This is a genomic window from Kitasatospora sp. NPDC005751, assembly GCF_040630835.1.
Lineage (GTDB): Bacteria > Actinomycetota > Actinomycetes > Streptomycetales > Streptomycetaceae > Kitasatospora.
In genome coordinates this window covers 1-57,671 of record NZ_JBEXYC010000030.1, presented here as the reverse complement: position 1 = coordinate 57,671, position 57,671 = coordinate 1, and the positions used below count along the sequence as shown (strand labels likewise).

General features: G+C 75.1%; 39 protein-coding genes and 1 tRNA gene. 21 read left to right on the top strand and 19 right to left on the bottom strand.

Features of this window, described 5'->3' with window-relative positions; translation table 11 throughout:
* The first annotated feature begins 256 nt into the window (after positions 1 to 256).
* From ABZ497_RS24315 to ABZ497_RS24280, 8 genes are all read left to right on the top strand, one after another.
* Entirely contained in the window at positions 257 to 2,683 is a 2,427-nt protein-coding gene (locus ABZ497_RS24315) for a tetratricopeptide repeat protein (RefSeq protein ID WP_359808216.1), read from the top strand.
* A gap of 261 nt (positions 2,684 to 2,944) precedes the next feature.
* Positions 2,945 to 4,060 carry an alanine dehydrogenase gene (gene ald, locus ABZ497_RS24310; protein WP_329490170.1) on the top strand — a complete coding sequence of 372 codons (1,116 nt, stop codon included), beginning with the start codon at positions 2,945 to 2,947 and terminating at the stop codon, positions 4,058 to 4,060.
* A gap of 527 nt (positions 4,061 to 4,587) precedes the next feature.
* Complete coding sequence (locus ABZ497_RS24305; protein WP_359808215.1) at positions 4,588 to 5,754, top strand: ParA family protein; 1,167 nt, start codon at positions 4,588 to 4,590, stop codon at positions 5,752 to 5,754.
* The gene (locus ABZ497_RS24300) at positions 5,751 to 6,434 is read left to right on the top strand and encodes a hypothetical protein (protein WP_352296123.1); all 684 of its coding nucleotides are present in this window, start codon (positions 5,751 to 5,753) and stop codon (positions 6,432 to 6,434) included. The genes ABZ497_RS24305 and ABZ497_RS24300 overlap by 4 nt, the downstream gene beginning before the upstream one ends.
* 186 nt (positions 6,435 to 6,620) lie before the next feature.
* Positions 6,621 to 7,646, top strand: coding sequence for a segregation/condensation protein A (locus tag ABZ497_RS24295; protein ID WP_359808213.1), 1,026 nt, complete (start codon positions 6,621 to 6,623; stop codon positions 7,644 to 7,646).
* Between the two features lie 389 nt (positions 7,647 to 8,035).
* A complete protein-coding gene (gene scpB, locus ABZ497_RS24290) occupies positions 8,036 to 8,680 on the top strand; it encodes an SMC-Scp complex subunit ScpB (protein WP_359808211.1) in 645 nt (214 codons plus the stop codon).
* Positions 8,681 to 8,749: 69 nt separating this feature from the next.
* The gene (locus ABZ497_RS24285) at positions 8,750 to 10,282 is read left to right on the top strand and encodes a pseudouridine synthase (RefSeq protein WP_359808209.1); all 1,533 of its coding nucleotides are present in this window, start codon (positions 8,750 to 8,752) and stop codon (positions 10,280 to 10,282) included.
* Positions 10,283 to 10,715: 433 nt separating this feature from the next.
* On the top strand, positions 10,716 to 11,699 hold the full coding sequence (locus ABZ497_RS24280) for a helix-turn-helix domain-containing protein (RefSeq protein ID WP_329490175.1): 984 nt from the start codon (positions 10,716 to 10,718) through the stop codon (positions 11,697 to 11,699).
* Between the two features lie 16 nt (positions 11,700 to 11,715).
* Here ABZ497_RS24280 and ABZ497_RS24275 read toward each other — a convergent pair whose 3' ends face one another.
* The 3 genes from ABZ497_RS24275 to ABZ497_RS24265 form a co-directional block, all read right to left on the bottom strand.
* Positions 11,716 to 12,078 (bottom strand): DUF952 domain-containing protein, encoded by a 363-nt coding sequence (locus ABZ497_RS24275; RefSeq protein ID WP_329490176.1) that lies wholly within the window; start codon positions 12,076 to 12,078, stop codon positions 11,716 to 11,718.
* Between the two features lie 169 nt (positions 12,079 to 12,247).
* A complete protein-coding gene (locus ABZ497_RS24270) occupies positions 12,248 to 13,828 on the bottom strand; it encodes a mucoidy inhibitor MuiA family protein (protein WP_359808207.1) in 1,581 nt (526 codons plus the stop codon).
* 3 nt (positions 13,829 to 13,831) lie between these two features.
* Positions 13,832 to 16,012, bottom strand: coding sequence for a DUF4139 domain-containing protein (locus ABZ497_RS24265; protein WP_359808205.1), 2,181 nt, complete (start codon positions 16,010 to 16,012; stop codon positions 13,832 to 13,834).
* 438 nt (positions 16,013 to 16,450) lie between these two features.
* On the opposite strand from ABZ497_RS24265, the gene ABZ497_RS24260 reads away from it, so the two are divergent.
* The 3 genes from ABZ497_RS24260 to der all read left to right on the top strand — a co-directional run bounded on the left by ABZ497_RS24260 (position 16,451) and on the right by der (position 20,265).
* Positions 16,451 to 17,536, top strand: a complete 1,086-nt coding sequence (locus ABZ497_RS24260) for a prephenate dehydrogenase (RefSeq protein ID WP_329490179.1) — start codon at positions 16,451 to 16,453, stop codon at positions 17,534 to 17,536.
* A 303-nt stretch (positions 17,537 to 17,839) separates the two neighbouring features.
* Entirely contained in the window at positions 17,840 to 18,553 is a 714-nt protein-coding gene (gene cmk, locus ABZ497_RS24255; RefSeq protein WP_359808204.1) for a (d)CMP kinase, read from the top strand.
* Positions 18,554 to 18,813: 260 nt separating this feature from the next.
* Positions 18,814 to 20,265 (top strand): ribosome biogenesis GTPase Der, encoded by a 1,452-nt coding sequence (gene der / locus ABZ497_RS24250; protein WP_329490181.1) that lies wholly within the window; start codon positions 18,814 to 18,816, stop codon positions 20,263 to 20,265.
* Between the two features lie 215 nt (positions 20,266 to 20,480).
* On the opposite strand, the gene ABZ497_RS24245 is transcribed toward der, so the two are convergent.
* Together ABZ497_RS24245 and ABZ497_RS24240 are read right to left on the bottom strand one after the other, a co-directional pair.
* The gene (locus ABZ497_RS24245) at positions 20,481 to 21,128 is read right to left on the bottom strand and encodes a hypothetical protein (protein WP_359808203.1); all 648 of its coding nucleotides are present in this window, start codon (positions 21,126 to 21,128) and stop codon (positions 20,481 to 20,483) included.
* 260 nt (positions 21,129 to 21,388) lie between these two features.
* Positions 21,389 to 22,231: a hypothetical protein gene (locus tag ABZ497_RS24240; protein ID WP_359808201.1), complete on the bottom strand. Its 843-nt coding sequence runs from the start codon at positions 22,229 to 22,231 to the stop codon at positions 21,389 to 21,391.
* A 773-nt stretch (positions 22,232 to 23,004) separates the two neighbouring features.
* Between ABZ497_RS24240 and ABZ497_RS24235 the strand changes: the two genes are divergently transcribed.
* The 7 genes from ABZ497_RS24235 to ABZ497_RS24205 all read left to right on the top strand — a co-directional run bounded on the left by ABZ497_RS24235 (position 23,005) and on the right by ABZ497_RS24205 (position 29,412).
* A complete protein-coding gene (locus ABZ497_RS24235) occupies positions 23,005 to 23,835 on the top strand; it encodes a transglycosylase family protein (RefSeq protein WP_359808199.1) in 831 nt (276 codons plus the stop codon).
* Between the two features lie 358 nt (positions 23,836 to 24,193).
* Complete coding sequence (locus ABZ497_RS24230; protein WP_359808197.1) at positions 24,194 to 24,595, top strand: transglycosylase family protein; 402 nt, start codon at positions 24,194 to 24,196, stop codon at positions 24,593 to 24,595.
* A gap of 205 nt (positions 24,596 to 24,800) precedes the next feature.
* Entirely contained in the window at positions 24,801 to 25,442 is a 642-nt protein-coding gene (locus tag ABZ497_RS24225; RefSeq protein WP_359808195.1) for an alpha-ketoglutarate-dependent dioxygenase AlkB, read from the top strand.
* Between the two features lie 322 nt (positions 25,443 to 25,764).
* The gene (locus ABZ497_RS24220) at positions 25,765 to 26,625 is read left to right on the top strand and encodes an acyl-CoA thioesterase II (RefSeq protein ID WP_352297673.1); all 861 of its coding nucleotides are present in this window, start codon (positions 25,765 to 25,767) and stop codon (positions 26,623 to 26,625) included.
* Positions 26,626 to 26,808: 183 nt separating this feature from the next.
* Positions 26,809 to 27,597: a DUF1684 domain-containing protein gene (locus tag ABZ497_RS24215; RefSeq protein WP_359808193.1), complete on the top strand. Its 789-nt coding sequence runs from the start codon at positions 26,809 to 26,811 to the stop codon at positions 27,595 to 27,597.
* Positions 27,598 to 27,907: 310 nt separating this feature from the next.
* On the top strand, positions 27,908 to 29,206 hold the full coding sequence (locus tag ABZ497_RS24210) for an MFS transporter (RefSeq protein ID WP_359808191.1): 1,299 nt from the start codon (positions 27,908 to 27,910) through the stop codon (positions 29,204 to 29,206).
* 132 nt (positions 29,207 to 29,338) lie between these two features.
* A tRNA-Pro gene (locus tag ABZ497_RS24205) sits at positions 29,339 to 29,412 on the top strand.
* 146 nt (positions 29,413 to 29,558) lie between these two features.
* Here ABZ497_RS24205 and ABZ497_RS24200 read toward each other — a convergent pair.
* Positions 29,559 to 30,446 carry an NAD(P)-binding domain-containing protein gene (locus ABZ497_RS24200; RefSeq protein WP_359808189.1) on the bottom strand — a complete coding sequence of 296 codons (888 nt, stop codon included), beginning with the start codon at positions 30,444 to 30,446 and terminating at the stop codon, positions 29,559 to 29,561.
* 53 nt (positions 30,447 to 30,499) lie between these two features.
* Between ABZ497_RS24200 and ABZ497_RS24195 the strand changes: the two genes are divergently transcribed.
* Positions 30,500 to 30,895: a helix-turn-helix domain-containing protein gene (locus tag ABZ497_RS24195; protein WP_359808187.1), complete on the top strand. Its 396-nt coding sequence runs from the start codon at positions 30,500 to 30,502 to the stop codon at positions 30,893 to 30,895.
* A 187-nt stretch (positions 30,896 to 31,082) separates the two neighbouring features.
* Here the strand turns inward: ABZ497_RS24195 and ABZ497_RS24190 are convergent, their stop codons facing one another.
* The 10 genes from ABZ497_RS24190 to ABZ497_RS24145 all read right to left on the bottom strand — a co-directional run bounded on the left by ABZ497_RS24190 (position 31,083) and on the right by ABZ497_RS24145 (position 50,623).
* On the bottom strand, positions 31,083 to 32,840 hold the full coding sequence (locus ABZ497_RS24190; protein WP_359808185.1) for a hypothetical protein: 1,758 nt from the start codon (positions 32,838 to 32,840) through the stop codon (positions 31,083 to 31,085).
* Positions 32,837 to 34,966 (bottom strand): hypothetical protein, encoded by a 2,130-nt coding sequence (locus tag ABZ497_RS24185; RefSeq protein WP_359808183.1) that lies wholly within the window; start codon positions 34,964 to 34,966, stop codon positions 32,837 to 32,839. Before ABZ497_RS24185 ends, ABZ497_RS24190 begins: the two co-directional genes overlap by 4 nt.
* The gene (locus ABZ497_RS24180) at positions 34,963 to 37,503 is read right to left on the bottom strand and encodes a hypothetical protein (protein ID WP_359808181.1); all 2,541 of its coding nucleotides are present in this window, start codon (positions 37,501 to 37,503) and stop codon (positions 34,963 to 34,965) included. The genes ABZ497_RS24185 and ABZ497_RS24180 overlap by 4 nt, the downstream gene beginning before the upstream one ends.
* Positions 37,500 to 41,195, bottom strand: coding sequence for a tubulin-like doman-containing protein (locus ABZ497_RS24175; protein WP_359808179.1), 3,696 nt, complete (start codon positions 41,193 to 41,195; stop codon positions 37,500 to 37,502). The genes ABZ497_RS24180 and ABZ497_RS24175 overlap by 4 nt, the downstream gene beginning before the upstream one ends.
* 117 nt (positions 41,196 to 41,312) lie before the next feature.
* Positions 41,313 to 43,664, bottom strand: a complete 2,352-nt coding sequence (locus ABZ497_RS24170) for a VWA domain-containing protein (RefSeq protein WP_359808177.1) — start codon at positions 43,662 to 43,664, stop codon at positions 41,313 to 41,315.
* Between the two features lie 87 nt (positions 43,665 to 43,751).
* Complete coding sequence (locus ABZ497_RS24165) at positions 43,752 to 44,360, bottom strand: Pycsar system effector family protein (protein ID WP_359808175.1); 609 nt, start codon at positions 44,358 to 44,360, stop codon at positions 43,752 to 43,754.
* A gap of 3 nt (positions 44,361 to 44,363) precedes the next feature.
* Positions 44,364 to 46,040 (bottom strand): hypothetical protein, encoded by a 1,677-nt coding sequence (locus tag ABZ497_RS24160; RefSeq protein ID WP_359808174.1) that lies wholly within the window; start codon positions 46,038 to 46,040, stop codon positions 44,364 to 44,366.
* Positions 46,037 to 48,925, bottom strand: coding sequence for a hypothetical protein (locus ABZ497_RS24155; protein ID WP_359808172.1), 2,889 nt, complete (start codon positions 48,923 to 48,925; stop codon positions 46,037 to 46,039). Before ABZ497_RS24155 ends, ABZ497_RS24160 begins: the two co-directional genes overlap by 4 nt.
* A complete protein-coding gene (locus ABZ497_RS24150) occupies positions 48,918 to 49,823 on the bottom strand; it encodes a hypothetical protein (RefSeq protein ID WP_359808170.1) in 906 nt (301 codons plus the stop codon). The genes ABZ497_RS24155 and ABZ497_RS24150 overlap by 8 nt, the downstream gene beginning before the upstream one ends.
* Positions 49,824 to 49,900: 77 nt before the next feature.
* Positions 49,901 to 50,623, bottom strand: coding sequence for a Crp/Fnr family transcriptional regulator (locus tag ABZ497_RS24145; protein WP_329490224.1), 723 nt, complete (start codon positions 50,621 to 50,623; stop codon positions 49,901 to 49,903).
* 771 nt (positions 50,624 to 51,394) lie between these two features.
* Between ABZ497_RS24145 and ABZ497_RS24140 the strand changes: the two genes are divergently transcribed.
* Positions 51,395 to 52,612: a hypothetical protein gene (locus ABZ497_RS24140; protein WP_359808169.1), complete on the top strand. Its 1,218-nt coding sequence runs from the start codon at positions 51,395 to 51,397 to the stop codon at positions 52,610 to 52,612.
* A 93-nt stretch (positions 52,613 to 52,705) separates the two neighbouring features.
* Positions 52,706 to 54,976: a tetratricopeptide repeat protein gene (locus tag ABZ497_RS24135; protein WP_359808167.1), complete on the top strand. Its 2,271-nt coding sequence runs from the start codon at positions 52,706 to 52,708 to the stop codon at positions 54,974 to 54,976.
* A 180-nt stretch (positions 54,977 to 55,156) separates the two neighbouring features.
* Here ABZ497_RS24135 and ABZ497_RS24130 read toward each other — a convergent pair whose 3' ends face one another.
* The 3 genes from ABZ497_RS24130 to ABZ497_RS24120 form a co-directional block, all read right to left on the bottom strand.
* Positions 55,157 to 56,386, bottom strand: a complete 1,230-nt coding sequence (locus ABZ497_RS24130) for an MAB_1171c family putative transporter (protein ID WP_359808165.1) — start codon at positions 56,384 to 56,386, stop codon at positions 55,157 to 55,159.
* A complete protein-coding gene (locus ABZ497_RS24125) occupies positions 56,379 to 56,786 on the bottom strand; it encodes a ParH-like protein (protein WP_359808163.1) in 408 nt (135 codons plus the stop codon). Before ABZ497_RS24125 ends, ABZ497_RS24130 begins: the two co-directional genes overlap by 8 nt.
* A gap of 234 nt (positions 56,787 to 57,020) precedes the next feature.
* A complete protein-coding gene (locus ABZ497_RS24120; protein ID WP_329490229.1) occupies positions 57,021 to 57,440 on the bottom strand; it encodes an XRE family transcriptional regulator in 420 nt (139 codons plus the stop codon).
* Between the last annotated feature and the right edge of the window lie 231 nt (positions 57,441 to 57,671).

The following is a 57,671-nucleotide window of genomic DNA, read 5'->3' as shown; positions in this document are numbered from 1 at the left end:
GCTGCTTCGCGCGGTGACGCTTCTGCGGTGCTGCTTCGTGGGGTGCTGCTTCGTGGGGCGACGCTTCGTGAGGTGACCTTCCCGGCGGGCCGGTGGACGGCGCGTCACCCCGCGGTTGACCCGTAGGGGTGACTTACCGGTTCGTACGACCGGATGTCACCTCGGCGGAGCCGGACGGTCGAACTACGCTTCGCAGACAGGGCGCCCGTCCCGGGCCGCCTCCGCTGAGCGCTGGGTGACGTCGGGAGTGGCACGGGTGGCGAGGAAGACGGCGACCATGGACGCGGGGCCCGGCGTATCCGTCGAGGACGTTCCCGGGCTCGACCGGCTGCCCGCCGGTCCCGCGCTGCTCGTCGGCCGGCGTGCCGAGCTCGCCGCCCTGCGGGCCGCCGCCGCACGCCCGGCCGAGGGCCGCAGCCGGGTCCTGGTGCTGGCCGGCCGACCCGGCTCCGGGCGGACCACCCTGGCCGTCCGGTTCGCCCGCACGGTCGCGGCCGACTACCCCGACGGTGTGCTGTTCGCCCGGCTCTCCACCCCGGACGGCGGCCGGGTGCCGCCCGCCAGGGCCGCCCGCCGACTGCTGGAGCAGCTCGGCGGGGACGTCGCGGGCGTCCCGCTGCCCGGCGCCGTTGAGGACAGCCGGGACGAACCGGCCTGCGTCGCGCTGCGCGAGGCGCTGGCCGGGCGGAAGGCCCTGCTGCTGCTGGACGACGTGCGGGACGCCGGACAGCTCTGGCCGCTGCTCGCGGACGAGCCCGGCTGCCTCGTCCTGGCCACCACCGCCGGGCCGCTCACCGGCATCGAGGACATCGACCCGGTGATCCTCGGCGGGCTCGACCGGCAGGCCTCGGGGGAGCTGCTCGGGGACCTGGTCGGCGGGACGAGGATCAGCTGCGACCCGGTCGGCGGGGCCGACCTGGCCGAGGCCTGCGCGGCCCGGCCGGCGGCACTGCGGCTGATGGCGGGGTGGCTGCGGGGCAATCCGAAGCTGGCGGTGACGGATGCCGCGAAGGAGCTGGCGCGGGCGGTGCGGGAGGCCGACGCCAAGCCGGCGGGGGGCGCGAAGGCGGCCGGTGGGGTGCATGCGGCCGGGGAGACGGCTTCCGGGGGGAAGGAGAGCGCCCGGGGCGGTCCCGGCGCGTCCGGTGGGCCGGGGCGTACGAAGGGCGGCGCCCTGCACGCGGGGGCCGGTGCGGGGGTCGGTGCGGGGGTCGGTGCGGGGCTCAAGGCCGGGACCGGGGCGGACGGGCGGGCTCCGGGCGGCGCCGGCGCCGGGGCCGGTCCGGGGGACGGGAAGGGTGTCAGGCGTCCCGCCGGGCCCGCGCGGGGCGGCGCGAAGCGCGGTGAACGGCGCGGCGGGACACAGCCCGCGGAGCACGTTTCCGGGCCGACTCCGGAGCAGGTTCCGGCCCCGCCCGGCCGGCCGGCCGGGGCCGGAAAGCCGGGGACCGCCGGTACCGCTGCGGGCGGTGCAGTCGGTACGGCCGGTACGGCCGGTAGGGTCGGCTCGACGGCCGAGCAGGTGGAGTCGGCCGCTGCCGCCGCTGCCGCCGTCCCGGTGACGGACCCCGCGGCCTGGGTGAAGCCCGGGCCCGAACCTGCCGAGCCCGTTCCGGTGCCGGACAACGATCCGCTGATCGGCGCGTTCACCCTGCTCTACGGCACGCTGTCGGCCGCCCAGGCGCGGATGCTGCGGGCCCTCACCCTCGCACCGGGACAGACGGCCGACCTGCGGACCGCCTCGGCCCTGGTCGGCTGCCCGGCGCCGGAGGCCGCCACCATGCTGGCCGCGCTCGCCGAGCGGGAGCTGCTCGGTGCGGAGCCCCCCGCCGCCGACGGGACCCCGCGCTACCGGGTGCCCGGCCGGCTCTACCCCCGGCTGGTCCGGCTGCGCGAGAGCGAGGACCGGCCAGCCGAGGTCGAACTGGCCCGGGCCCGGCTGCTGGAGCGGCTGGTCCGGCTCACCGAATCCGCCCGCGCGCTGCTCGACCCGGCCGGCGGCCCCGGCCCCGACCCGCTGCCCGGCCCGCTCCGGCTGCGCTCCGCCGCCGACGCCCGGCAGTGGCTGCTCGGCGAGCGCGACGTCCTGCTCGGCGCGGTCGCCGACGCGATCGGCCAGGGCGATCTGGACGGCTCGGCCGGCCGGCTGGTCACCGCCCTGCTCCGGGCGCTGCCGCTGACCGGCGCGGCCGCCCCCGCCGACCTCTACCAGCTGCACGAGCAGGTGCTGACCGTGGCCGAACGCCACGGCAAACCGCGCCGGGCCGCCGCCGCGCTGCTCAATCTGGGGGACCTCCAGGCCGCGGCCGGCCGCTGGGAGCAGGCCTGCGCACACTACCGGGCGGCCCTCGAGCACGCCCGCTCGGCCGACGACGAGGCGCTCTGCGCCCGGGCCCTGGAGGGCGCGGCGGGCTGCTACCGGGCGCTCGGCGAGGCGGTTCGCGCCGCCGACTGGTACGGGCGGGCGCTCGCCCTGCGGCAGGCGATGGGCGACCACGCCGCCGAGGCCCGGCTGCTCGCCCGGGTGGCCGAGGCGCACACCGCGCAGCGCCGGTTCGAGGAGGCCGAGCGGGAGTACCGGGCCTCCCTGTCGGTGCTGCGGAGGCTGGGCGACGAGCGCGGGCAGCAGGTGGTCGGCGACGCCCTCGCGGAGCTGCGGGAACGCCTCGACGGCGGGTGGTAGGGGCGGGTTCCGGAGTATTGTCGGAGATGCCTGGTTGGCATTGCTTTGGCGGGAAGATCGCTGGGGAAGCCTACGAACCTGCCAATGTGTCCGGCAGATTTGTTCGCTTTGGAAGGCTGACACGCCGCCTGGGCTTCATTACACTCGAACTCAGTCGCGCAGCGATCCATGCCCCGGTGTCGTCCGGAGGCTTCCCCACGTGCGCGTCGCCCGCCGGTCTTCTCCGGTAGGGACCCCCATGGCAAGAGGACGTGTTTAGCCGTGAAGGTCGGCATCCCCCGCGAGGTCAAGAACCACGAGTACCGCGTGGCCATCACGCCCGCCGGCGTGCATGAGCTCGTCCGCAACGGGCACGAGGTCTACATCGAGGACAACGCCGGTCTCGGCTCCTCGATCCCCAACGAGGAGTACGTGGCCGCCGGCGCCACCATCCTCCCCACCGCCGACGAGGTGTGGGCCACCGCCGACCTGCTGCTGAAGGTCAAGGAGCCCATCGCCCAGGAGTACCACCGTCTGCGCAAGGGCCAGACCGTCTTCACGTACCTGCACCTGGCGGCCGACCGCGCCGGCACCGACGCGCTGGTCGCGTCCGGCACCACCGCGATCGCGTACGAGACCGTGCAGCTCGCCAACGGCGCCCTGCCGCTGCTCGCGCCGATGTCCGAGGTCGCGGGCCGGCTGGCCCCGCAGGTCGGCTCGTACCACCTGATGCGCCCGGCCGGCGGCCGCGGCGTGCTGCCCGGTGGCGTGCCCGGCACCCACCCGGCCAAGGCCGTCGTCATCGGCGGTGGCGTCTCCGGCTGGCACGCGGCCACCATCGCCATCGGCATGGGTTACGAGGTGACCCTGCTCGACCGCGACATCAACAAGCTGCGCGAGGCCGACAAGGTCTTCGGCACCAAGATCAAGGCCATCGCCTCCAACGCCTTCGAGCTGGAGAAGGCCGTCCTGGAGGCCGACCTGGTGATCGGCGCCGTGCTGATCCCGGGCGCCAAGGCCCCGAAGCTCGTCACCAACGAGCTGGTCTCCCGTATGAAGCCGGGCTCCGTGCTCGTCGACATCGCCATCGACCAGGGCGGCTGCTTCGAGGACTCGCACGCCACCACGCACGCCGAGCCGACCTTCCAGGTCCACAACTCGGTCTTCTACTGCGTGGCCAACATGCCGGGCGCCGTCCCGAACACCTCCACCTACGCGCTGACCAACGCCACGCTGCCCTACATCGTGGAGCTGGCCAACCGCGGCTGGAAGGACGCGCTGCGCCGTGACCCGGCGCTGGCCAAGGGCCTGAACGTGCACGAGGGCCAGATCACCTTCGGCGCCGTCGCCGAGGCCTTCGGCCTGGAGTCCGTCTCCCTGGAGAGCGTGCTCGCCTGATCTCGGGTTCCCCCCGGTCCGGGACGGTCCGCGCCACGCCGGCGCGGACCGCTCCGACCTGGGCCGTTCCCGGTGGGACGGCCCGTAGGCCCCCGACCCTTCCTCCTCGTCCGCCAGCGGGCCGGAGGTCCTCGGATCGGGGGCTTCGCCATGCCCGCGAACGGCGCCGAGGCGGGCGGGTGGGCGGCGTCCACGGGGGCGGGTGAACGGTGCCGACGCGGACGCGTGAACGGGGGTGGTCGGGGTGGGTGAGTGGCGCCGATCCGGACGCGTGAACGGGGGCGATGTGGGCGGGTCGCTCTGTCGTCAATTTCTGTGGGTCGTGTCACCCGACCGCAGAAACGTTAGGGTCAAGGGCCCGCGCATCCCTTGACAGAGGGTTGCCCGATAGTCGACACATCCTGCCCACTACCGTGGATTGTGTTGCTGCGAACGCCTTGAACGGCCTAGAGTCGCAAACCGTCGGCATGCTGCCACGCTGACGAATCGACATAGAGTCCTGGATGCCCAAGGAGGTAAGACGACTTGTGAATGAGTCGACATTTGCTCCCGGGGGTGGTCAGCCAGGACTGGCGGAGCACACCGCCGTCCAGCCGAGTGAGGAGTCCGGGGCCCGGCAGGCCACCGTGGGCTCGGCCGAGGTCGGCTCGGTCGCACTCCGCACTTTCGAAGCACGACAGAACACAGCACAGGTGACCACGGTGACCGACTACGACGTCGACCTGCCGGCCCACGGCCTGGCCCACGGCGAGTTCGCCTACGGCGCCTACGACGACCCGGACGCCGAGTACGAGCCGGACCCGGAGTACGCCGCCACGCTGGCCCCCGACGCCGCGCGCCAGCGGCGCGAGCGGGTCGGCCCGACCGGCCGTCCGCTGCCGTACTTCCCGATCCCCGCACCGGTGGCCGAGCACGGCCCCGCGCAGATCATCGCGATGTGCAACCAGAAGGGCGGCGTCGGCAAGACCACGTCGACCATCAACCTGGGCGCGGCGCTGGCCGAGTACGGCCGCCGGGTGCTGCTCGTGGACTTCGACCCGCAGGGCGCGCTCTCGGTCGGTCTCGGCGTCAACCCGATGGAACTCGACGTCACCGTCTACAACCTGCTGATGGAGCGCGGCCTGACGGCCGATGAGGTGCTGCTGAAGACCGCGGTGCCCGGCATGGACCTGCTGCCCTCCAACATCGACCTCTCCGCCGCCGAGGTGCAGCTGGTCAGCGAGGTGGCCCGGGAGTCCGCGCTGGCGCGCGCCCTGAAGCCGCTGCTGCCCGACTACGACTTCGTCATCATCGACTGCCAGCCCTCGCTGGGCCTGCTGACGGTCAATGCCCTGACGGCCGCTCACAGCGTCATCGTTCCGCTGGAGTGCGAGTTCTTCGCGCTGCGCGGTGTCGCGCTGCTGACCGAGACGATCGAGAAGGTCTGCGAGCGGCTCAACCCCGAGCTGCGCCTGGACGGCATCCTGGCCACCATGTACGACTCGCGCACCGTGCACAGCCGTGAGGTGCTGGCCCGGGTCGTCGAGGCGTTCGGCGAGCACGTCTTCCACACCGTCATCGGGCGGACCGTGCGCTTCCCGGAGACCACCGTCGCCGGTGAGCCGATCACGACGTACGCGACCAACTCGGTCGGTGCCGCCGCCTACCGCCAGCTCGCCAGGGAGGTGCTCGACCGGTGCCGCCCCGCCGAGTGAGTCTCCCGGGTGCCGACGAGCTGTTCCGGACCACCGGCGGGATGGCGCTGTCGCCGTCCCTCGCGCCGCGTCCGGCCGCCGAGGCGCCCAGACCGGAGACCGCGCGGGCCGTCAACGGTGCCGGCCCGGACGGTGCCGAGGGCGCCGACGACGGCACCGGCGGTGCCGCGGGTCGTGCGACCGGAGGCGCCGCGAACGGCGGCGAGGCCGGTCGGCCGCGCGAGCACCACTCGGCGGGCGGCGCCTCGGTGCCGGCCCCCGCCCAGCCGGGCGGGGCCCAGGGCATCGGGCAGTCCGGCGCGGCGGGCAGTACGGCCGGGGGCGCGGCGGGTGCCGCGCAGGCCGGTAAGACGGCTCAGGGCGGCCGTGGCGCCGCTCCGGCGCCGCGCCAGCACGCGGGTGCCACCGAGGACCAGGCGGGCGCCACAGGGCGCCCCAGGCCGCGTGGACGGGCACCGCGCCGCCCCACCGGGCGGGAGCGGCACGACGAGAAGATCACCGTGTACGTGTCCGCCGAGGAACTGATGGACCTCGAACACACCCGGCTGGTGCTCCGCGGTGAGCACGGGCTGGCGGTGGACCGCGGCCGGATCGTCCGGGAGGCGATCGCGGTCGTGCTGGCCGATCTGGAGCAGCGCGGCGAGGCGAGCATCCTGGTGCGGCGGCTGCGCGGGCGCTGAGGCCTGCGGGGCGCCTTGCGGCGCTTGTGGTGCCGGTGGTGCTGGTGGGCTCGTGATGCCTCTGGGGGGGCGCTGGGCCGGTGGTCCGGCGTTGTACCGGTGACCGGCGGCGCCCGGCGGTGCGTGCGGCGTGTCGGCGGCCCCGGCGCGGGGCGGGCGGCGGCCGCCGGGTGAAGATGGACCGTTATGCCGAGCACCCCCGAATCGCCCGCCGCCGGGTCCGTCGCTGCCGATGGGACCGCCGGATCCGATGCGTTCCTCGGGGTTGGCGGGTCGGGTGGGGCCAAGGGGTCCGTCAGGCCCGGTGAGACCGTCGACGCGGGCGTTCGCGTCGCTGCGGGGACCGATCCGGGTACGGCAGAGGGGTCGGCTGCGGCAGACGGGCCGGGGACGGCCGCCGGTTCGCCCGGCGGTGGCTTCCGGGTGCGGCTGGAGAACTTCGAGGGCCCCTTCGACCTGCTGCTGAGCCTGATCGCCAAGCACAAGCTGGACGTCACGGAGGTGGCGCTGGCCACCGTCACCGACGACTTCATGGCACACATCCGGGCCATGGGCGCGAACTGGGACCTGGACGCCGCGACCGAGTTCCTGGTGGTCGCCGCGACGCTCCTCGATCTCAAGGCCGCCCGCCTGCTGCCAGCCGCCGAGGTCGAGGACGAGGAGGACCTCGCCCTGCTGGAGGCGCGCGACCTGCTCTTCGCCCGGCTGCTGCAGTACCGGGCCTACAAGCGCGCGGCGGCCCTGTTCGGCGACCGCTGGGCCGCCGAACTGCTCCGGCGCCCCCGGACCGTCGGACTGGAGCCCCACCACGCGCAGCTGCTCCCCGAGGTCGTGATCAGCATCGGCACGGAGCGGTTCGCGCAGCTGGCGGCGCGGACGATGGCGCCCAGGCCGGAGCCGGTCGTCTACGTCGACCACATCCACAGTCCGCCGGTCAGCGTGCGGGAACAGGCCGGGCTGGTGGTCGGGCTGCTCACCGAGCTGGGCGAGGCGTCCTTCCAGCAGCTGGTCGCCGACGCGCCGGACACCCTGGTGGTGGTCGCCCGCTTCCTGGCCCTGCTGGAGCTGTACCGGGAGCGGGTGCTCGCCTTCGAGCAGCCCGAGGCCTTGGGCGAGCTGCTGGTGCGCTGGGTGGCCGAGGAGGACCGGGGTGTGGTCGAGGTGACGGACGAGTTCGACCGGCCGGCCGGTGAGCAGAAGGAGGAGCGATGACGACTGGGGCGGACGGCGGGAAGCGGCGGGTGCGGCGTCCGCTCGGCGTGCCGGGGCAGCCGAGGGCCCAGGAGTGGCTGGAGCCGGCGCCGGGGGTGGTCGGGGAGGCGGCGGCCGGGGAGGGGGAGGTCGCTGCCGCGCCCGTGGTTCCCGTGACTCCTGGTGCTTTCGCTGCTCCTGGTGGATCGGCTCCTGGTGGGGCGCGGGGGGTCGAGCCCGGTCCGGTGGCGTCCGAGGCCCTGGTGGTGCACCAGAAGTCGGCCCCGTCGACTTGCGGTGCGGGGGGAGGCGGGCGGGTGTCCGCGCCGCCTGTGCCTGTGCCTGCGCCGCCTGCGCCTGCACCAGCTCCTGCGCCAGCGCCTGCGGCGCCCGCGTCCGGGCCCGTCGGGTTGGAGGCGGCGGACCGGCCCGGGCTGAGGGCGGAGCTGGAGGCGATTCTGATGGTCGTCGACGAGCCCGCCCGGGAGGCCCACCTGGCGTCCGTCCTCGAACGGTCGCGGGAGGAGGTGGCGTCGGCGCTGCGTGAGCTGTCCGCCGAGTACACCGCCCAGGGCCGGGGCTTCGACCTGCGGCTGGTCGCCGGCGGGTGGCGGTTCTACACCCGGGCCGACTGCGCGGCGGCCGTCGACCGCTTCGTCCTGGACGGCCAGCAGGCCCGGCTGACCCAGGCCGCGCTGGAGACTCTGGCGGTCGTCGCCTACCGGCAGCCGGTGTCCAGATCACGGGTCTCAGCCGTCCGTGGTGTGAACTGTGACGGCGTGATGCGTACCCTGGTACAGCGAGGACTGGTGGAAGAGGCCGGATCCGAGCCCGAAACAGGTGCGATCCTGTATCGGACGACGAACTACTTCCTGGAACGGATGGGGCTCCGCGGCCTGGATGAGCTGCCGGAACTCGCTCCCTTCCTGCCCGAGGTCGACGACGTGGAAGCGGAGTCCCTGGAGGGCACGATGATCGCGGAGGCGGTCGCCGCCGCTGCCGCGCAGGCTGCGGACGGCAGTGGCGAAGCCGATCGGGCTCCGCTCGATCGATAGGGGGGCGGTGAGGTCGGCCGAAACGACCGCACAGCCCAATCCCAGACGGAACGACGTACGGACACTTTGATGCGTAGCAGTGGCAACGGCAGGAACAGCAGCGGCGGCGGCGGCGGTCGCGGCGGACAGGGCGGGGGCCGGAGCGGCGGCGGCTCCCACGGGGGCGGCGCGGGCCGTGGCGGATCGGGCGCTCCGCGCGGGGGCTCGTCCGGCGGCGGCTCGCAGGGCGGCGGTTCGTACGGCGGGGGTTCCTACGGCGGTGGCTCCGGCTCCTCGCGGGGCGGGTCCGGTTCGTACGGTTCGGGTTCGCGCGGCGGCTCGTCGAGTGGTGGGTCCTACGGCGATGGCTCGGGCTCCCGCGGTGGGTCCGGTTCGTACGGTTCGGGTTCGCGCGGCGGTTCGTCGGGCGGCGGCTCGTACGGTGGTGGCGCCGGCTCCTCGCGCGGCGGTTCGTACGGCGGCGGCTCCGGCTCGTCGCGCGGTGGGTCCTACGGCGGCGGGTCCGGCTCGGCGCGTGGCGGGTCCTACGGCGGCGGCTCCGGCGCGCCGCGCGGCGGGTCCGGTTCCTACGGTCGGCGTGACGACCGCCGGGACGACCGGCGCGACGACCGCGGCTTCCTGGACCGCCCGCTGCGGCCCGAGGAGCGGCGCTACGACCGCCCCGAGTTCGGCGGCGGCCCCAACGCCACGCCGGCCCGCGGCGGCTACTCCGGGCGCCGTCCCAACCCGGCACCGCGGCCGCGCCGTGAGGGCCAGGGCGCCCCGGGCGACCCGCGCCGTCAGCCGCAGCGCTCGCGCGAGCTGCAGGCCAAGATCGAGGACGCCGTTCTGGCCCGGCACGACAAGCCGGCCGTGAACCTGCCGAAGACCGCCGGCGAGCCCGAGGGCGAGCGCCTGCAGAAGGTGCTGGCCCGGGCCGGCATCGGCAGCCGCCGGGCCTGCGAGGAGCTCATCGAGCAGGGCCGGGTCGAGGTCAACGGCAAGCGCGTCACCGAGCAGGGCAAGCGGGTCGACCCGCAGAACGACGAGATCAAGGTGGACGGCCTGACCGTCGCCACCCAGTCGTACCTGTTCTTCGCGCTGAACAAGCCGGCCGGCGTGGTCTCCACCATGGAGGACCCGGACGGTCGCCAGTGCCTCGGTGACTACGTGACCAACCGGGAGACCAGGCTCTTCCACGTCGGTCGTCTGGACACCGAGACCGAGGGCATCATCCTGCTCACCAACCACGGCGAGCTGGCCCACCGCCTCACCCACCCGCGGTACGGCGTGACCAAGACCTACCTGGCCGCGATCCAGGGACCGATCCCGCGTGACCTGGGCAAGCAGCTCGCCAAGGGCATCGAGCTGGAGGACGGCTTCGCCCGGGCCGACAGCTTCAAGGTGATCTCCAACGTCGGCAAGAACTACATGGTCGAGGTGACCCTGCACGAGGGTCGCAAGCACATCGTCCGCCGGATGCTGTCCGAGGCCGGCTTCCCGGTCGAGAAGCTGGTGCGCACGCACTTCGGCCCGATCGCGCTGGGCGACCAGAAGTCCGGCTGGCTGCGTCGTCTGACCAACCCCGAGGTCGGTCAGCTGATGCGCGAGGTCGGCCTGTAGGAATCTGTGGACCGGTCGCTAGAGGGGTTCCTCTGTAGACCGGTCGACATATTCTGGCGATCTCTGTAGACCGGTCTGCATAGTTGGGGGCGTTTCTGTGGACCGGTCTGCATAATCGGGGGCCGGTTCTGTAGACCGACCGACATATTCGCGGAGCGTGTCTGTAGACCGGTCTGCATAATCCGCGCGAGCGGGACTGCGTCGGTAGACCGGTCTACATATTCGGGTGTTTCGGGAGGGTCTCCCCGTCGAGTGGCGGGGAGGCCCTCCTGCTGTTCGGCGGGTCCTGCTGTGAGCAAGGACGCATCGCCTGGTCATCGCCTTGTCAGCGCGATGATCCGTGGCCGAAGATTGCCACCTGACCACGACCCGCCGAGTGGCGGGACTGCGCCACCGGGGGCGCGGGCGGGAGTCGAGACGGGGGAGCGGCGTCGTGTCCGATGCACCACTCAGCACACTGGGACTGGCCGCGCCGGACGGTCAGGTCTACGCGGCGCTGGTGGCCAACCCGCAGTCCACCGCGGAGGACCTCGCGACCTGCTGCGGTCTGACACTCCAGCAGAGCGTCCGCGCGCTGGACCGATTGGCACAGCAGGGCATGGCGACCAGGGCGCCGGTGGACCGCCACCGCTTCCTCCCGGTGGCGCCCGATGTCGCGATCGGCACGCTGATCGGCCATCGCGAGTCCGAGCTGCGGCACGCCAGGGCCGAGATGCACCGGCTGATGGACGCCTTCCGGGAGGCCTCGCGCTACACCGACCCGGCGCACTCGGTCGAGGTGTTGACCGGCGGCGAGGCGATCGCCCAGCGGCTGGAGCACATCACCGAGACCAGCCAGTACCAGGTCCGCGGCTTCGACTGCCCCCCGTACATCCAGGACCCGGTCGCCAACATCCCGCTGCAGCGCGAGCGGATGCGGGAAGGGCTGCGGTTCCGGACCATCTACGACCGGGAGGCGGTCGCCTGGCCCGGCCGGCTGGAGAAGAACATCCTGGCCGGCGTCGCGGACGGCGAGGAGGCGAGGGTCCGGCCGGTGCTGCCGATGAAGATGATCATGTCGGACGACCGGATGGCCATCATCCCGATCAGCGTGGGTGACAGCGTCCTCGACGCGGCCTACGTGATCCACCCGTCGGCGCTGCTCCAGGCCCTGGACACGCTGTTCGAGGCGGAGTGGGAACGGGCGGTCCAGCTCCAGTCCGCGATCGGCGCCGCCGAGGGCGCGCTGGAGCCGGAGGCCGACCACCGCAAGCTGCTCGGCCTGCTGGCGGCCGGCCTCACCGACGAGTCGATCGCCCGCTCGCTCGGCTGGAGCGCCCGGACCACCCAGCGCCGGCTGCAGAGCCTGATGCGCGAGCTGGGCGCCACCACCCGCTTCCAGGCCGGAATGGCGGCCCGGGAGCGGGGCTGGCTGTAGCCCGGCCGGTGGCGGTTCAGCTCCAGGGCGTGAGGTTCGCCCAGTGGCCGTCCGGGCCGCGCTCGACCTTCTCCAGGCCGACCACGGCGGACCGGTTCAGTCGCCCGTAGATGTGCGGGAACAGCACACCGGGGGTGGCTCCGGGCGGCGGTGCGCCGTTCGGGGCCTCCCACTTCACCATCGGTTCCACCAGCGACTCCTCGATCAGCAGCACCATCAGCGGACCGGGAGTGTCGGCGTAGAAGGCGTTGGCCACCGCGAGCGCCGTCCGCTCGTCCGCCGAGCAGTGGATGAACCCGTCGGTGAGCAGCGAGGCGGTGGCGTACGGCCGGCCGGGGTCGGCCAGCCAGTCGTCGAGGGGGGCGAGGTGCAGGATCATGTTCCTGTTGTACCTGAACGGTCGTCACGGCGAGGGCGCGGCCGACCGGGTTCGGGCGCCGGTGTCACAGGTGGTGGGGTCACGGGTGAGGGGGCCAGAGGCGCCGGTGTCACAGGTGATGGTGTCGCAGGCAGTGATGTCGCAGGCAGTGGGGTTACAGGCAGTGGGGTCACAGGCCCGCCACCTTCGCGGAGGCGGAGATCTCGTACACCAGCGTCACCGTTCGGCGGGCGCCCGGGCCGAGCGGGAGGTCCCAGCGGACGATGCCCTCGGTGTCGAAGGCGTCCGGAGCCGGGGAGCACTCCTCCTTGCGCAGCCGCACCTCGACTGCCGAGACCTCGGAGACCGGTACCCGCTCACGCACCGTGACAAGCTGCTCGTCCCGCTCCTCCGGGCCCGAGAAGCGCGAGATGTGCAGCCGGACCGTCCGGGTGGTCACCGAGCGCTGGGTGAGCCCCGCGGTGCCCTGCCGTTCGTCGGTCTCCCGGACCACCCGGTAGCCGTCCGAGCTGCCGAACGCCAGCTCCGCCTCGGCGCCCGCGGCGGTGAAGGGCAGCTCGCCGCGGCCGGTGAAGCCGCTGCCGCGGATCAGTTCCACCGGGCCGGCGAGCAGCGCGTGCCCGGCCGCGTTGCGGAACCGGACCACCTGGGTCACCAGCGGCGACAGCTCCGGGGCGCAGGCGTACTCGCCGGTGGCGGGCGCGGTGAAGGAGCCCAGCGGCACCCGGTGCGCCCGGCCGTCCGAGGGCACGGTGGCCGGCGTGGGGGCCCGCAGGATCCGGACCTCGCCGCCGTCGTCCACCCCCGGCACGGCCTCGGACGGGCCGAGGGTGCTGATCGTCTCCTCGCGCAGTTCGACCTCGACCGTGCGCCGCTCCTCGGCGCTGCGCTCGCGCAGGGCCAGCACGTCCTCGCTGATCGCGGGCGGTGCGGTGGCCAGTGCCGAGCGGGCGGTGGAGAAGGTGAGCCGGGCGCCCGTCCAGTCCTCGCCGGTGCGCTGCCAGACCACCGCCTCGGACTCCAGGTGGAGCGACCCCTCGGCGAGGGTGGCCCGGTACGAGGGCCGCCAGACCGCGCACGGCACCAGGTGGCTGACGGTCAGCCGGGCGGGTCCTGCGGCGGCCGCCTCGACGGTGAGGTCCAGGTGGGCGACCAGCTCGGCGGGCGCCTCCTCGGCCTCGTCGAGGGCCGTCCGGGCCTCTGAGCGCTCGACCTCCAGGTCGCGCAGCCGGGAGTGGGCGGCCCGCAGCTCCTCGCCGTACCGCTCGCGCTCGGTGTCCACCCGGTCCAGCTCGCGGGCCCAGCGGGCCCGTTCGACCTCGCCGGCGCCGGCGCCCTCGCCGACCTCGCGGAGCAGGTCGGCGGAGAGCTGGGCGAGCAGGGCCAGCCGGGCCTCCAGGCGGTGGCGCAGCTGGTCCTCCTGGCGGGCCCGCACGTCGAGCTCGTGGACGCGGTGGCGCAGCGCGGAGTCGTCCGGACCGGGCGCCAGCGGGGCGCGCGGGGTCCAGGCGCGGACGATCCGGGCGTCCAGGACGCGGGGGCCCGCCATCCTGGGCGACTCGGCGTCGGCGGGGGCGAGGCCGGTGGCTTCGGCCCGCAGGGTCCGGTCGACGGCGAGCGCGGTGATCGGGCCGAGGCGCAGCCGCTGGACGCCCGCGGCGAGGTCGACGGTCACGGCGCGCTCGACCTGGCTGCGGTCCTCCAGGCAGGTGACGGCGGTGACCGGGAGGGGGATGGTGTCGCTGCTCATCGTTCAGTTCCTCCGGTTTCCACCGACGATGGCCTTTCCGGCCGGGATTCTGATCTGGTACCCGCCGTCGAGTTCGGCCCGCCCGCCCGGCGGCAGTTCGACCCGCCAGAGCCGGCTGCTCGGCGGGCACTCCGGGGAGGGGACGGCGGGCGCGTGCCAGTCGGCCCGTTCCTCGATCCGGATCTCGCTGTCCGGGGTGACCGGCACACGCTCGCGGACCTCCACGGTGACGGCGTGCCCGAGCCGGTTCGCGAGCCCCACGTGCACCCGGTGGTCGAGCACGGTGCTGGTGTTCAGCATGCCCGTGGTGGACTCGTGCAGCTCGGTGCGGCGCGCGACCTCGACGCTCTCGGTCACGCCGGTGCCGAGCCGGCACGTCCCGCCCGGCGCGAGGGTGGGCAGGGCGGCGGTGAGCAGGAACTCGTCGTCGACGGTGACCTCGACCGGACCGGCCAGCACGGCGTGGGCCGTCCCGTTGGCCAGGACCAGCGTCCCGTACACCTTCTCCTCGACGGAGGGGACGGTGACGTACTCGGGCCGGACGGTGACCGGGATCTCGCCGATCGTGACCGTGTGCCAGGTGCCGTCGGACGGGATGTCGGCGGGGGCGGCGGCGTCGAAGCGGTGGTCGAAGGAGCCGGCCGAGGCGCGCGGCGGTACGGCGTGGCGGGGGAGCGGCAGGCCGCTCAGGGTGGAGCCGGTGAAGGTCGGGCGGGTCGGGGCCGTGGGGTGGAGGGTGCCCCGGCGGGCGGCGGGCTCGTCGGGGCCGGCCAGGACGAGCGTGGGGTAGTCGAGCAGCGTGGCGCCCGGGGCGGGGGGAGCCGGGGGCGCGGGCGGGGCCGCGGCGGCGCCGAACTCGTCGGCGAACGCGGCCTCGGCCGCCCCGCCCGCGGCGGAGCGGCGCGCGGAGCGATCCCGGCGGCCGAGCGGCGCGGGGGCCGCGGCGGCCGCCGGCGGGGGCAGCGGGGCACCGGGCTGCGGGGCGCCGGGGTGCGCGGGCGGCGGCCCGCCGTAGCCGGCGAAGCCGAGGGACGGGGCGGGCGCCTCGAAGGCCTGGACGCCGCCGCGGGTGCCGCCCGCCAGGGGTGCGCCGCCCGGTGCCATCGGGGCGGGGGGCGGTACGGGGCGCGGGAGCGGGGCGGCGGCCCCGACGAGGGCCGGTCCGCTACGGCGGGGCTCGGGGCGGGGACCCACCGCGTCGTAGCCGGTGAAGAGGTCGCTCAGCCCGGCCGGGGGCTCGCGCCAGCCGGAGGGCGGCGGGGCGGGCTGGCTGCGGCCGATCCGCAGCGAGCGCAGCTTCGGCAGGTCGGTGCGCCGCTCCAGGTCGGCGGTGGAGAGGGCGAGGCGGACGCCGGTCCAGTCCTCGCCGGTCCGCTGGGCGACGGAGGCGCGCAGGACCAGCCGGCCGGTGTCGGAGCCCTGCTGGTAGGAGAGCCGGTAGGCGGGCACCCAGCGGGCGGCGGGGACGCCGTACTCGAGTTCGATGTCGATCTCGGGGGCGGGTGCGGGTGCGGTGTCCTCGGGCCGGGAGTTCGCGGGCGCGGGAGCGGTGAGGGTGAGCAGGACGGTCGCGGAGGTCTCGACCGGCCGGGCCGGTCCGGCGGTGGACGAACGCGCCAGCCGGTCGGCGAGCGTCTCGGTCGCGTGCTCGGCCCGTTCGAGCTCCTCGGCCAGCTCGTCGGCGCGGAGGTGGAGCCGGGTGAGCCGCTCGTCGACGAACTCGGCCAGCTCCAGCCAGGCGTCGGCGGGCGTGCGGCGGAGCGGTTCGTCCCGGCGGCGGGCCGGCGGGACGGCGCGCAGCGCGGTCGTCTCCGCGATGGTGTCGAGGACCAGGCGCTGCCGCTCGCGGACGGCGGACTCGTGTTCCCGGGCGGCCTTCAACCGGCTGTGGAGCTCGGGGAGTTCGTCGAGGGAGCGGAGTTCGGCGACCGGTTCGAGGCGGGCCTCGGTGACGGCGGTGCCGGGCGGGCCGGAGAGCACCCGGGCCCGCAGCGACCGCCCGTCGAGCACCTGCGGCAGCCCGGTCAGCCGCAGTCGCCCGCCGGGCGGCAGGGCCACCCGGGCGCGCCGGCGGCAGACCGCGCCGACGGCGTGGACCACGACGGAGTCGAGCTCCGACGGATGGGCCGGTACCGCGGTTCGGTCGGACTGCTGTTCGTCGTCTGCCCTGTGCTGGTCGTCCACCCGGCCTACCCCTTCGTTCGCGCCGCTCGCGCCGACGGCGCGCTGCCGCCCCCTGGGCGGTCAGTCTGCCTCGCATCGGCGCGGGCGTCCTCGGATTTCGCCCGTGCTCGGCGTGTACGGCGTGCGTGTGCGGCGGTGTGTGTCCGCGCGTGTGCGGTGCGTGCGTGCTGGTGCGGTGCGTGGTGCGGTGTCCTGTGGTCGCGGTGTGTCGTGTTCGCGGTGCGGTGCGGTGCGGTGCGGTGCGGTGCGCGTGCGATGTGGTGTGGTGCGGTGCGGTGCGCGTGCGATGTGGTGCGCGTGGTGTCGCGTCAGGGGGGACGGAGCCGGTGGCCGCGCGGTTGCGGTCGGCGGGGGTGGACTGTGGCCGCGGGGGTGGTGGGGATGCGAGAGGATGGGCGGGCACGTCCAGGCCAGCCCCTTGAGGAGAGCCACCCCGCCATGCGCACTGCCGCCGTCGTCGGTACCGGACTCATCGGCACCTCCGCCGCCCTCGCCCTGACCGGACGCGGGCTGACCGTTCATCTGGAGGACGCCGACCCGGACGCGGCCCGTACCGCCGCGTCGCTCGGCGCCGGCACCACCGAGCCGGCCGACGGCCCGGTGGACCTCGCGATCATCGCGGTGCCGCCCGCCCTGGTCGGCAAGGTGCTCGCCGACTGCCAGCGGCGCGGACTGGCGCGCTGGTACACCGACGTGGCCAGCGTCAAGGACGGGCCCAGGGCCGAGGTGGCCGCGCTGGGCTGCGACACCGTCCACTACATCGGCAGCCACCCGATGGCCGGCCGCGAGCGCTCGGGCCCGCTGGCCGCGCGCGCCGACCTGTTCGAGGGCCGGCCCTGGGTGCTCACCCCCACCGCCGACACCGACACCGAGACGCTCAACGCCGTCCTGGAGCTGGTCGCCCTCTGCGGCGCGATGCCGATCGTGATGGACGCCGCCGCGCACGACCGGGCCGTCGCCCTGGTCTCGCACGCCCCGCAGCTGGTCTCCTCGCTGGTCGCGGCCCGGCTGGAGAAGGCCGACGAGACGGCCATAAGGCTCTCCGGCCAGGGTGTTCGGGACGTCACCAGGATCGCGGCCTCCAACCCGGGCATGTGGGTGGACATCCTCTCCGCCAACGCCGGCGCGGTCGCCGACATCCTGGAGGAGGTCGCCGTCGACCTCGGCGAGACCGTCGCCGCCCTGCGCTCGCTGCAGGCCACCGAGGAGGGCGAGCGCCGAGCGGGCGCCGCCGGGATCGAGACCGTGATGCGCCGGGGCAACGCCGGCCAGTCGCGGATCCCCGGCAAGCACGGTGCGCCGCCGACCCGGTACGAGACGGTGGCGGTGGTCCTCGGCGACCAGCCCGGCGAGCTGGGCCGGCTCTTCGGCGAGGTCGGCGCCGCCGGGGTCAACATCGAGGACGTCGTCATCGAGCACTCGTCGGGGCAGCAGGTGGGCTTCGTCCAGCTGTCGGTCGCGCCGGGCGCGGTGACGCCGCTCACCGTGGCGCTCCGGGCGAGCGGCTGGAGCGTCCGGGACTGAGGACCGGTACCCGAGGGGCCGGTGCGCGGCCGCCGGTAGGGGTGCCCGGCCGGTGCGGGGGCCGGATCAGGGGCCGGTTCGCGGGCCGGTACGCGGGCTGGTGCGGGGGCGGCGGTACGCGGGCCGGTTCGGGGGCGGCGGTACGCGGCCGGCACGGGGCCGCTTCCGGTGGAACGGAGCACCGGGGCGGGGTCTGGCGCCGGTCCATTAACCTGGAGGGAGACATCCCCCGGTTTTCAGGCTGTGCGGCTCGCGCCGTACAGGATTCAGGTTCGGGCTCAGGCCCAGAGAGAGGTTCGCCCCGTGGACACTGCCGACCGAGCGCACGCCCCGGTCGTCGTCGCCATCGACGGACCCTCCGGCTCCGGCAAGTCGACCGTCTCCCGGGCGGTCGCCGCCCGGCTGGGGCTGAGCTTCCTGGACACCGGCGCCATGTACCGGGCGCTGACCTGGTGGATGCTGGCCAACGACGTGGACATCGACGACCCGGAGGCCGTGACCGTGGCCTGCGGCAAGCCGGTGATCGTCTCCGGCACCGACGCGGCCGGCCCGACCATCACGGTGGACGGCCAGGACGTGTCCGGTCGGATCCGGGGGCCCGAGGTGACCGCGCAGGTCAGCGCCGTCGCCGCGGTGCCCGCCGTGCGGACCCGCCTGGTGGAGCTGCAGCGCGGCTGCGCCGAGGTCGCCGAGCGCGGCATCGTCGCCGAGGGCCGGGACATGGGCAGCGTGGTGTTCCCGGACGCCACCGTCAAGATCTTCCTGACCGCCTCGGTGGCGGCCCGGGCCGAGCGGCGGGCGGCCGAGCTGCGCGCCAAGGGCGTCGACGAGGCCACCATCGCCGAGATGGCTGCCGACCTGGTCCGCCGGGACAAGGCGGACTCCTCGCGCGAGACCGCTCCACTGACCCAGGCCGCCGACGCCGTCCTGGTGGACACCAGCGAACTCAGCCTGGAGCAGGTCATCGGCACGATAATCATGCTGGTGGAGGAGCGGGCCGGGCTGTCGGCGGTCTGAGCCGCCACCGGGCGCCGCCCGGGGGTCCCGTCCCCCGCGCCGTCCGGGATCCATCACTCCGGGCCCACCGCCCGGGGCACACCCTCCGCGGCCCTCGCCGGTCGCGGCCCGCTGTTCGGGAGCGCCCACGGGGCGCCTCCCTGGAAGTACGGAAGCGCCCGCGGGGCGCCTTCCTCGAAGTACTCGCGCTGCCCCGACCGGGGCAGGTACGCACGGCACGCCCCTGGGAAGGGCCGCGCCGGGAAACGGAAAACACGAACATGACCGCAGAGCACTCCGCCACCGAGCACGGTGAGCTGGACGCCGCCGAGTACGCCGAATTCATGGCGCTCGCCGCCGAGGAGGGGTTCGACCCCGAGGACGTCGACGGGCTCGGGGGCGCCGACCACGCGCCGCTGCCCGTGCTGGCCGTCGTCGGCCGCCCGAACGTCGGCAAGTCGACCCTGGTGAACCGCATCATCGGCCGCCGCGAGGCCGTCGTCGAGGACAAGCCGGGCGTCACCCGCGACCGGGTCAGCTACGAGGCCACCTGGAACGGCCGCCGCTTCAAGGTCGTCGACACCGGCGGCTGGGAGATCGACGTCCTCGGCATCGACGCCATGGTGGCGGCGCAGGCCGAGCTGGGCATCGAGACCGCCGACGCGGTGCTCTTCGTGGTCGACGCCACCGTCGGCGCCACCGACACCGACGAAGCCCTGATCAAGATCATTCGCCGGGCCGGCAAGCCGACCGTGCTCTGTGCGAACAAGGTCGACGGCCAGTCCACCGAGGCGGAGGCCGCGTACCTGTGGTCGCTAGGCCTCGGCGAGCCCTTCCCCGTCTCCGCCCTGCACGGCCGCGGCTCCGGTGACCTGCTCGACGCCGTCATGGCCGCCCTGCCCGAGGCCCCGCCGCAGACCTTCGGCGTCGCCGCCGGCGGCCCGCGCCGGGTCGCGCTGATCGGCCGGCCCAACGTCGGCAAGTCCAGCCTGCTCAACAAGGTCGCCGGCGAGGAGCGGGTGGTCGTCAACGAGCTGGCCGGCACCACCCGTGACCCGGTCGACGAGATGATCGAACTGGGCGGCAAGACCTGGAAGTTCGTCGACACCGCCGGTATCCGCCGCCGGGTCCACCTGACCGCCGGCGCGGACTTCTACGCCTCGCTGCGCACCTCCGCCGCCCTGGAGAAGGCCGAGGTCGCGGTCGTGCTGGTCGACGCCAGCGAGACCCTGGCCGAGCAGGACACCCGGATCATCTCGATGGCCGTCGAGGCCGGGCGCGCCGTCGTCATCGCCTACAACAAGTGGGACCAGCTCGACGAGGAGCGCCGCTTCTACCTGGAGCGCGAGATCGAGCGCGATCTCGTCCAGGTGCAGTGGGCGCCCCGGGTCAACGTCTCGGCGAAGACCGGCCGGCACATGGAGAAGCTCGTCCCGGCCATCGAGACCGCCCTCGCCGGGTGGGAGACGCGCATCCCGACCGCGCGCCTGAACGCCTTCCTCGGCGAGCTGGTCGCGGCGCACCCGCACCCGATCCGCGGTGGCAAGCAGCCGCGCATCCTGTTCGGCACCCAGGCGGGTACCCGCCCGCCGCGCTTCGTGCTGTTCGCCTCGGGCTTCCTGGAGGCCGGGTACCGCCGCTTCGTCGAGCGCCGGCTGCGTGAGGAGTTCGGCTTCGTCGGCACGCCGATCTCGATCTCGGTGCGGGTGCGGGAGAAGCGCAAGCGCAAGTAGTCGCCGCCGCTGCGCCCGGTCGGCCGCCGCGCCCTGGTGGCGGGCCGGCCGGCCCGGTGGTCCGGTGGTCTGTCGGCCCGAGGGGGGTCGACGTAACGCTTGGACAGGAGGGCCCCCGCCGTTTCGACGGCGGGGGCCCTCCTGCGTGCGGGGGCGGGTGCCCCGGCGGGTGCTCCGGCGGGTGCGGGCCGGTGCGAGCCGGTGCGTGGGCCGGGTCAGTGCTGGTCGCTGCTGCGGCCCGGGGGGAGCGAGAGCAGGTTGCGGTGGCGTCCGCCGGTGGCCGGACCGGCGGTGGTGCCGCTGCCGTTGCTCATCACCGGCGCCGGCGCCGGTGCCGGGGCGGGCATCGGGTGCGGCACGGGCCCCAGGTAGCCGGCCGCGACCCAGCCCTGGCCGTTGGCGAACTGGGCGGCGGGCTGGGCGGGTTGACCGACCTGGCCGAGCCCGTCGCTGGTGGGGTCCGCGGGAGTGTGCGGGGCCCCGGTGTGCTGGGTGCCGGTGTGCTGGCTCGCGGTGTGCTGGGCATGGTTGGTGTGGGTGCCGCTGCTGTGGGTGCCGGTGCTGTGGGTGCTGCCGGTGTGGTGCCCGGTGTGGCCCTGGCCGTTCTGCTGGTTCGGCATGAACTGGGGGAGGCCGGCGGCCTGGCCCGCGTACGTCTGGAACGCCTGGTGCTGCGGCGGGTACGGACGGGGCTCGGCGAGCACCGGGTAGCCGTCGCGGACGGCGAAGCCCGCGAACCTCAGGTTCTCCTCGCCCGAGCGGTCGCCGGGCAGCGCGCGGAACAGCCGCCGGTACTCGGAGTACAGCTCGTCGTAGATCGGCGTGGCCGAGTGGGGGTGCTCAGCGTCGAACGACGGGCGCATGCCCGGGATCACTCGGGGGGCGGTGGTGGACCGGCGGTGGGAAGCGGAGACGTCGTAGCTGTACACACAGGGGCCAACGAGCGAGTCCCCCGGGGGATGCGGGGTGTCCGGCCCCGGCCGGAAGGTTGGCCTGTGCCGGTCGGGGTGCGGACCGGTCCGGGGCGGGCCTTCCGGCCGGGGCGGGCTCCCGGCAGGGGGTTCGGCCGGGGTTGGGCTTCCGGCCGGGGCGAGGCGAGGCGGGCTGGGGGTGTCGGGGAGGCTCAGGTGCCCGCGAGCGGGAGGGAGGCGCCGACCACCTGTCCCAGGGCGACGGCACGCTCCAGCGCCTGGCGCAGCAGGTCCTCGCGCGGCTGCCGGCCCACCATGCCCGCCGGGACCGCGTACATGGTCACCTCCGTGAGCTGGTTGGCGGCGAACCTCCAGGCGTCGGTGACCTGGAGCGGCTGGTGGGCCTGCCACCAGCCGGTGCTGCCCCCGGCGGCCGCGGGCTGCAGGATCGCGTGCAGCTTGCCCATCGCCACCAGGACGGACCAGCCGGCCAGTTGGTCCGGCGTCTTGTCGAGGTCGGTGACGGGCTGGAAGCCGGCGTCCTGGAGGAGGTCCAGGAACTCGTCGGTGCCCGAGGTGTTGCCCGGCCGGCCGACCGGTCCGGTGGGCTCGACGACGACCGCGGCGTGACCGGTGTCGCCGTGCAGGACCAGCCCGCAGGTGATGCCGAGGATGGCGGCCTGGCCGGGCGCGGTGGCCTGGGCGCCGGCGGACGGGGCCGGGTTCGGGACGGCGGGTCCCGGGATCGCGGGGCCCGGGACGGCGGGCGCCTCGGTCTGCGCCTGGCTGATGCTGCGCACCGCGCCCACCAGCTGCTCCTCGGAGACCGGCACCACCTGGGAGGGGATGCAGCGGGCATGGGCGAAGGCGAGCACCGCCGTCTCCTCGCCGACGAACAGCACCGTGCTGGTGGGCTCCTGGAGCGAGTCACCGGGGGTGCGGCAGGACGTGCACTCGTAGCTGTCGGGTGTGTGGGCGCCGCCGAGCAGGCGGTCTGCCTCGTCGTCGCCGATCTCGGATCGGACCTCGTCGCTGACGGCGAGCATGCGCGGCACTGGGACTCCTCGGTTGTCGGGTTCGCCGGCGGTCAGGGGTGACGCGGGCGGGCGGTGGGGCTGGGTGTGGCTGGTGCAGTAGGTGGAGCGGGTAGCGCTGGTGTGGCTGGAAGAGCTGGTGGATCGGGTGGAGGGCCGCTGGGGTGGGCGCTCGGGTCGGGCCGGGGTCGGTCGTCGGGGGTGGGACCGGGTTGGGACGGGGCGGGACAGGCGGTGGGGCGAGGGGCCCTTTCCGGCCGCCTTTACCAACGGACCCCTGTGGCAGGGGTCACGGGTGGACACCGAGGGTGACGGGAATTGCCCCTGATCCGACCGCGTGACGTGGTCGAATGCTCACAATCTGTCGATGTCGGCGGTAGGAGTGCCGGAATGAAACCGTGAGGTGGGTCACGGCCGGGCAATGTTTGATCTAGGAAATGACGGTTATATCGGACATTCTGGACGTGCTTGCATGGTCATTACCGCCGGTAACGCCTTGCTGAGCTGGGCAGACCGTCGGGTGTTTGGCTCCGTGGTGACCTGACTCGTAGCTTCATTGGCGGTGCAACGAGCACCACCCGGGTTCACCTCCGACGCACAGCCCACCGGCTCACCCCGGCGCGGGCCGTGCCCACCGATGCGACCGCTCGATCTGGTCGCCGGTGCGTGGTGGGTGGCCGGGGCGGCGCGGCACGTCCGACACGTGCCCGGCCGCCCGATGGACGCGGCGAGCGATTCGACTCCTTCGAGGGTCTGGTTCCGCATGCCCGCCCGGGGCTGTCGAGAGGAACCTCATGACCTTCCGTAACGAGACCGCCGCTGCCACCACCTCCACCGTCACCAAGCGCAACCGCGTTCGGATGGCTGTTGTCGCGGGTGCCGCTGTCGCGGCCCTGCCGGTGGCCGGCCTCGTCACGGCCAACTCGGCCTCCGCCGCCTCCGTCTCGACCTGGGACGCGGTTGCCCAGTGCGAGAGCGGCGGCAACTGGGCCATCAACACCGGCAACGGCTTCTACGGCGGCCTGCAGTTCACCTCCAGCACCTGGGCCGCCTTCGGTGGCACCGCCTACGCCGCGCAGGCCAACCTGGCCACCAAGGCGCAGCAGATCTCCGTCGCCGAGAAGGTGCTCGCCTCGCAGGGCCCGGGCGCCTGGCCCGTCTGCTCCGTCAAGGCCGGTCTGACCAAGGGCGGCACCCCGGCCGCCGTCGACACCTCCGTCGCCGCGAAGCCGGCCGCCCCGGCCGCCACCGCTGCGCCGAAGACCGTCGAGGCCCCCAAGGCCGCGCCGAAGACCGTCGAGGCCCCCAAGGCCGCGCCGAAGACCGTCGAGGCCCCCAAGGCCGCGCCCAAGGCTGCCGAGGCCCCCAAGGCCGCGCCGAAGTCCTCGGACGCCGCCGCCTCCTGGAAGGCCGAGAAGCCGGCCAAGCCCGCGAAGCCCGCCGCTCCGGCCTCGAACGACGCCAAGGCGGTCACCGGTGGCAGCTACACCGTGAAGGCCGGTGACACCCTCAGCACCATCGCCGCTGCCCAGGGCACCGACTGGCACGAGCTGTACAACGCCAACGCCAAGGTCATCGGCGGCAACCCCGACCTGATCTTCCCGGGCCAGACCCTGACCGTCTGACCTTTCGGAGACTGTCTGATCCCCGGGGGACCGTGTGATCCCTCGGGGTCGGCCGACTTCTCGGGTCCGACGGACCTCTCGGGTCCATAAGGATCCCGCCCGTCCGTCGTGCCCTCCGGTCCGTCGTGCCCTCCGGTGCGACCAGGGCCGCCGGTTCGGCCGGGCCGCCTGTTCCAGGTGGCCGCCGTACTCCGGACATGCTGTTCGAACGGCCGCTTCTCCGCTGTGCGGGGGAGCGGCCGTCGGCGTGTCCGGCGCGTCGGGACGGGCCGGGGAGAGGTGCGCTTAGGGTCGGCTGCTGTGCCTTCTCAGCGTTCATAGGATCAGCCGTGAATCCTTCGTACCGACCGGTCATCCGGTGCGGTCCTCGGCTGCCGGCGCCCTCCTCGCGCCCCTTGTCGCCCTCGTCCTCGCCGTCGCGCTGGCCCTCGTGCTCCTGCCGGCCGTGGTGCCGCTCCCGGCCGGCCGGGCCCGGGCCGCTTCGACGGTGGCGGACATGATCTGGGACGAGCTCGCCGAGTGCGAGAGCGGCGGCGACTGGCGGGCCGCCACCGGCAACGGCTACTTCGGCGGCCTGCAGATCTGGCCGCCGACCTGGGAGGAGGCGGGCGGTCTGCGTTTCGCCGACCGCCCCGACCGGGCGAGCCGGCGCCAGCAGACCACCGTGGCCGAGGAGATCCTCCATCTGCAGGGGTGGGAGGCGTGGTCGGCCTGTGCCCGGGAGATCGGGATGATCGGTGGAGGGCCCGACCGCGACTGATCGGGTCCTGCGCCCGCTCGCCCTGCCGGGCGCCCGGTGAGTGCGGGAGGATGGTGGCGTGATCCAGGGCGAACTGTTCGGTACGGGTTCCGGTCGCGACCTCGGGTCGGGTGCCGGTCGCGTCGCGGGGGCCGGTGCCGGTCGCGACCTCGGGTCCGGGCGCGTGCTCGGGTCCGGTGCCGGGTCGGGCGCTGACGGGACTTCCGTGCCCGAGCGGTCCGAACCGGCGCCCGGTGCGGTGCTCGTCCCCGGCTGGCTCGACGCCGAAGCCCAGCTCCGCCTGGTCGCCGCGTGCCGGGAGTGGGCCCGGCCGCCGGCGGGGATGCACGCCGTCCGGATGCCGACCGGCGGCATGATGTCGGTCCGCATGGTCGCCCTGGGCTGGGACTGGTACCCCTACGGCTACCGTCGCGTCGCGGCCGACGGCGCACCGGTCAAGGCGTTCCCGCCGGAGCTCGCCAGGCTCGCCCGCGGCGCGGTCGACGCGGCGTACGGCGAGGCCGTCGACACGATCGCGGGCGCCGCCGGGTACGAACCGGACATCGCGATCGTCAACCACTACCCGCACGGCGCGAAGATGGGGCTGCACCAGGACCGCGACGAGCGCACGGACGCGCCCGTGGTCTCGCTCTCCCTCGGCGACACCTGCCTCTTCCGGCTCGGCAACACCCGCACCCGCACCCGGCCGTGGACCGACCTGGAACTGCGCAGCGGTGACCTGCTGGTGTTCGGCGGACCGGCTCGCTTCGCGTACCACGGGGTGGTGCGCACGCTGCCCGGCACGGCGGATCCGGCGCTCGGGCTGACCGGCCGGCTCAACATCACCGTCCGCCAGTCGGGCCTGTGACGGCGGCGCGGCCGGCGTCCGTGCGCGGAGCCTTCGGCGTCCGGGCGGTGCTCGCGGTGTCCCTTCGCGGCGCCGGCGGTGCCCGGTTACGGCGCTGGCGGTGCCCCGTCTGCGGCGTTCGCGGTGTCCGGGCGGAGCTCTACGCCGGCATGTTCGAAGCGATGGGCCCTCGTTCGAGTGAATCGGTGGAGGGGTGCGGGGTCGAGGGGAATGCCCTGGCTCGCTGAAGGATTCGACTGGGCGGGAGAATTCGATAGAACGGGCGTCGGCAGCCGGGCGGGCATCTCCGTCCGGGCCGGCCACCCGGAGAGGAAGCGCACGCATGGGTACCCCTGTCGACGAACTCGTCGAGCTGCTGGACCTTGAGCAGATCGAACTGAACATCTTCCGCGGGCGCAGCCCGGAGGAGGCGCTGCAGCGGACGTTCGGCGGCCAGGTCGCGGGCCAGGCGCTGGTGGCGGCGGGGCGCACGGTGGACGGCGACCGCCCCGTCCATTCGCTGCACGCCTACTTCCTGCGCCCCGGTGTGCCCGGCGTGCCCATCGTCTACCAGGTGGACCGGATCCGGGACGGCCGCTCCTTCACCACCCGCCGGGTGCTCGCCATCCAGGGCGGCCGCTCGATCTTCGCCCTCACCGCCGACTTCCACGTCCCCGAGGAGGGCAGCATCGAGCACCAGTACCCGATGCCCGCCGTCGCCGCCCCCGAGGACCTGCCGAGCGCGCTGGAGGAGGTCGGGTCCCGGCTCGGCGAGCTGCCCCCGTTCATCAGCCGCCGCCAGCCCTTCGACATCCGCTACGTCGACCGGCTGCGCTGGACCAAGGAGGAGCTGGCCGGCGTCGAGGCCCGCAGCGGTGTCTGGCTGCGCACCAACGGCGCCCTGCCCGACAACCCGCTGATCCACGTCTGCGCGCTCACCTACGCGAGCGACATGACGCTGCTCGACGCCGTCCGCGCCCCCGTCGAGCCGCTCTGGGGCACGCGCCACTTCGACATGGCCTCGCTGGACCACGCGATGTGGTTCCACAGACCGTTCCGGACCGACGACTGGCTGCTCTACCAGCAGGAGTCCCCGATAGCCCACGGCGCCCGCGGTCTCGCGCGCGGGCAGATCTTCGACCGCCACGGGCAGCTGGTGGTGTCCGTGGTGCAGGAGGGGCTCTTCCGACCGCTGAAGGGCTGACCCGCCCCTCGGCGCCCGGGTGGGGCCCGCCGTCCGTCCCGTCGGACCTGCCGGGAATGATCCACCCCGGTGATCGGCGTTGACGTGATGACGGACACCGCACGGGCGGTGCCGGACTGTCCGCCGGGCCCCGGTGCCCGGCGGACAGTCCGGCGGGCCCGGACAGACTGGGAGGGCACACCGATGACGGCGATAGCCGCGGAGGACTGGAAGCACTGGAGCGAGGGCCGCGCTGCGGCGGTGAGTGCCCGCCACGGCCAGCTGGCGCTCACCGGTACGCACTGGCTGGAGCCGGACCCCGCCGGGATACCCGGCGTGCCCGGCCGCTGGTGGGCCGACGCGGAGGGCGTCCGGCTCCGGGCGACGGCGTCCGACGGCATCACCGTCGCGGGCGCGTTCGCCCCGGTCGACGGCGAGGTGCTGCTCCGCCCGGACACCGACCCGGCCGCGGACACCGCCTCGGTCGGGGACGTGCTGCTCGTCCCGATCGAGCGCGAGGGTGAACTCGCCCTGCGGGTCTTCGACCCGGCCTCACCCGGGCGGCACTCCTTCGCCGGCATCTCCGCGTACCCCTACTCGCCGGAATGGGCCGTGCCGGCGGTCTACACCCCCTTCGAGGGCGAGGCCCGGGCCGTCCTCGTCCCCAACGCGGACGGCAAGGACCGCCCGCTGACCCTCACCGGCCGGATCTCCTTCACCGTGGCGGGCGAGCACCGCACCCTGACGGTCGGCAGCGCGGGCCGCGGGCTCAGCGGGGTCATCGCGGACGCGAGCAGCGGCGCGGACACCTACCGCTTCCGCTTCATCAGCCTTCCCGAGCCCGATGCGGACGGCCGTACGGTGCTGGACTTCAACCGCGCCTACCTGCCGCCGTGCGCCTTCGCCGACCACTTCATCTGCCCCTTCCCGCCGCCGGGCAACCGGCTGGACTTCGTGGTCGAGGCGGGCGAGAAGCAGGTCCTGACCCGGTAGCCGCCGCCACCGCCGTCGCTGCCGCGGCTCACCGGGGGTGCGGCCGGCCGGTGAGGCCGCCCAGCCCAGCGGGGCCGCGGCCGCTCGGCCAGGACCCCGGTGGGCTGGGCGCGCGGGCGGAGGTCGAATATGGGGGGCTGTGTCGACCAATCATCCTGCCAATTCGGATGCCGCGCCGCCCGCGGCCGCCTCCGCGCCCCCGGTACCTGTCGTGCCCCGGGCACCTGTCGTGTCCCCGGTTCCCGCGGCGCCCCCGGGGCCGGCCGCGGCCCCTGGGGGCCTTGAGGGTGGTCCCTCCCCGGCCCCGGCCGTGAAGTCCCCCGCCGCGTCCGTCGAACCCCCCGCAGCGCCGGCAGAGCTCCCCGCCTCGTCCGCGCGCTGGTACCGCAAGGCCTTCGCCGACCTCAGCCCGCTGCGCGACAACGTCGACTACCGGCGGGTCTGGTTCGGGCAGGCGGTCTCGTCGATCGGCCAGCAGATGACCGCCGTGGCCGTCTCCGTCCAGGTCTACGACATGACCGGCTCCAGCTTCGCCACCGGCCTGGTCGGGCTCTTCTCCCTCTTCCCGCTGGTCGCCTTCGGCCTCTACGGCGGCGCGATCGCCGACACCGTGGACCGGCGCAAGCTCGGCCTGATCGGCTCGGCCGGCCTCGCCGCGGTCTCCGCCGTCCTCGCCGCCCAGGCCTTCGCCGGGCTCGGCCTCGTCGTCGTCCTCTACGCCGCCGTCGCGGTCCAGGCGGGCTTCTTCGCACTGAGCTCGCCCGCCCGGTCGGCGATGATCCCCCGCCTCGTCCCGAGCCACCAACTCCCCGCCGCCAACGCCCTGAACACCGTCAGCATGAACCTCGGCCTCACCGTCGGCCCCATGCTCGGCGGCGTCCTCATCGGCGCCTGGGGCACCCAGGCCGCCTACCTGGTCGACACCGTGGCCTTCGCCGCCACCCTGTACGCGATGTGGCGCCTGCCCGCGATGCGCCCGCTCGGCGACCGCCGCGGCCGCGCCTCCGTCCTCGACGGCCTGCGCTTCCTGCGGGAGCAGCCGAACCTGCGCACCAGCTTCCTGGCCGACCTGGCCGCGATGATCTTCGGTATGCCGCGAGCCCTCTTCCCCGCCATCGCGGTCACCTTCTACGCCGGCGACGCCCGCACCGTCGGCCTGCTGGTCGCCGCCCCCGCGGTGGGCGCCCTGACCGGCGCCCTGTTCTCCGGCTGGGTCGGCCGGGTCAACCGCCAGGGCGTGGCCGTCCTCGCCGCCGTCGCCGCCTGGGGCCTCGCCATCGCCGCCTTCGGCCTGATCCACAACCTCTGGCTCGGCCTCCTCCTGCTCGCCGTCGCCGGCTGCGCCGACACCGTCAGCATGATCTTCCGCAACACGATGATGCAGGTCGCGGCCCCCGACGAGATGCGCGGCCGCCTCCAGGGCATCTTCATCGTGGTCGTCGCCGGCGGCCCCCGCCTCGGCGACTTCGAGTCCGGCACCGTCGCCTCCCTCACCAACCCCGCCACCTCCGTCATCAGCGGCGGCCTGGCCTGCGTCGCCGCCATCGCCCTGCTCGCCGCCCGCCGCCCCGCCTTCCTCCGCTACGACGCCCGCCACCCGACCCCCTGACACCACCGCCATACCTGGCAACGAGCACCCCCCGACGTGCTGTATTGTTTTCCACGTCGCCGGGACAACGGCGACAAGGTCGAGAAGCCCCACAGCAGAGCCCCCCAGGCCCCGCCGAAGGCACCGAGACCACGGGACGTGGCGCAGCTTGGTAGCGCACTTGACTGGGGGTCAAGGGGTCGCAGGTTCAAATCCTGTCGTCCCGACAGTGATGTCGGAAGGCCGTCGGCCTGGGAGCGATCCCAGGCCGACGGCCTTTTTGTTGATGGGCCGACAGGTGGTTCGCGATGGTGGTGTCGGCGACTGGGGCGTTGGCGGGTGGGAGCGGAGTGCTTGGGGCTGGTGGTCGGGGTCAGTGGCGGCCCAGGACTTCGGCGAGGCGGCTTACTCCGTCGGTGCCGTGGCCGAGGGCGATGGTGCGGCGGACCAGGCCCTCGGCGGCGCGCATCAGTCCGGACTCGATGCCGTGCGACTCGGCGGTGTGCACGACGTGGGCCATGGTGGAGACCGCCGAGGTGAGCGGGTTGATCGCGCCCGAGTAGCTGCCGCTGTCGAAGTCCTCGGCGAACTCGGCGAACAGCGGGGGCAGGATCGCACCGATTCCCTGGGCGAACGGCGCCAGCTCCCGCCCGGCGATGCCCTCGGCCTTGGCCAGCGCCAGCGCGTGCACGAAGCCGGCCATCGCCGTCCAGAAGATGTCCAGCAGTGCGATGTCGAAGCCGGCTGCCCGGCCGATCTCCTCGCCGAGGTGGGTGTGGGTGCCGCCGAGCGCCGCCAGCACCGGCGCGTACCGCTCGTAGAGGTCGGCGGGCCCGCTGTGGATGAAGACCGCCTCCGGGGAGCCGATGCTCGGGGCCGGCGTCATGATGGCGCCGTCCAGGTACCCGATGCCGTGCTGCGCCGCCCAGGCGGCCGTGGCCCGGGCGCGGTCCGGTGAGTCGGCGGTCAGGTTGACCAGCGTCCGGCCCTTGAGCGCGGCCTCCACCTCCTCGCGGTGCAGCACGGCGTCCGAGGCGTCGTAGTTCACCACGCAGATGACGGTCAGCTCGCTCGCGGCCACGGCCTCCTCGGTCGTGGCCGCGCTCACGGCGCCCCGGGCGACCAGTGCGGCGTCCCGGCCCGGGGTGCGGTTCCAGACCGTGGTGTGGACGCCGGCGTCCAGGAAGGCGCCGGCCAGCGCGCGTCCCATCGGCCCGAGACCGAGCACGGTGACGGTGGGCCGGGTGAGGTTGGTGGACATACTTCATCTCCTGTAGACATGGTGGTGGACAGCGACGACTCCGGGGGGAAGAGATGACGCGCGGTCAGGCCGTGAACCCGAACGTGTGCGGGGTGACCGCCGTGGTCGCCGTGATCGACGGGAAGTGGAAGACATCCCTGCTCTGGCTGCTGGAGGCCGGCCCGCAGCGCCCCGCCGAACTGCGCCGACTGCTGCCCGGCCTCAGTGAGAAGGTCCTCACCCAGGCCCTGCGCGAGATGGAGTCCGACGGCCTGGTGCACCGCGAGGTGTACGACATCCTTCCGCTGAAGACGGTCTACTCCCTGACCGACTTCGGCCGCCGACTCTCCGACGCGCTCGGCCCGATCTCCGACCTGGGCCACGAGCGGCTCGACCGGATGGCGGCCGCGCAGGTGGAACAGGTCGAGCAGGTGGAACGGGTCGGACAGGTCGAACTGCCGACCTCCTGACTTGCTGTCATTTCTCTTTGCTCTCCCGGGGACCAGTCTTATCGCGCTGCGCCTCGCTGCCCAGTACGCACAAAAAGGTGGCTACCGGGTAGGGGCGCGTCGCACCACACCCACTGCCACGCGCGAGGCCGCACGTGGCAGTGGGTGTGGTGCGACGGCACGTGGGCTCCGGCCGGGTGTGGGTGGGTCAGAGGATGAGGTAGATCGCGGCCGCGAGGATGACTGCCAGGCCGACCACGGTGCCGCAGAGGATGAGGATGTTCCGGCTCTGGGGGTCGGGCGGGGGCGGAGGGGGCCGGCGGGGTGGGGACGGGACCGGGGGCGGGGCAGGGCGTCGGTCGGGTGGTGGGGGGTCGGGTGGGGCGGAGGGGCGTGGCGGGTCGGTGGGTGGGGTGAGGGTGCCGGGGGGGAGTTCGTGGAGGAGGCGTTGCCACAGTTCGGGTGGGAGGTCGGGGGGTGCGGCCTTGGCGCCGGGGGGTGGGACGAGGTGGCGCAGCAGCTCGTGTTCGACCGCGGTGCCCTCGTAGAGGAGCGCGGTCAGCAGGGCGTCGAGGGCCGGTGCGTGGCGCCGGTCGCGGACGTGCGGGGTGACGGCCCACTGGAACAGCCAGGCTGCGCGGCGGGCGAGTTCGGTGGTGGACTCGGCGGACGGGTCGGGCCGGCCCCGGTCGGTGCGGTAGAGGTAGAGCCGCTGGTCCAGGACCTCCGCGCAGAGGCGGTGTTCGTCCTCCGGGTGCCGCTGGGGGCTGCGGCGGTGGAGGACGAGCAGCAGGCGGCGGGTGGCCGGGTCCGGGAGGTCCTCCTCGCGCAGGATGTCGAGCAGGGGCCGGTCGCCGATGCCGTCGGTCAGCCGTAGCAGGTAGGGCAGCAGGTCGTTGGTCGAGCCGGGCCGGAGCAGGGCCCGGCGCAGTTCTTCGGTGGGCGGCACCGCCGGCGGGGCGGGGCGCTTGGGCGGGACGTAGACGGGCTGGTCGTCGGGGTCCGGGTCGGGGACTGGGGCGGGGCCCGGGGCGGGATCCGGTCTGGCCGCCCGGACGCCGAGGGTGCGGGCGAGGCGCCGCAGGCGCTCCTCGGCCGGCCAGGTCGCGGCGTCCCGCAGCTCGCCGGTCAGTTCGGGCAGACCGGCCGTCCGGCGGCCGGTGGTCTCCAGACAGCGTTCGACCAGGCGGGCCGCCAGCTCGTGGGCGAGGTCGGCCTCGGGGCGGCGCGGGTCCACCCGGGAGCGGGGCTGCTGCTGCCCGGAGTCGGTCGCCCAGTCGGCGACCCAGGTGACCAGCAGGTCGTGGCGGTCCGTCACGTCGTAGGTCGCGAAGGTCCACGGCTGCTGGAGCCAGGTGTGGCCGAAGATCTCGTGCAGGCCGCTGATCACCGCGGCGGACGGGTTCCGCTCGGGCCAGCCCGGCAGGGCGTCGCTGCGCAGGGAGAGGCGGTGCCGAGGACGGCGCAGCAGGGCCGCGGTGGCGACGGTGAGCGCGTCGGTCACCCCGGCGATCCGGGCCGGCGTGTCGGCCCAGGTCTGTTCGGCGCTGTCCCGCAGCAGGGCCCGGGAGACGGGCGGGCAGCGGTCGGTGGCCTCCTCGGCGAACCGCTTCGTGCCGAACGACCAGTCGCGCAGCGCCAGGGAGAGCCGGGCGCCGAGCACCTCCTGGTGGCCGAGCAGCAGGTGGCAGGCGGTGTTGGGCCGCCCGCCCAGATCGGCGGTCGGCCACCGCCGGATGACCGCCGCCTCGCCGCGCTTGGTGACCGTCCGGACCAGGCTGGGGCGCAGCGCGCCGTCCACCCTGAGCAGCGGGGCGAGCTCGCGGGCCAGCTCCTCGGCGCGTTCCGGCGGGCAGGACCACGCGGCGGCGGCCATGCCCGCGCCGCGCCGCCCCAGATTGCCCTGCCAGCGGAACACGATCTGGTCGACGGTGCTGTCGGGGGCAGTGGCGCCCGGGGCGCTCATCCGGTCACCTCCCCGGGGGCGTGGCCGTCGGCCAGCTCGATGATGCCGTGCATGGCGAGCAGCGAGATCAGCGGCTCCAGCACCCGCTGCGCCCGGACGCCGCGCGGGTAGCGGCTGTCCTCCTGCCGCCCGCCGGTGGCGGAGGAGATGTGCAGGGTGCAGTGCAGGGCGGTGTCGAAGGGGCGCAGCCAGGCCTTCCCGGCGTGGCGGTGCAGCAGCGCGTACACGTCGCGGCTCTCCTCAAAGAGCCGTCGGCGGCTCAGCGGAAGGTGGCCGGGCTCGGTCAGCCAGCGGTCCACGGGGGGCTCGGAACGCAGCAGGTCGGCCTTGGCGACCACGACCGCCGAGGGGACGGTGAGGTACGGGCCGTTGCGGGGGATGCGGTCCAGGGCGGTGGCGAACGCCGGGTCCCCGTCCCGGTTGACGTGCAGGCCGAGCGCGGTGCGGATCTCGTCGAGCTGCGGCAGCGGCATGGCGAGGGTGGGGTCGACGACGAAGACCAGGGCGTCGATGCCGAGGAGGAACCGCAGCAGCGCGTCGGTGCGCAGGAGGTCCTCGCCGGCGAGGTCGAAGAAGGCCAGCGGGCGGACCCGGCCGCGCGCGTCGGTGATCAGCAGGGACTCCACGAAGCGGGCGGAGTCGCCGGCGCCGAGCCCGGCGGTGTGGGCGAGCACGTTGCCGTCGCGCAGCGGCACCACGCGGTCGTTGAGGAAGCTGGCGTGCTGCTCCGGGTTGACGGACTGCCAGCTGACGCCGTAGGGCTTCAGCCGGTCGTCGGCGATCTCGGCGATCATCTGGGTCAGCAGGTGGCTCTTCCCGGTGTTCGACTGGCCGATCATGGCGACGGTCAGCGGACGCCCGTTGGTCAGGTAGGGGACGGGGATGTGGTGCGGCGGCGTCGCCGGACCGCCCTCGCAGAGCTGGAAGGCGCCGCGCAGCTCGTCGGCGAGCACCCGCGGGTTCTGCTGGTCGGCGAACCGGTAGGGCTGGAGGTCCTGGACGGCGTCGGGCACGTAGAGGGCGTTCGGGTCGAACCGGATGGGTTCCAGGCAGTAGGGGCAGAGCACGCCGCCGGGGTCGGCGGCCGGGTACCCGTACGGCGCGCCGTCCGGGCCGGCCGTCGCGTCCTGGTCGGCGGCCGCCGGGGCGCCGTACCCGGGGAGCGCGGCGTACCCGGGCAGCCCGGTGTCGCCGGGGTGCTTGAGGGCGACGGCCCGGTCGAACTCGGCGCGGTGCCGGCCGAGGCCGTCGCCGCCGGCGGTGCGGCCCGCGCCCGGGCGCCGGTCGGGCGCGAGCAGGCCGAGGAGCGCGGCCGGGGCGGGCCGGTCGGCGGCGCGGGGGGCGAAGGAGGACCGCATGGTGTGGGCGAGCGAGCGGTGGTCCGCGAGGTCGGCGGGCTCCCGGTCCGGGTCGCCGGGCCGCCCGGTGACCAGGCGGTACATCACCTGGGCGGTGCTCCAGAGGGCGTCCCGCGGGTCGGTGTGCCCGGTGCCGCCGCGCACCTCCGGCGAGGCGTACGGCGCGGGGCCGCGCGGGGTGCGCGGCCGCCCTGTGTGGGCCACCGCGTCCAGGCCCCACAGCTGGACGGCCCGGCCGTCCCAGCGGACGGCGGCGGGGGTGATGCCGTGGTGGACGAGGCCGAGTTCGGCGAGCAGGGCGGTGGCGTCGACGAGGTCCCGTTCGACGGTGCGCAGCTGGGTGACGGCGAGGCCGTGCAGCCGCTCGGCCGGGGTGCCGCGCGGCGGCCGGTAGAGCACGAACGGCTCGGCGACGTCCAGGTCGTAGCCGATCACCACGGGGAAGAGCCGGGCGAACTCGGTGTCCCCGAACGTGCGGTGCAGCCGCAGGGCGGTCGCCGCCTCGGTGTCGAGCGCGTCGCGGGCGGCGTCCGTGACCCCCGTGCCGGGGGGCGCCGCCGCCCGGACCTGCACGCACTTGACCGCGCCGTCGAGCAGGGTGTTCCGCATCAGGGGGGCGTCGCGGACCACCGGCCCGGTCGGGTCGGGGCCGAACCTCGCGGTGGCGAGCAGGCGTCGCCCGGCGGGCGTCAGGTAGGGCAGGTCGACGCCCTTGGGGCGGCCGGGGTCGCGGGGGCTCCGCGGCCGGACGGGCCCGGTGGTGCTCACCACTGCTCCTCCTCCTCGGGCAGCGACACGTGCCGCTGCCGGACGGTCTCGACGACGCCGGCCCGCAGCGCGGTGAGCCGCAGCTGCCCGGCGTAGCGGCCGGCCGCCGTCCGGACGTCCCGGACCTCGGGTCGGCCGGGCGAGGTCCGGTGCCCGCCGGAGCCGTCCTGGGCGGCCTCCGGGGCGAACCGGATCAGGGCGACGGCGTCGGGGTTGCGGCTGAGCAGGTCCAACTGCTCGGCCGAGTTCAGCCGCAGCAGGCCCTGGCCGTCCTGGTCGGGGCCGGCCGCGTCGGCGGCCCGGCGGATGTCGATGCCGAGCAGCCCGGCCGGGCCGCTGCGGGCCCGGTGCGGCGCGGCGAACGGCGGGGCGGGCAGGACGTCGTTGCGCCGCAGGTGGTCACGGGCCACCGCGAGCAGCTCGCGCACCCGCTCGGCGATCCGCTCCTGGGCGGCGTCGCCGGCGTGGCCGCGCTCGACCGCGCCCCAGTAGGGCTCCAGGGCGGTCAGCGTGGCGTCCGTGAGGTCGCCGGCCAGGGTCGGCACCAGGTCGGGACCGCCCTTGGCCTCCCCGCGCTCCAGCCAGCGCGGGCCCGCGGCGGCGGTGCCGGGCAGGGGCCCCGCCGGGTGGAAGGGGTCGGCCGTCCGGGCCTCCTCCCGCCGCTCGCTGCCGCCTCCGGAGGGGACGCTGGTCCAGTCGTACTCGTCGGGTTCGTCCGGTTCGGTCGGCTCGTAGTCCCGGTGGTGGTCGCCCCGCCCGTACGGGGTGGACGCGTCGTTCCCGGGTTCGTCGTCGGCGGTGCGGCCGAGCCAGTCGTCGTCGCTCTCCGCCATGGCCTCGGGCGGGTCGGCCCCGAGGTCGCGGGTGGCCTCCTCCTCGGCGGCGGTGACCGAGGCGCGGAGCACCCCGACCACCGACAGCGCCGCGTCGGCGCAGTACCGGCGCTCCTCGACGGCCCAGAACTCGCGCAGGGCGCGGGCGAGGAGCTCGTCCAGGCCGTTCAGTCCGTCCTGCAGCGGTGTCACACCGCGTTCCAGGCCCCAGCGCTGGGCGTGGTCGTGCCAGGTGCGCAGCAGCAGCCAGCCCCCGAGCCCGAGCCCGGCCGGCAGGCCGAGCGCGCCCGCCCAGACCGGCAGTCCGGCCGCGCCGGCGGCCGCGGCCGCCACCGCGGCCCCGAGGAGGGCGGCCACGCCGAACCGGCCGGCGTCGGAGGCCCGGCCCGGGCCGCCGGGCAGCCGGGTGACGGCCCGCAGCATGCCGAGCACGAGCAGCACCGGGACGGTGAGCGCGGCCGGCAGCGCCGGCCAGGTCCAGAACCCGCCGAGCGCGCCGGCCAGCCCGGTCAGGGCCAGCACGCCGGAGCCGGGCGGGTCGGGCGGCAGCGGACGGTCGGGTGGCGCGGCCTCCCGCAGCCGGTCCAGTTCGGCGATCCGCGGGGCGTTGGAGAGCGGCTGCACCTGCTCGGCGAGCAGCGACAACTGCTGCTCCACCGAGCGCAGCGACAGGCCGTCGCGCAGCAGCCCGAGGGCGAGGCTGCGCAGGCTCTCGCCGATCTGCTCGCCGGTGGTGGTGGCGGGATCCACGGCGACGCCCAGCCGGGCGAGCCTGGTCGCGGACTCGGCCGCGGACTGCGCGCCGACGGTGCCGCCGTCGCTGCGCAGCACCTTGCCGATCAGACTGCCGTAGCGGTCCAGCGCCGACCGGGCCCGGTCGAGCGCGGACTCCAGCTCACGGCGGCCGGCCCCGTTGACGAGCCCGGCCGGGCTGCCGAGGGTGACCAGTTCGGCCTCGGCGTCCGACAGCGCGTCGACGACCTCGTGGCGCACCCGGGAGGTCTCGCCGCCGTCGACCGGCCGCCCCGGGGTGCCGGTGGTGGAACCGGCGACCAGACCGGCGAGGGTGGTGGGCAGCGTGGCGCCGGTCAGGACGGTCGGGCCGGAGGTGTGCGAGCCGGCGAAGCGGAGCAGCGCCTCGCTCCAGGCCTGGCCGCGGACCTCGGGGGAGAGGCCGTGCTCCAGGACGCGCAGGGCCGGGGCGGCCACGCCGTCGGGCAGCGAGCCAAGCAACTCCAGTGTCTCGTCGAACAGTTCGGGCATCGCGAGGACGTCGACCAGGACGGCCAGGGCCTGCGGGTCGACGGGCCCGGCCTGGTCGGCGGCGCCGTGACCGGCCTGGAGGTCGCCGGCCCAGAGCAGGCCCGCCTCGGGGGCGCGCAGGGTGGCGGGGCGCACCAGCCGGCGCTCCGCCGGGAGGTCCTCGTCGGAGCGGGCCGGGAGCCCGCCGACCAGGAGGCAGAGCACCCGCACCCGGCCGGGCGTGCGGTAGCCCATGATCTGCTCGAACCGGGTGCGGTGCTCGTCCAGCCCGGCGGGGGTGTCGACCACCAGGAAGCGCTGGTCGTGCGGTTGGACCAGGCCCTGCGTCGCGAGCCGGGCCGAGACGGCCGCCCGCAGCACGGCAGGGTCCTCGCCGGCGAGTTCGGCGGTGCGCAGATCGAGGTGGACGACCGGCGCGGACTGCGACAGGGGAGTGCTCAAGCGGGCTCACCGCCCCGGCGCTCCGTGCCCGGCTCGCCCGGCTCGTCCCACCAGGAGGCGGAGCGCGGCTCGTCGGGGAACTCCCGCGGGGGTTCCCCCCGGGCGGCGGACCGGTCGGCGCTGTGGTCGGTGTCCCACCGGGTGTCCCGGTCAGGGCGTCCCACGAACCCGGTGTCCGGGGCGGGCTCCTCCCGCCGGTCCGCCGGCCGGGGGGAGGGCTTCGTCCAGTCGTCGTCGTACGCGGCCCCGGAGCGGTCGGCCCGGTCGGTGCGGTCGGCCCGGTCGGTGCGCGACTCGTACGCGGCGCCGGCCCGGTCGGCGCGGTCGGCCCGGTCCTCGTACGGGTCCCGCTCCCCGCCGGCGGTGCCGTGGCGGTCGTCGTCGTACGGGTCCCGCTCGCCGCCGGTGCGCTTCGGGGCGGGCTCCCAGTCGCGCGCGCGGCCCCGGCCGTCGGGCCGGTCGGCCGGTCGGGCGGTGCCGAAGTCGTCCTCCTCCCGCACCGGCGGGACGCGGGTGCCGTACGCGTCCTCGTCGGTGTCCTCGACGGCGCGCGGGGACAGCTCCCCGCGCTGGATGACGTCCAGCAGCGTCTCCAGGTTCGGCTGGACGGCCCGCTGGTCGCCGAACTCCAGCTTCAGCGCGGCCGGCAGGGTGTCCGCCCAGAACTGCCAGAGCGGGCGGAACCAGCCGTCGACCCGCTCCCCGCCGATCTCCCGGCGGGACCGGAGCATCCGCAGCTGCTGCGGGGCGATCTGCTCGACCAGCCGGACGAACAGCGGGTCCGGCCGGCTGGCGGAGCGGGTCAGCCCCGCCGGGCGGGCCGCCATCAGCCGGCTGCAGTAGTCCTCGACCGTCCGTTCGTCGTCCAGCACCGTCCAGCGCTCGTAGGCGCGCAGCAGCTCGGCCCAGCTGGAGACCCCGTTCTGCTGCTCGCCGAGCCGCAGCCGCACGCCCGGCACGTCCACGCCGCGGTCGCGGAACAGCCGCAGCCGGATCAGGTGCGGGGAGTCCTCCGGCCCCTCCAGCACGTCCACCTGTCCGTTCCAGAGCAGGCTGAGCAGCCGGTGCAGGATGAGCCGGCGGTCGGCCTCGGTGGAGACCAGCCAGTCGTCGCGGTGGCCGAGCCGCTGGCGCCAGCGCAGGACGTCGTCGCTCTGCTCGTTCTCCTTCGCCTTGGCCCACTGGCGCAGCATCTTGCGGGCCTCCGGCACCTGGGTGAGGCTCATCTCGCTGCGGAACAGCACGACCGTGATCGACTGCGTCTCGACGCCCCGGAACTCCGCCCGGGCGTCCTTCGGCAGCCGCAGCGCCTTGCGCAGGAAGTCCTCCACCTCGTCCGCGGACTTCACCCGCGGGTACGTCACCAGGGCCTTGAGCGGGCCGGTGCCCTCGGGCACGAACCCGGCCGGCAGCAGCCCGGCCAGCTTGCGGCCGAACTGCTCCAGCGCCTCCTTGCTGACCTGCTCGGCGTCCTCCGTGCTCCCGGCCGCCGCGGCCAGCAGCACCCCCATGGCGGGCAGCAGCGGGCGCTCCTCCAGCTGCTCCCCGCTCTCCGCGAAGAGCCGCTTGACGCCCGCCTCCACGGCGGTCTTCACCTCGCCGACCGCGTTGCCGGGGTTGCGCCGGCTGAGCGCGTTGGCGGAGCGCCACTCCTCGCCGCCGACCAGGCGCATCAGCAGCGCGGCCTCGTCCTCGGTCTCGGGCAGGCCCTCGCGCGCGGTGAGGCGGGTCACCAGGTCGTCGTAGAAGTGCTTGAGGTCGCGCTGCGGCGGCAGCAGGTAGGAGACGCCGGTGCGGTCCTCGTAGAGCGTCTGGGACTGCTCGGCGAACGCCCTCGGCTCGTCCCGGGCGTGGTTGCGGAAGGCCGTGGCGAGCCGGCCGACCTCGGCCTCCAGCGCGCGGGCGGTCGGCTCCCAGCGCTGCTGCTGGCTCTTCCAGCCCTCGTGCCACAGCTGCCGGCTGCGCCAGCGGTACCAGGCGTCCTGGGCCCGCAGCACGGCCTGGACCTCGTCGTCGCCCCAGCGCGGCTGGGCGAGCCCGCCCATGCGGCGCCGGATCCTCGGGGCGGACGGCGGCTGCTCCCGGGTGCCCGGCGGCAGCGGGGGCGTGTGGGTGCGCTGGTCGAGCAGACCGAGGAAGCCGAGGCGGGCGAGGTCGTTGCCGTCCTGCGGCACGCCCCGCACGATCCGCTGCACGGTGAACGGGTCGACCTTCGCCAGCAGCCGGTCCACCGCCCTGCGGGGCGCGAAGTCCTTGGCCATCTCGGCCGTGCGGACCGCCACCTGCCGGGCCAGGTTGGCGAGTTCGGACTGCATGTCGCCGAGCCGGGCGGCCAGCCCGGCCTCGATGGCCGAGCTGCCGCGCGGCTCGGGAGACGGCGGCTGGATCTCCAGGGCGGGCCGCAGCAGGAGCTCCTCCAGGCCGGAGTCGGTGAACATCTGCTTCACCAGCTCCTCGGCGGAGTGGCCCGGGCGGTGCGTGCGGTCGTCGAGCTGCTGGACGGAGGCGCGCAGGATGCGGCCGGAGACGAGCGAGGCCAGTTCGTCCACCGGGGCGGTCATCGAGGCGACCAGGCTGGTGGAGACGCCGCGGCGGCCGATGCCGGACGGCGCGGTGGCGGCGCGCTGCGTGCCGCGGTTGATGAAGCTCGCGGCGAAGGTCTGGTAGTCGTCGTCGGCCCGGGTGCGGGCGGTGCGACCGTCGCCGAGCTCGGTGCCGATCAGCGACATCACCAGCGACACCATCGAGCGGCGCAGGTCGTCCGGCCGGATGCCGGCGGTGCGGTTGAACAGGAAGGCCGTCGGCAGGATGCCGGTGCGCAGCCGGATCGGGGCGGTGTGCGGGTAGCGCACGCGCAGCGTCAGGTCCTCGTCCAGGTCGCCGAGTTCGGCTCCCTCGACCGGGGCGTTCTGCTCGTCGACCAGGCGGAAGAGGTCGACCAGGGCGCGGGCCGAGTTGAGTTCCGCCTCCCGGCCGCCGCCGCTCGCCGCCGGGAACGCGGAGGGCATCACCACCAGCGGGTAGATCTTGACGCCGTCGAAGCCCTTCTCCCGGAAGGCGTGGTTGATCAGGTACAGGTAGTCCAGGAAGATCCCGGCGCCGGTGCCGCCCGCGACGGAGAACGCCACGAAGACGTCGCAGCCGGAGACCGGGCCGCCGCCGAGCTGGCTGAGCACCCCGCCGGAGCGGGCGAGCGCGTCGATGGCCTGCATCAGCGGTTCCAGGACCGGGTCCAGCCCGCCGCGGAGGGTGCCGAACAGCCCGGCGCGGCCGACGGTGGGCAGCTGGCCGGCGCCGTTCTTCAGCGGTACGACCCGCGGCTCGTTGTTGCGGGGCGGCAGCCAGGCGGCCGTCTCGTCGGGGAGGCTGGCCCGCAGCATCTTGGTGACGTCGGGTGAACTGTCGAAGTTCGGCAGCAGGTCGTGGGTGGAGCGCGAGGTGCGGCTGAAGACGGGGCGCAGCGCCGGGGCGGCGGAGGCGTGCGGCAGCCTCGACAGGTCGGTCTCGCTGAAGTCGGCGTAGACGAACTGCAGGCAGTCCGGCAGCTGGTAGGGGGCCATGGCGCCGAGGCCGGTCAGCGCCGTGCCGTCCGGCCCGCAGAGTTCGGCGCGCAGCCGCCGGTCCAGCTCGGCGCCGACGAGGCCGCCGGTGCCGCCCAGGCCGACGAAGAGCATCGGCTGGAAGATCTTCATGTGTTCCGCCTCCATCCGGCCGCGCGGTGCGGCCGGTTCGGGTGTGGGGTGGGGCGAGGTGGACGTGCGTGGGGTGGGCGTGGGTCGGGGTCGGCGGGGCTGGGGCGGGCGCCCGGGTCAGAGGTAGTCGGAGGACGGCGTGGACGGTCCCGTCGCGAACGGCCGTTCGTCGGACCGCGGTGGCGGCGGGGTCGGCCCGGTACGGCGGCCCGCGCCGAGGCCGAGGCTCAGGCCGTCGGCGAGCGGAACGGGGGTGTCCGCGCTCAGCCGCGAGGGCGACCGGCGGCGGATCTCCAGCACCGCGCCGCCGTCCTGGCTGCGCTGCACCCGGTACGTGCCGCCGGGCCGGCGGACGATGCGCGGGTGCGGCCCGCCGACACCGCTCACCTCGAACTCGTACCAGCCGCGGGAGCCGGCGGACGCGGTGTGCTTCCCGATCTCGCGCCCGCCGTCGTCGAGCAGGAGCAGCTCCAGCCCGGCCGGGGTGCTGCGGTCGCGGGTGATCCGGCGACGGACCAGCAGGCCCAGCACGGCCAGCACCACGACGGCGCCGGCGAGCGCCAGGGCCCACCACCACTGCTCCAGGAAGGTCGGCGGCGGGGTGACGGTGAGGGACAGCGGGCTGTCGACCAGCACCCGGTCCCGGTCGGAGGTGTCGACGACGGTGACCTTGCCGCCCACCGTCACGCCGTCGTCGCCGAGCAGCCGGCCGAACGCCTTGGCGCTGCCCACGGTCAGGGTGACGTCGACCGTGCGCGACTCCTTGGGCGCCAGCGTGACCGAGCCCGGGGACACCGTCAGCAGGCCGGCGGCGAGGTCGGTGACGGCCGGGCGCAGGGTGTGCGGCACCGCGTCGTCGTTGCGCAGGGTCAGGGTGCCCCCGACGCCGTCCCCGGGGTGGGCGCCGGCGCCCCCGTCCAGCGAGAACGACGCGGTGACCAGCGGCACCGCCGGGGAGACCACCGAGGCGGCCGGGCGGTTCTCGTCGGCGGCGAGGCCGGAGGCGGTCAGGGTGCCGGAGGCGGTGATCCGGCCGGTGGCGCCGGCGGGGACGGTGACGGTGCCGGTGAACGTGGCATCGCCGCCCTTCGCGTCCGGGGCGGCGCCGTCGTCGGCCAGCGGGACCGGGACGGACGGGAAGCCCTCGCCCGCCAGGACGGCGGTGACGCCGAGGTCCTTGAGGTCCTGCTGGTCGGTGATCGCCAGGCCCTTGCGGGTCTGCAGCTTGAGCGTCACCACGGCCTTCTCGCCGGCCCGCGGCGACGGCGGGGTCAGCGTGATCGAGCTGTTCAGGGCGCCGCGCCAGAGCACGCTGACGCTGGCCAGCTGGGCCCGGTGCCCCTCGGGGGCGTCCAGGTGGACCCGCCAGTCGCCCGGCACCGGGTCGGTGATGCGCAGCGACTCGACGCTCTGGTCGCGGCCGGAGAACTCGAACGTCGAGTCGGGGTCGGACCCGGGCCCGGTGATCTGCTTCCCGGAGGGGTCGAAGTACGTGGCGGTGACCTGCGGGTCGCCCTTGTCGACCACGATGCTGCCGACGGTGGCGAGCGGGGAGATCCGCACCGGCAGGTCGGCCGGCGGGTGGCCGGTCTTGCCGGGCTCGGCGCGCAGGCAGTGGGCGGCGGCGAAGGCGGCCTCCAGCGCGGTGCCGACGGCGCCCGAGTCCTGCACCACCGAAGCCCGGGGCCTGGCACCGGGCAGGCTGACGCAGCCCTCCTGGAAGCCGCCGGCCGCCATCCGGTCCAGGGCGGCCCGGTCGATCTCCGCGCCGAAGCCGAGCGGCCAGATCTGGATGTTGGCTGCCTTGGCGGCGGCCAGTGCCCTGGTCAGCGCCTCCTCGCCGGCGGCCGCCCGGTGCGCCGGGTCCCCGTAGGCGGGGCTGTCGCTGACGTCCAGCCTGCCGTCGGTGAGGACGAACAGGACCCGGGGGACGGCCGGGTCGGTGCCGTCACCGAGCCGGCCGACGCCCTGGAGAACGGCGTTCGGGAAGTCGGTGCCCTGGCCCTCGTCGGGGGCGCGGCTGTGCAGCTTGGCGATGCAGGTGCCGATCCGGTCGCGGCCGGCGGCGTCGAGGACGGTCGGCGGGCAGACCTCGTCCACCGGGTGCTGGCCCGCGTTGTCCGCGCTGGCGAAGCCGAACACGCCCACCGTCGAGGCGGGGTGCACCTCGCCGAGGGCGATCCGGAGGGCCGCGGCGCGCTCGCGTTCGAGGTCGGCGGGCTTGAGGCTGCCGGACTCGTCGACGGCGACGGCGTAGTTGACCGGGCCGATGGACGCCGACGGTGTGCCGGGCGCGGCCGCGGGCGCGGGATCGTCGGCGGCGGCCGGACCGGCGGGCAGGCCCGTGGTCAGCAGGGCCGCCGCCGCGACGACGGCCGCGGCGCGACCGAGGCGGTGGCGCGGCCGCCGGGGCCCGGCCACGGCGGCCGTGGCGCGCCTGCGGGAGGGCCCGAGGGACAGGTGGTGCACCGTCATCTCCTCTGGATCAGGGTGCGTGCTCCCGGCCGACCGGTGTGGCCGGCCGGGGAGTCGGCGGGTGGGGGCAGGAGGGTGCGGTCAGGCGAGCAGCAGCCCGGCGGTGGTGAGGGCGGCGCCGGGCGCGAGGCAGCCGACGCCCCAGCGGATCCAGCGGTACTTGGCGGCGAGGATGGTGCTGACGTCGACGGCCTGGACGAGCAGCCAGCCGACCGGGTCGCGGCCCGCCGCCGCGACCCGGTCGGCCAGCGCCGTCCGGCCCTCGGCCGGCAGCAGGTCACCGAAGTAGGTGACGCCCTCGTGATCGCGCTGGGTGCCGGTGCGGGGCAGGATCGCCCGCACCAGCGCCACGGCTCCGGCCGCCCAGAGCGCGCCGCCGAGGGCGAGCAGGACGGCGGCGAGGCCGGTGGGCCGGCCGTCCGGCCAGCTGCGGCCGAGCAGCAGGGCCGGCAGGCCGAGGGCGGCGGTGAGCAGGATCGAGGCCTTGGTGTCGGCCCGGCCGATGTCCTCACGGACGGCGGCCAGCAGGCGGTCCGCGACGAAGCGGGCCTCGTCGGGGGCGGGTGCCTGCGGGGACGGGGATGTGGTCGGGGACGGGGACGTGGTGGAGGTGGCGGCGGGGGGCGGTATCGGGGGCACGGTGGTGGTGCGGGGCGGTATCGGGGGCACGGTGGTGCGGGGGTCGGGCACGGCTCACCACCCGCCGTTCGGCGACCAGGGCCGGTCGTCGTCGCGGGCGTCGTCGGGGGCGTGGTCGGGGTCGTGATCGCGGCGCCGGCCCCGGCCCCGGTCGCGGTCCGGGCCGTGGTTGTCGGTGCGCGGGGTGCCGGTCCGGTCGGTCCGGGGCCCGGGGGCGTCGCGGGCCGGGGCGGGTTCCCAGTCGTCGAAGGCCTCGCTGGGCCGGCGTCGAAGCCGGGTGTCGGCGGCGGGCCGCTGCGGCGGAGCCGGGTCGGCCTCCAACCAGGAGGGCGTGTAGGGGCGTTGGCCGCCCGGACGGTCCGTCCGGGCGGTTCGGCGGTCGTCCGGCTCGGACCACCGGTTCTCGTGCTGCTCCGTACGGCGGTCGTTGCGGTGCGCGGCCCCTTCGTTCCGGGCGTCGCCGGGGCCGTCCGCCCTGGTGCTCCGATCGTCCCGGCGGTCGTTCCGGCGGCGCTCGCTCCGGTCGGTGTCGCTCCGGTGGTCGTCGCGGCGGTTGTCGTCGTGGCGGTCCGACCGGTCGTCCCAGCTGCCGCGGCGCTCGTCCCACCGGCTGTCGTTCCAACCGTCGGTCCAGTCGCTGTTCCGGTCGTCCTTCCGGTCGTCGTCGCGGCTGCCGTCGCGATCGTGCCGGCGGTCCGACCGGTCGTCCCGGTGCTCGTCCCAGCGGTCGTCCGGGCCGTCGTCGTGCTGCCGGCCGGGCGGCAGCTCGCGGCGCGGCGGTGCGGGCCGCACCGGCGGTCGGCCGAAGCTGCCCTCCACCCGGTACGCCCCGGTGCCCAGCAGCTCCCGGACCTGGCTCTCCAGCTCGGCGGACTGGATCACCCCCTTCTCGACCAGGTCCAGGGTGTGGTCGAGGAGTTCGCGCCGGTCCTGGCGGGCCTCCTGGCGCAGCAGCTCCATGAAGGCCCGGGCCTCCGCCGGGTTGTCGGCGAGCATGAAGCAGATCTGGCTCCACTCGCCGCCTTCGAGCATCACCCGGAACTTCTGCATCCGCAGCTGGAGCAGCTCACCGCTGTGGTGTTCGCCGGCCAGGTCGTGCGCGTGCTCCCGCTCGGCCATCGTCCCCCGGTGGTCGTCGTCCCGGACCTGCTCGGCCTGCGCGATCGCCTTGCGGTCCACCGTGAAGCGGATGTACAACTCGGCCCGCAGGCCGAGGTCGTAGCCCAGGTCGTCCCACTGGCCGTTGCGGCAGGCGGACTTGACGGCGCGATCGGCCTCGGTCGCGGCGGTGATCGGGTAGCCCGCGCAGACCCCGCGCAGGCGCTCGGTGAGCGGGGCCCGCAGCCGGACGGCGACGTTGGTGACCTGCTCGTCCACCACCTTGAGGTAGTCGGTGACCGTCCACTGGATGTCGGCCTCGACCTCGAAGAAGGTGGTGCCGCCCGCGGCCGGGACCTGCAGCGACACCCGGGTCATATGGGTGCCCCGCGCCACCTCGCAGACCGTCACCGGCCGCGCCATGAACGGGCGGCCGACGTGCTCGCTGCCCCGCGCGGTGATGATGCTGTGGCCGCCGTTGCGGTAGAAGAGCACCTGGGCGACGCCGGCACCGGGCTGCGGGAGGCCGCCCTCCGGGCGCGGGTACTCCTTGAGCAGCGGGCCTGCCGGGTGCACCGAGGAGGCGCCGCCCCGGCCGGGGGACTTCCGGCCCGCCTTCGGGTCGTCCGTCATCGTTCGTCCTCCTCGGTGTCCCTGCGCTGCCGGTCGGTGTGCTGTTCGTCCGTGTGCCGCCGGTCCGTGCGGTTCGGGTCGGGGGCGGTGCGGCTCCGGTCCGGACGGCCGACGGGGGCGGGGCGGCCCTCGGTGGCGAGGTGCCATAGGCGGCGGGCCGCCGCCTTGTCCAGCGGGGCGTCGGGATCCTTCATCATCCGGCGCAACAACCAGTCCAGGAGCTGCCGTTCGCGGTCCCCGCCGAGCAGTGACGGCAGCAGCGCGGCCAGGCCCCGCCGGGTGTCCGGCCCGCCCTCCAGGCCGCCGTCCTCCTCGGGGACGGCCCCGCGCAACCAGTACTCCAGGCAGTCCGTGGCGGCCTCGTGGGAGCGCGGGGTGCGCAGCGCCGTCCACATCAGGTCGGCCAGGGCCCGGACCCGGTCCGGCCGGGTCACGGCCAGGGCCAGCGGCAGCGGCCAGTCCAGGTGGTCCGCGAGGTCCGGCGAGGCCTCGCCGTCCCAGACCTCGCCGACCGTGGTCACCGCCAGCCGGACGATGGTGAGCAGCCCCAGGTCCTGGTGCGGCACGCGGCGGTCGGCCGTCCAGTCGGCGATCCGGCGCAGGACCGCCCGGTCGTCGGGGCCGGACAGCAGCCGGACGGCGCTGTGCGAGACGAGCGGCGCCTGGTCGTCGTGCTCGTCGGTGCCGATCCGGGCCAGCCGGTCCAGCGCCTCCTCCACCGGGGCGATGTGGCCGAAGCCGAGGGCCATCGCGGCGGTCCAGCGCAGCCGCACCGAGTCGGACCTCGTCCAGTCCCGGACCAGGGCCCGGACGGCGGGCCGGTGGCTCTCGTGCCGGGCGGTCTGGTCGAGCACGGTGGCCGCGAAGGCGCGGCGCTGGGTGGCGGGGGCGGTGGCCATCGGGCGGACCAGCTTCTCGTAGCCGGTGGCGAAGTCCCGGGAGCACAGCTCGCCCGAGGCCAGCGCGGCCCGGACCCAGACCTCGGGGCGCGGGTCGTCGGCGAGCAGCCGCATCCAGCGGATCACCGGTTCGCGGGCCGGGTGGTGGCGGTCCCAGACCTCGGCGAGGACGGCGGCGGGCAGGGCGGCACCCCGGTAGCGGACGATCCGGGCGGGTGCGCCGACACCGGCCGTCTCCACCTCGCCGTCGGTCAATTCGGCCCGCAGGAAGGCGAGGTCGGAGGCCGGGTCGTCGCAGAACAGCGGCCGGGCGGGCGCGTTGGCAGGATCGCGGGCGACCGCGAACTCCCAGGTGAGCAGGTGCGCGGCCTCCGCGACGGTGCTGTGCGCCGAGCCGTTCAGGACGGCGAGGGCGATCCGGGACGCGGTGGGGTGCAGCACGGTGGCGGCCGAGCGGCCGTTGTCCCCGGCGGTGTCGGCGATCTCGCGGTCGGCGCCCGCGAACCACTGCTGGGCCTGCTGCGGGGCGAGGCTGGCGCAGCCGTCCAGCAGGTCCTGGCGGGTGAGCCGGCCGAGCACGTGGGCGGAGACCAGGTCGGCGAGCAGCTCGGCCTCGGCGGGGCGGAGGTCCTCCAGGCCGACGGCGGCGCGCACCTCCGGGTCGTCGACCAGTTCCTCGGCACGCCCGAACGCGTCGGGGTCGGTCCGGAACGGCTCCCCGGTGGACCCTGCTGCGGACCCGGCGGACCCGGCGGACCCGGTGGACCCGGTGGACCCTGCTGCGGACCCGGCCTCGGACTCCGCGTCCGGGTGCTCGCCGCCCGCCCCGGCGGGCTCCGCCGCGAGGCGCTCGGCCAGCCGGGCCCGGAGCAGTTCCTCGGTGGGCGCCGGCGGGCAGATCAGGCCGTACCGCCCGGCGAGCAGCGGGGCGGCGGTGGGGCCGGCAGCGACCACCAGGACCGCGAAGGAGTCCCGGGCGACGAGGGCAGCGGCGAGCGCGTCGAGTTCGAACTCGTCGGGCGGCAGTACCGTGCGGCCCCCGCCGGACGGGAGTTCGAGCAGGTAGCCGCGGTCGCGGTGCTCGCCCTCGGCGACCACGGTGGTCAGCCGGGGCACCCGGGTGTCCGGCGCGATCCGGGAGACCCGGGCGGGCGGCTTCTCACCGGCCGCCCCGCCGGGCTGCGCCCCGGCCGCGGCCGGGGCGGGGCCCGTCTGGGTCAGTTCGTCGAGCAGCGCCAGCGCGGTGCACGTCCGGCCGGTGCCCGGGGCGGCGGCGAGCACCAGCACGCGCTGGCGGCGCAGCGCCCGCTGGAGGCCCACGTAGCCCTCCGGCTCGCGGTAGATCCGGCGGACCCGGCGCAGTTCCGCCTCCGGCACCGGGCCGCTGACCGCGCCGACCGCCTGCCGGCCGTCCAGGCTGAGGTGGACGTCGCCGATGTGGGCGCGGTGGAACACCGAGCGGTCGAAGAGGTTGTGGTCGCCGCCGACCTGGTAGGAGGAGCGGGCCGAGCGGTGGGCGCGGGAGGTGGCGGCCATCCCGGTGGCGGCGCCACCCTCGTCCTCCTGCTCGTCCAGGAGGCGGTCGCGGCTGCGCTCGCGGAAGCGGCCGGCGGCGCGCTCGCGTTCGGAGCGCTCCTGCTCCTCGCCGTCCTGTTCGGCGCGCCCCGGCTCCTCCCCGTCCGCCTCGGCGCGCGCTGGACCGTCCCCGGTGCGCACCGGCTCGTCGCCGGCCGGCGGCTGCGGCCCGCGGTCCCGCTCGGGGCGGTCCGGCCCGGGGCGCTCCCGGTCGGCGCGGTCGCGCCCGGGGCTGTGCGCACCGCGGCGGTCCCGGTCGCCCGGCTCGCGGCCGCGGTCGTGGTGCCCGCGGTTCTCGGGCCCGCCGGCCCGGGGCTCCGGGCGGGCCTCCGGCCGCCGGGCGGCGCGCTCGCGCGGCTCCTCCGCCCTGCGCTCGGCGGGTGCCTCGGTGGTGCCGGCGGGCTCAGCCACGGCGGTCTCCCTCGGTGGTGCGGCCGATGTGGACCGGCGCCTGGTACGTGTTGTCGTGGTGCACCGAGAGGTCCCCGGCGACGGTGGTGCCGTGGGGCAGACCGGTGGCGACCGGGTCCGCGGCGGGCCCGGGGCGGGGCTCGGTCCGGTGCGGGGCGCTCCCGGCCGCGTGGTCCGGTGCGCCCGTCGTGCCGCCGTCGGCCGTCCCGCCGCGAGCCGGCTCCCCTGTGGTCGGCTCGTCGGCGGGCGGCCCCTCGGCGGACGTGCCGCCGCCCTCGGGTACCGGGACGGGCCGTGGCCTGCCCGGCAGCCGGAGCCAGGCGTGCACCCCGCCGTCCTTGAGCCGCAGTCGCGCCGGAGCGTAGTGCTCGGGGTCGACGAAGCGGCCGCCGTGGCAGACGACCTCCCGGTACAGGGAGTCGGAGACGACCACCACCAGGTCGGCCCGGTCGCGTTCGAGCAGCCGGCGCGCGGCGTCCGAGTCGGTGAGCCGGCAGGCGAGGTCGACGGCGTGGCCGCTGATCCCCTGGGCGTCGTGGGTGACGGGGCCGACGTGCAGGCCGATCCGGAGCCCGAGCGGCATCCGCAGGTCGCGGTTGTCCTGGCGCAGCTGCTCGTGCACCTCGGCCACCCAGACGCCGATGATCCGGGCCGGCGGGACGGTCGAGGCGATGGCCGCCAGGATGCCGTCGCCGCGGTCCTCGCGGTGGACGAGCCGGGCCGGCACCCCGGCCCGGGCGAACGCCCGGTCGAGGACGGCGTAGAGCTGCCGGCGCATCCGGGTCTTGCCCTGGTCGTCGTAGGACCCGGACCGCCGGACGTCCACGCCCACGACCAGCTCGTACACCGCGTCGACTGCCTGGTCGTCCACGTCCACCCCCATGGTTGGCTCTGCCACGCCGTCAGGATTGCCTGCCGCGCGCCGGGTTGTCTGTGACCGTTTACATGCGCCGTGCGGTCACGCCCGGCCGCGCCTCATGTGCGCCGTCGCGCCTCCGGCCGCTGCTCGGCCGGTCCCCGCGCGAGCAGTAGCAGCGGGGCGGGGGCGAGGATCTCGACCTGCCGGGTGCCGGTGCGCACCAGGCCCTGGTCGCGCAGGAGCCTGAGCGCCTTGGCCACCGCCTCGCGGGTGGCGCCGACGGTCGCGGCGAGGTCCTCCTGGGCGAGGTGGACGACCGCGGCGGCGCCGTCCCGGCCCGGCCGGGAGGTGGCGTCGGTGCCGGAGAGCTCCACCAGGCGGCGGGCGAGTCGCTGGACCACGGTGAGCGAGGCGAGCGCGGACCGTTCGCGGTCCGAGTCCCTTAGCCGGGAGGCCAGTTGGGTCATCACCTGGCTGCCGACCCGGGGGCTTTCGGCCAGGAACCGGCGGAAGCTGTCGCCGGGAATCACCAGGGTCTTGACGGGCCCGAGCGCCTGGACCGTCGCACTGCGCGGTCGCTGGTCCAACGCGGCCAGCTCGCCGATGAGTTCACCCGGTCCGCGCAGGCCGAGCACCAGCCGGGTCGCCCCCCGGTCGATGGCCGTGAAGACCATGGACCAGCCGGCCAGCACCAGCAGGACGTGCGTGGACCGGTCGCCCTCGGAGAGCAGGTGCTGCTCCGGCCGGAACGTGCGCTCGGCCCCGAGCGAGACCAGGGCTTCGAGATCGTGGGCGGTGAGCGTTCGGGCGAAGGGCTGGTCGCCGCCGAGCAGACCCATGTCACCTCCTGGTCCTCACCAACCGTCTTGATCCGCTCCGACGTTGGGAGATCGTAGACCTGCCGGAGGAGGAATTTGGCCGAATTTCTCGCGATGGGAGCGATGTGGTGCTGGAGGGATCCACGAGGCTGGTGTGACATCTCCGCGAGGAGTCGGCGGCGCCCGGACCGTACGGCGAACGGGCAGGTCGGCAAGGTGATCGCGGGAAGAGCGGCGCGGTTTGGGACACGATTCAGACATCTCTTGGCAACAGTGCGGTGTACACGCTCGATGCGCCGTCGTGCGCCCCCGCGCACTGCGTCCCGGGGGGCGCCCGGCGAACCGGCCGGACGGCCCCGGTCACGCCGGGTGGCCAGCGGCGGCGGGCGGGTCGGAGGTGGCCTGCGGGGCCGGGTGGGCGGGCCGTCCGGCGGCCCTCTCCACCGTTCCGGCCAGTCGAGTCCGGTCCCTTGACACGATCGGCACAACTTCACCACTCTTGGCCCATCGCCGAGCTGGTGTGGACGACTGACCCATGGTCATTCATCTCAGCTGATGGCGTTGTTGCCAGCCAGTCATCGAAGGAGGTGTGTGCCATGAAGAAGATCGTCGTCCGCAAGGCCGGCCCGGTTCGCCTCACCAGCGCGGCCCGTGCGCTGTACCTGCCGTGGTCCTGCGCCGTGCAGAACTGATCCATCCCCCCGGGCAAGGGGGCACACGGTGCCGGCCGGACCCACGTGCGGCCGGCACCGCTCCACCTCGCCCCTCCGCCTACCTCCCGCAGGAGGATCCGTGCACTCCTCCACGGACAGCGGCTCCGCCGCCCCGGGCGTCGACCTGGACCGTGCGGTGCCACTGCGTCGCCTCGTCTATCTGCAGGAGGCCGACGAAGTCACCATCGGCAGCCCGGAGACCGACACCTACGCCGTCTTCCCGCCCGACGGCGCCGAACTGGTCCGGATGCTGGCCGACGGCCGCACGCCCCGCGAGGCCGCCGAACGCTACGAGGCCGCGCACGGTGAGAGCGTCGACATCGCCGACCTGGTCGAGGCCCTCGTCGAGCTCGACCTCGTCCGCTCCGCCGGGGAACCGGTGGGACCGGACGGACCGGCGGGCGGTGCCACCCCGGTGCGCTGGCAGCGGCTGGGCCGGCTGGTGTTCAGTCGACCGGCCTTCGTCGGCTACGCACTCGTGACGGCCCTCGCCGTCGCCGAGATGATCCGGGTGCCCCGGCTGGTCCCGCGCGTCGACCACATCTTCTTCAGCTCGTCCTACACCCTCGTCGTGCTGATGCTGTTCGTCGGCCAGGTGCCGCTGCTCGCCCTGCACGAGGCCTTCCACGCGCTGGCCGGCCGCCGGCTCGGCCTGCGCTCGCGGCTCTCCGTCGGACGCCGGCTCGTCTACCTGGTCCTGGAGACCTCCCTCGACGGCCTGGTCGGCGTGGAGCGGCGGAAGCGCTACCTGCCCATCATGGCCGGCATGCTGGCCGACACCCTGGCGATCGCCGTGCTCACCCTCGTCGCGGACCTGACCCGTGACGCGAACGCCGGCGTCGCGTCGATCTGCCTCGCGATGGCCTACGCCACCGTACTGCGCCTCGCCTGGCAGGGGTTCTTCTACCTGCGGACCGACCTCTACGTCCTGCTCAGCACCGTCCTGGGCTGCGTGAACCTGCACGCCGCCGCGGCCGACGTGCTGCGCAACGCCGTCCGGCGCGGCACCGGACGGCCGCCGCTGGACCTGTCCGTCCACCACCCGGTGGACCGCCGCGTCGCGCGCTGGTACGCCTGGCTGATGCTGGTGGGCTACGTGTTCACGCTCACGATGTTCGCCGGGGTCGTCGTACCGACGGCCTACCGGCTGCTGCACGACATGTGGCTGCGGCTGACCGGCCAGGCCTCGCTCGCCGGCCGGCTCGACTCGCTCGCCCTGATGCTGCTCAGCGCCGCGCAGACGGTGGCCGTCCTCGTGCTCGCCGCCCGCGAGCGGCGCGCCGCCGCCTCGGCCTGACGCCCGCCCCCGCCCGTGCGCGGCTCGCCGCCCCGGCCCGACGCCCGAACCGACCCCTCTCTCCTGCGCCACCGCACGAAAGGCAGCTGTGTCATGGCCGAGCACCGCCACCACTGGGTCCGCGCCGCCGGGCGTCCCGCCCGCGCCGACGCCCGCGAGCGGCTCGACCTGCCGCCCGTGCTCGCCCTGGTGAACGCCAACCGCCGGCTCCGGGGGCCCTACACCGCCGTCGGCGCGATCCTGCGCGCGATCGTCCCGGACGCGCTCGCCCGCTGCCCAGAGGCCGTCACCGGGCACGACATCGAGATCCTTTCCACCACACCGGAGTTGCGCGACCTGGTGCCGGCCACCCGGGAGACGCTGACCTCGCTGGCGGTGCCCAAGGAGCGCACCCGCTTCTACTCGGCGCTGCGCACCCTGCGGATCGCCCACGGCCTGGTCGAGTTCCTGGAGGCGTACCTGCGCGCGGTCGGTTCCGCCCCGCGCACGCTGATCGTCGACGACGCCCACGCGGCCGACCCCACGGACGCCGAGTTCCTCGCCGTCCTGCTGCGGCGCGTCGATCCCGCGCTGCTCACCGTGGTGGTCACCACCGGCGACGAGCCGCCCGCGAGCCCGGCCGGCCTCGGCAGCGAGGACCTGCCGACCGCGCTGGCCGCGTACTGCACGGTGGTCGGCCCGGTGGTTGCCTCAGTGGTCGTCCCGGCGGGGGAGGGCGGCGCGCCGGACCAGGGGCGGCCGGCGGGTGCGGCGGGTTCGGCTGGCGAAGGCCCGGCCGGGCCGCCGTCGGCCGCCGTGCTCGGCCGCCGGCACATCGACGGGGACGGCGTGGGCGACGACCCGGACGAGCTCGCCGCCTACCTGGCCCTGCCGCCCACCGAGCGCGCCCGGCTGCACGACCTGCGACGGGCCGAGCTGGAGACGGCCGGGGAGTCCTCGCTGCGGCTCGGCGCCATCGCCTGGCACGCGGAGCACGGCAGCGACCCGTCCGGCGTCGGCGCGGACACGCTGCGCCACGCGCTCGACCACTGCATGGACCTCGGCTACTACCACGCCGTCCTGGACCTCGGCGAGCGCGGCCGGCGGCTGGTCACCCACGAGAGCCACCCCACCCACTGGTGGGCCTTCACCACCAAGATGACCACCTCCTTCGCCGCGCTCGGCCTCGCCGAGCAGGCGCTGCCGCTGTACGACGAGGCCCGGGCGCTCAGTTCCTCGCCCGAGGTCCACATGCAGGCCGCGTACGCCACGGCCATGCTCCACACCCGGCACTTCGGCGCCGACCGGCGCGACCACCAGCTGGCCCGGAGCTGGGTCAACCAGGCGATCGCCTTCGCGAAGTGGCACCCCGAACCCAAGGAGCGGGAGGCGCGGGTCGTGTTCAACCGCAACGGCCTCGCGCTGATCGAGGTCCACCAGGGCCGCCTGGACGCCGCGCTGGAGCTGCTGGACGCCTGCATCGCCCGGCTCGACGAGACCCTGGAGGAGCACGAGCACGCGCTGCACCGCTCCGTGCTGCGCTACAACCGCGCCCAGGTGTACGCGGGCCTGGGCCGCCACACCGACGCCGTCGCCGACTACACGGCGGTGATCGAGTGCGACCCCAACTACGCCGAGTACTACTTCGACCGGGGAATGCTCTGGCGCGACCTCGGCAGTCCGGAGCAGGCGCTGGCCGACTACGACCGCGCCATCCGGCTGTCGCCGCCCTTCCCGGAGGCGTACTTCAACCGGGCCGACGTGCTGGCCGAGCTCGGCGAGACCGAGGCGGCCGCGGCGGACTTCGGCTACGTACTGGAGCTCGACCCGGCCTTCGCCGACGCCCGGCTCAACCGGGCCGCCCTGCTGTTCGAGGCGGGCGAGCACGAACGCGCCCTGGGCGAGGTCGGGACCGGATTGGCGGCGACTCCGGACAGCCCGCAACTCCTCTGCCTGAAGGGTCAGCTGCTGGCGGCCGAGGGCGACCCCGCGGCGGCGTCCGAGGCCTGGCGGGCCGCGCTCGCCGCCGACCCCGAGTACGCCCAGGCGTGGGCCCTGCTCGGCGAACTCCGCTACGAGGAGGGCGACCTGGACGGCGCGAGCGCCGACCTGGCCCGTGCGGTCGAGCTCTCGGCGGACCCGGGCATGCGGTTCAACCTGGCCGTGGTCCACCACGATGCCGGACGCTACGGCGAGGCCCTCGGGCTGCTCGACGAGGTGCTCGGCGCGACCGAGGACGTGGACGCCCGCTTGCAGCGGGCCCGTTGCCTGATCGGGCTCGACCGGGCGGACACCGCCAGGGCCGACCTGCTCGCCTGCCTGGAGGCCGACCCCGGGTCCGCGGAGCAGGTGTACGAGCTGATGCCCGACCTGGCCCGGGTCTGAGCGGGGCCGGGTCTGCGCCGGGCCGTTCCTGAGCGGGCCAGTTCCTGGTTCGGCCCGTTCCTGGTTCGGCCCGTTCCTGGTTCGGCCCGTTCCTGAGCGGGCCCGCCGATGCCGCCCCGCCCACCGATGTCGCCCCGCCGCCCCGCCGCAGACGCCGGGCGGCGGGGCGGCCCCATGCCGTCAGTGCCGGAGGGCGGCGCGGCCCAGCTCGTCGCGCACCCGGGCGCGGACGTGCGCCACGGCGGGCGAGCCGGTGTAGGCGGCGGCCACCCGGACCAGCCAGGCCGCCTCCTCGTGGATGCCCGCCGCCACCGGGTGGGGTACGCACCCCTCGCCGGGGTGCCCGGCGAACCGGTGCCCGGCCCGGGCCGCCTCCAGAGCGGCTGCGATGGCGGCCGCCTCCACCACGGCCGCCAGCTCCTCGGCTTCGGCGGGGCCGACGGCCTCCGCCACCCAGTGCCGCACCTCGGGATGCAGATGGGGACGGAGGGCGAGCTGGCCGTCGCGGATCTCGATGATCCGCCGGTACAGCGCGAACTGGATGTCGCGGCGACGCGGCCCGCCGGCGCCGCCGAACAGCCCGGTCCGGGCGGCGAGTTCGATCTCCGGTAGCGCCGTCCGCATCGCCGACCAGAGCGGACCGAGCCTGCGGTGATCGTGCCAGGCCCGGACGCGTCCGGCCCAGTCCGCCCAGCCGGACGCGGTCGCACCGGCGAAGCCGAGCGTCACGCAGACGGCGCCCGCCAGCGCGGACACTCTGCTCTCCGCGCCGTTCTCGTGGCCCGTGGCGAGGATGTTCGCCAGGTCGTGCAGGGTGTCCGCGGTCCACAGCAGGCCCGCCAGCGCGCTCAGTGCCATCAGGCGCAGGCCCAGCCGGAGGACTCCGCGCGGCAGGCACCGCGCGCAGCGCCCGATCAGGAAGCCGAAGACCGCCAGGCACCACGCGGTGTGGAGGGCGAACAACGTGACGTAGGCCGCCAGGACGGGCCGGCCCGCGGCGTCGACGCCGACCTCGGCGCCCCGTCGGACGGGCGAGGCGGCGAGGAAGAGGGCGACGCCCAGCAGGACGGTGGCGGCCGTGAGGGCGGTCTGCCGGCGCACCGCGCGCCGCGCCGCCGCAGCCGGCCGGGTGGAGTACGCCATCATGGCCAGCGCGCCGGAGGCCGTGACCTTCAACTGGTCCGCCACCAGGGTGAGGTGGCTCGGATCGGGGAGCAGGGCGGCCAGCGTCGGACCGGTGGCGGGGGCACTCACCGCCATCCCCGCGCCGATCAGCGCCCCGCAGGCGTAGCCGTGGTGGAGCGCCGGATCGGACCGGCGTCCCCGGTCCATCAGGATCTTCCAGATCGTGCCCAGCAGCGCGACCGCACCGGCGAAGTACCCGGCGGCGTTGGCCAGCTGGTCACCCACGGCGGGCCGCGCCGGGCCGCAGCGGCCGGCCGAACACGTACCGTAACCGGACGACCTGGTCGGCGAGTTGGCCGACGGCGGTGGAGCGCGGCCGGTGCAGCGCGCGCTGTAGCGCGAGGGAGGCGACGAGCTCCGCCTCCTGCTCCATCCGCTGCGTGTAGCCGGACCGGCCGAGCACCCGGCGCACCAGGTCCTCCGGCAGCAGCGTCGTCAGCGCGGGCGCCACGGCCGGGGCGGCCCCGGGGCCGCCGGTGTGCCCGCAGAGGAGGTGGCCGATCTCGTGCAGCACGATGTGCTGCTGGTGCAGCGCCGTGGTGTCGGCCGGGTAACCGATGTAGTCCGCCCGGTCGGTGGTGATCAGCACGCCGCACGGCGAGTGCTCCGGACCGGAGAGCGGCATCAGTTCGATGGGTCTGCCGCGCCGCACGGCGAGCGCCTCGGTCAGCGCCGGAATGCCGAACGGTTCCGGAATCGGTATCGACTCCGCGACCCCCCGACATCGCTGCCAGAGCCCCTGCTCAACCCCACCCGGATACCCCACGATTCGCCCCCCTGGCGGTCGACCGGGAGGTGATACTACGGACGCGGCAACGCCGAGGGAATCCGCTTCACCATCTCGGAGCCGCCGCGGCAGCTACCGGCCGCCGGCCTCGCGGCGGGCGATCGCCTCGATCATGTCGCTGATCGTGCCGAGCCCTTCGGGGGAGAGGGTCACCGCGCGCAGCGCCACGTCCCGAACGCCCGCGTTGCGCAGCGCACCGAGCAGCGCCAGCTCCTCGGCGATCCTGGCACTCTGCCGGTCGTCGAAGAAGTACGTCGGCGGCACCTGGAAGAACTGCGCCAGCGCTTCGAGGTGACGCTTCGTCGGGTTGTTCCGGCGGCCGGTCCGGAGCTGCCAGAGGTACGTCGCCGAGAAGCTCTCGCCGGTCGCCTCCCGACAGGCCCGGGCGACCTCCTCGTGGCTGTACGGCTCACGGTCGGGACGGCGGACCACGTCGAACAGCCGGTCCAGCTTCGCCGCGAGCGTGGACGCACCGGAGTCCGCATCGGGCACGGCACACCTCTTCCCTCACCCCGGGCGCACGCGTCGTCCGTGCGCGGATCGACCTCTCGCGAACCGAGCCCCCAGTCTAGTTGCTCCCCCACGCGGGGCACCGGCCCGGAGAGCAGCGTCCTGCGGGAGCGCATCCGGAGTCCGTCACCCCGTTCGCGCCGTGGTCGTCGTGTCGCCGGGGACGAGGCCGGGACGGCCCGCTGGGCCGCCTCCCCGGGGAGGCGGCCCAGC

Bases quoted from the DNA above. Each gene is read 5' to 3' on its own strand.
- ABZ497_RS24295 (WP_359808213.1), top strand. From the start codon at position 6,621: ATGCCGAGCACCCCCGAATCGCCCGCCGCCGGGTCCGTCGCTGCCGAT.
- ABZ497_RS24285 (WP_359808209.1), top strand. From the start codon at position 8,750: ATGCGTAGCAGTGGCAACGGCAGGAACAGCAGCGGCGGCGGCGGCGGT.
- ABZ497_RS24275 (WP_329490176.1), bottom strand. From the start codon at position 12,078: ATGATCCTGCACCTCGCCCCCCTCGACGACTGGCTGGCCGACCCCGGC.
- ABZ497_RS24270 (WP_359808207.1), bottom strand. From the start codon at position 13,828: ATGAGCAGCGACACCATCCCCCTCCCGGTCACCGCCGTCACCTGCCTG.
- ABZ497_RS24260 (WP_329490179.1), top strand. From the start codon at position 16,451: ATGCGCACTGCCGCCGTCGTCGGTACCGGACTCATCGGCACCTCCGCC.
- der (WP_329490181.1), top strand. From the start codon at position 18,814: ATGACCGCAGAGCACTCCGCCACCGAGCACGGTGAGCTGGACGCCGCC.
- ABZ497_RS24245 (WP_359808203.1), bottom strand. From the start codon at position 21,128: ATGCGCCCGTCGTTCGACGCTGAGCACCCCCACTCGGCCACGCCGATC.
- ABZ497_RS24235 (WP_359808199.1), top strand. From the start codon at position 23,005: ATGACCTTCCGTAACGAGACCGCCGCTGCCACCACCTCCACCGTCACC.
- ABZ497_RS24220 (WP_352297673.1), top strand. From the start codon at position 25,765: ATGGGTACCCCTGTCGACGAACTCGTCGAGCTGCTGGACCTTGAGCAG.
- ABZ497_RS24215 (WP_359808193.1), top strand. From the start codon at position 26,809: ATGACGGCGATAGCCGCGGAGGACTGGAAGCACTGGAGCGAGGGCCGC.
- ABZ497_RS24200 (WP_359808189.1), bottom strand. From the start codon at position 30,446: ATGTCCACCAACCTCACCCGGCCCACCGTCACCGTGCTCGGTCTCGGG.
- ABZ497_RS24195 (WP_359808187.1), top strand. From the start codon at position 30,500: ATGACGCGCGGTCAGGCCGTGAACCCGAACGTGTGCGGGGTGACCGCC.
- ABZ497_RS24190 (WP_359808185.1), bottom strand. From the start codon at position 32,840: ATGAGCGCCCCGGGCGCCACTGCCCCCGACAGCACCGTCGACCAGATC.
- ABZ497_RS24175 (WP_359808179.1), bottom strand. From the start codon at position 41,195: ATGAAGATCTTCCAGCCGATGCTCTTCGTCGGCCTGGGCGGCACCGGC.
- ABZ497_RS24160 (WP_359808174.1), bottom strand. From the start codon at position 46,040: ATGACGGACGACCCGAAGGCGGGCCGGAAGTCCCCCGGCCGGGGCGGC.
- ABZ497_RS24145 (WP_329490224.1), bottom strand. From the start codon at position 50,623: ATGGGTCTGCTCGGCGGCGACCAGCCCTTCGCCCGAACGCTCACCGCC.
- ABZ497_RS24135 (WP_359808167.1), top strand. From the start codon at position 52,706: ATGGCCGAGCACCGCCACCACTGGGTCCGCGCCGCCGGGCGTCCCGCC.
- ABZ497_RS24125 (WP_359808163.1), bottom strand. From the start codon at position 56,786: ATGCCGCTCTCCGGTCCGGAGCACTCGCCGTGCGGCGTGCTGATCACC.